Raw genomic sequence first — 55,793 nt, 5'->3', positions numbered from 1 at the left:
TCGGCCACCGTCATGCCGGGACGCCGGCTGACAAAATAGACAACTCGGTGATGAGCGCGGCCATAGCCGAATTTCGACAGGATCGCATCCGGATCGGAAACGAAATCGCGATAGGCAAAGAACAGCCTTTCGATCGTTTCGAAATCGATTGCCTTGTCGTCGACCACCGGCAATTCGGGAAGATCCTTCTTGGCAGCCTTTGTCGCAGACTGTCGTACCACGCTGTTATTCCTTTCATCCCGGTCTCTGCTGAATGAGCGCTGGGCGCTGAAACGCATGGACCGGCTTGCTGTCCGGGATTGCCGCGGCGCAATCGGCCGCGTCTGTTCTCCCGTTCGTTCTCGGCCGGTCGCCCAATATATGCTCACGACGACGAACGATACCTTATCCGATTGGCGGCAAACTAAGCGGAAGTGCGGCAAAACTCCAATGTTTTTACACGGATCGCACATCTTGCGGAATAGTCGGAAACCTCTTGCCGACTTAGCCGTTATGGCCCTCAACAACAGTCGAACAGGTCCACGTAAGGACGTTCGGCTTATAATGCCAGGAAAGATGAAGGGACGGCTCATGCTGCACAATGAAATCGAGGAAAGCACATCGGCACGTTCGTTGAAGCCGGTGGTGATCGTCGTTGTCGCAGCCAAACTGATGGTTGCCAGCCTGCTTTTGGCACAGGCAACGATGCTGCCCGGTTCGCCCATTTCAAGTGCCTATGGGCTCAATCGCTGATTTCTGTTGCCGTCCAGTCGTGCTATGCGCTTCCGGTGTTAGCGTGAAAGGAAGCAGTCCCGATGGGCCACGTGCAGGCAGGCATTATCCCGGTCACCCCATTCCAGCAGAATTGCACCATCCTGTTCGATGACGAGACGCGTGAAGGCGTGATCGTCGATCCGGGCGGCGATGTCGATGTGATCATTCAGACGATCGAAGAGAACAAGATCACCTTGAAGGCGATCTGGCTCACCCATGGCCATCTTGATCACGCCGGGGGCGCTGCCGAACTCAAGGAGCGTCTGGGTCTGACGATCATCGGGCCGCACAAGGACGACCTGCCGCTGCTCGAGCGGATCGAGACGCAGGCGCGCGCCTACAATATCAACGGCTTGCGCAATGTCCTTCCGGACCAGTGGCTTGAGGATGGTGACCGGGTTTCCTTCGGCGAGCACACTTTCGAAGTGTACCATTGCCCGGGTCACGCGCCAGGTCACGTGATCTATTTCGATCGGGAACAGAATTTTGCTCATCTCGGTGATGTGCTGTTCAGCGGTTCGATCGGCCGCACCGATCTCCCTGGGGGAGACCATCAGACCTTGCTGAATTCGATCAGGGACAAGGTCTTTCCGCTGGGCGATGACGTCGGCTTCATTTGCGGCCATGGACCGGGCGGGCGTATTGGCGAAGAACGCCGGAACAATCCCTTCCTGCGCGGCCTCTGATCCGAAGACACATGCATAAAAAAAGCGCCGCGGAAGCGGCGCTTTGCAATTCAGACTAGCTTTCGTTCCGGTCAGCCGGCCGTGCAGAAATGCGACATGCCGTCATAGCCGACAAAGGTGCCGGTGCGCGAATTGAAGCTGCGATAACGGTTCGCGCAATAGTCGTACCATTCCGGGGTCCAAGGCTCGACGCCATAGCTGACACGGCGCTCCTGGTAGACGCTGCGGCGCGGCGGGGGCGGCGGCGGATAGTCGTCGACGTAATATTCCGGCTCGTCATACACCGGGCCGGGTTCGACATAGACGCGGCGCTGCGGCTGGCTGGCGATGGCCGAGCCGACGATCACGCCGGTGGCGAGGCCGAGAACGCCAAGGGCAACCGCATCATTGTCCCGATGGTGACGGTAGCGGTCGCGCGCCTCAGCCTGGCTCGATGCCATGATCGGCGTTAAGGTGACGACGGTCGCGAGAAGGGCGTATTTTGCGATTTTCATCATAAGGTCAGTTCCTCATGCCAAAGCGGCTTGCTCTTGGTTAACGAGCGATGAGAAAACATTAGCCTCGGATGGCTGAACGTAAGCTGAACGAAAAAACCCGGCATACCTGCCGGGCCGCACATGCGAAGCGAGTCCGGATGAAATCAGCCGGAGATCTGCAGGTTTACGGCCTTCGGGCCCTTACCGCGGCGATCCGGTTCCGTGTCGAAGCTTACTTTCTGGTTTTCGGTCAGGCCCGAAAGCCCAGATGCCTGTACTGCGGAGATATGAACGAAGATATCCGCGCCACCATTGTCCGGCTTGATGAAGCCAAAGCCCTTGTCGGTATTGAAGAATTTTACAGTGCCAGTTTCGGCCATGCGTCAGGTCCTTTTCTCTCTGCCCATATTCGGCGGGGCAGCATTTCAATGTTTTCCCGCGAACGGGTGAGCGACAGGCATTTGTCGATAAGTGAGGAAAGGGGCCCTGTTACCGCAAGCAACCCCGAAACGTTGCAACCAACGCCTCAAGATCGTTTGCCCGGGTTGTTATAGCGTCCCCGGCGCGCATCTATTTATAGGTCTTCCCATGCTCGCAAAATTGCCCGAACATCAAAAGAGTGCTTGGTTTATCAGGAATTGGCAAGCAAAAGTTTTCCGAACGTTAACGGCGATACCCCTTGGTTATCAAGGGGAATGCCGCTCCCGAGAGGAGGTTTTTGATGGTATTTGCCGTTTCGGCGAAAAATTGCATCGCCTGCGATGGAGATTTGCCAAAAAGCGCGCGCGAACACGGTATTTTTCGGTTGAAATTTTCTGTGTTCGGTTTTTTCGCCTTTAGGATGCATCCGCTCGCGACAATCGTATCAATTGTCCATCCTGTTCGTCCGTGACGAGCAAAATGGAGCCGTCGGGCGCCACTTTGACATCGCGGATGCGGCCATAATCGCCTGTCAGCAGTCGTTCTTCCGTGCCGATGGAGCCGTCGTCCATGCGATCGATGCGCGCCAGTAGCTGATATTTCAGTGCCGCAACCAGAAAGTCGCCGTTCCATTCGGGGAACATCGCGCCGCGATAGACTGAAATCGCGCCGGGTGCGATCGAGGGATCCCAGTAGTGCAGGGGCTGTTCATAGCCATCCGCCGCCTGCCCAACACCAATTTCGGCACCGGAGTAATGTTTGCCGTACGAGATTGTCGGCCAACCGTAATTGCTGCCAGCCTTCGGACTGTTGATTTCGTCACCGCCGCGCGCGCCGTGCTCGACCGTGTAAAGGCTGTTGTCGGCCGGATCGATCGTAATACCCTGCGGGTTGCGGTGGCCAACGGACCAGATTTCCGGCGCCCCCTGGCCGTTTTCGGCAAACGGATTGCCACTGCCGGGTGTGCCGTCAGGTTTGATATGAAGAATGGAACCGGCGTGATCCTTGGGGTCCTGGGCGCGGTCCATCTCGCCCCGGTCGCCGATGCCGAAATACAGGCTACCATCGGCAGCAATGGCGATGCGCGAGCCAAAGTGCTGGCCGGTGCCGGTCAATTTGTTCATCACGAATATGCGTTTGACATCTTCCAGACCGCTTTCGTTGGCGGCCAGCCGCGCGCTGAAAACAGCGGTCCCGTGGCCCCCTTCGCCTGCAACCGAGGCGGTGAAATAGAGGCTGCGGCTCTCTGCGAAGTCCGGTGAAAGAGCAATATCGAGCAAGCCGCCCTGACCGGCGACCCGGATTTCCGGCAGGCCGGTCAAAGGTTCGCTGGTCTTGCCGTCGCGGATGATGCGGATGCGGCCCGGCTTTTCCGTCACGATATAAGCGCTGTCGGGCAGGACTTCGACGGACCAGGGGTTTTCCAGGCTGCCGGCGATGGACGTTACGTTGATCGAGATGTCGCCGGCCTGAATTCTTTCTTGTGCCAGTGCATTGAGCGGCATTTGCAGAGTGGCGGCCGTCATTCCTGCGGCGAGTGTGAGACTCCGGCTCATGGCCCGGCTCATGGCCCGGCTTATGGCCCAGCTTATGGATCGTGTTGCGGTCATGGAAACTCCAGATGTTAACGTGTCGACGCGCACCGCGTCTCAAGGCTAGTTGGTCGAATGCCAGAACCGAACAAGGTGAAGCGGATAAAAGATCCGCGAGCTGACCTCTTTGTGACCAGACGTGAATGCATCGCCCGGTTTAGCGGCCATCATTGATCGAACGGGATTGCAGCAGATCCGCCATGCCGCGTCGCCACAGCCCGAACCCGCCTATGCTCATGACTGCAAAACAGAGCAGTAGCAGGCCGATCAGCACGCGGCGCTCTTCCCCGAGGCTGGACCTGTCGCGCGTGCCGGTCGTGCCGGGCTGGTCGACCGGGTCTCCCGTCGGGCGTGCCAAGGGACCATGCGGCAGGATAACGATACGACCAGAGCCATGGCTCTCTGATGTCGCGGCGATACTCGATCGGGATTGAGTGGTTGCGGGCGGCGTGACCGGCGATGTCGCATTGGCAGCCATGGCGAGCGCAACTGCGAGGCCGGTAATGGCGACAATCTTGGCGTTGGCGGTCTTGATGGCGGCAAGCCGCGTGCGCCGGCGCGGTGTAGCGCAATCGAGATCAACTGGCTTGTTCGTGGGCGTGCGCATGTCAGACCTTCCCTATGGTTGTCGGGCAGGGACAGACAACTGGCATTTCGCGACGCTAGCAGGACCGAAGTGTGGCGAAGCGCGGTTCATGTCGCGGCTTTCCCATGATGGGTGCCGGCGGCAAGCGAGGGAGATTGACTCCGTGACGCGAATATCGAGCGGGCGCGCGCTTTAAGCTTGAAAGGGTAGACCATTTTCGCCATAGAGCTTGAACCTGAAGCCTTGGCTCCGTCTAGGGTTCCAATTGATCAATCAGCTTCAGGATCTCACACAATGGCATTTCTCGCCGACGCCCTTTCCCGTGTTAAGCCGTCCGCCACCATCGCCGTCTCGCAGAAAGCGCGCGAGTTGAAAGCGAAAGGCCGGGACGTGATCGGCCTTGGTGCCGGTGAACCGGATTTCGATACGCCGGACAATATCAAGAAGGCCGCCATCGACGCGATCCAGCGCGGCGAGACGAAGTACACGCCGGTCTCCGGTATTCCGGAACTGCGCAAGGCGATTTCGGCAAAGTTCAAGCGCGAAAACGGCCTCGACTATACCCCGGAGCAGACGATCGTCGGCACCGGCGGCAAGCAGATCCTGTTCAATGCCTTCATGGCGACCATCAATCCCGGCGACGAAGTCATCATTCCGGCTCCTTACTGGGTGTCCTATCCGGAGATGGTGTCGATCTGCGGCGGCACGCCGGTCTTCGTCGCGACGACACAGGAGAACAATTTCAAGCTGACCGCTGCGGATCTCGAAAAGGCGATCACGCCGAAGACCAAGTGGTTCCTGTTCAACTCGCCGTCCAACCCGTCGGGCGCCGCCTACAGCCATGACGAACTCAAGGCACTCACCGACGTTCTGGTCAAGCATCCGCATGTCTGGGTCCTGACCGACGACATGTATGAGCATCTGACCTTCGGCGACTTCAAGTTTGTTACCCCGGTCGAAGTCGAGCCGTCGCTCTATGACCGCACGCTGACGATGAACGGCGTGTCGAAGTCCTATGCGATGACTGGCTGGCGCATCGGTTATGCGGCAGGACCGCTTTCGCTGATCAAGGCGATGGACATGATCCAGGGCCAGCAGACCTCGGGTGCCTGCTCGATCGCCCAGTGGGCCGCCGTCGAGGCGCTGAACGGTCCGCAGGACTTCATCCCGGCGAACAAGAAGATCTTCGAAGGCCGTCGCGATCTCGTCGTGTCGATGCTCAACCAGGCGACCGGCATCGTATGCCCGAAGCCGGAAGGCGCCTTCTACGTCTATCCGTCCTGCGCCGGCCTGATCGGCAAGACCGCGCCATCGGGCAAGGTCATCGAGACGGACGAGGACTTCGTTACCGAACTGCTGGAAACGGAAGGCGTGGCCGTGGTTCATGGCTCGGCCTTTGGCCTTGGCCCGAATTTCCGCATTTCCTATGCGACTTCGGAGGATCTGCTGGAAGAAGCCTGCAACCGCATCCAGCGCTTCTGCGCGTCCTGCAAGTAAGCTGCACGGTATGACATACAAAAAGGCGGGGCCTCGCGGTCCCGCCTTTTTTGTTCAGCCAAACGAGTCGTTTAGGCCGTGTTCTTCACCCACGGGCCGAGGTAGGCACTCTCACCGAATAGGCGTTCGCGGTCGCGCCACAGGGCCGGGATGAACAGGGCAGCGAGTGCTGCGGCGGTAATCATCGTCTTGGTCAGCTGCGACAGTTCCGGGGTGCGGCCGTCGAGATAGTAGACCAGATAAACGATCAGCACATGCCAGACATAGATCTGCAGCGAGTGGCGGCCGAGCAGCTGCAGGAAGCTGAGGGAGAACAGGCTGGTCAGTCCATTTGCGATCCTGCGCACCATCGCATTTTCGCTGCGCGGACCGGCGATCAGCAACCAGGCGATGCCATAGGCGACGGCGGCGAAGTTGAGCAGATAGACCGGACCAAAATCGGCGCGCACTTCCATCAGGCCGAATTTCTCCAGTACGACTCCAGGCATCAGTCCGTGTGCGGTCATCAGGCGCAGTGGCAGGAAAAACACGCAGACTGCAAGGGCGGTCCAGACCAGCGTGGTGTTGCGCGGAGAAAACACCTTCTGCCATTCGATCTGTTTCATCGAGGTCAGGCTTCCGGCAATCACGCCGGCAAAGAAGACGATCTGCCAGCCGAGCAGGTTGAAGCTGACCCGCAGGCCTTCCTTGTCCGGCGCGCCGGCCAGCCATTCGTTGAGCGGATAGGTGAGGGCGCGCTGCAGACCGAGCTGGGCCGCCATCCAGATGAGGAGCGAGCCGATCGCCACGCCGAGCCAATGACCGCGCAGGCACATCCAGATGACGATCGGCGCAAACACCATGTAGATGATGTATTGCGGCAGGATGTCCATGAAGGTGGGCTGGAACAGGAAGGTGACGAGCGGTGCGAGACTGCTCGGGTCGAACAATTTGGTGGGACCAAGCCAGTTTTGCCAGATTGCGCCGGCACCCGGCAGAATCAGCTGCAGCGCCAGGATGACAAGGATGATGCCCATCGCATAGCGATAGAGCTCCAGCGCGCGGGACCAGATCCGGTCACGGCCGACGGTGTAGCCGTCCTTCATCATCTTTCGGGCATAGACCATGCCGATCAGCAGGCCGGACAGGAAGACGAATCCCTGGGCATCTTCGACAAATGCGAGGTTGCGATGGTTGATCTGGACGAGCCAAAGGCCGCCGGTGAATACCAGATGGTTGATCAGCATAAAGACGAGGAAATAGCCCCGCATGCCGTCGATCACGTCCAATCTTTTCACGTTCGACTCCCGAGTTGGCCCCCCGGTAACCTGTGGGAGCGATGTGCATCCGCATCGTGTTGAGAATGCGGCGGGTGGCCCAAAGCGGGCTGACCATCGCTGGAGGAACGACGTTTTTCCACAAAAGTTCCGAAGGATTTGCGGTTTACGTGTGCGGTGCACAAAGGCTGGAGGCGCTCACAGGCCGATGAAGGACAGCATGATGAAGGTCGTGAACAGGATGAAATGCGTCATGCCTTCAATGGCATTGGTTTCGCCATCATTGAGGTTGATGGCAGCGGCTATCAGGGTGATCGCGACCATCGTGGTCTGGACAGGGGTCATCGCCATCACGAAAGGTTGACCGGTGTAAAGGGCAATTCCCTCCATCACCGGAACCGTGAGAATGACCGTCGAAAGCGAGGCACCCATGGCAATGTTTACGGTGGCCTGCATGCGGTTGTTGAGGGCGGCGCGGAGGGCGGTGAGGATTTCGGGCGCGGCGGAAATCGACGCGACGAGAATGGCAGTCAGCGCCACCGGCGCGCCGGTGCCTTCCAGTCCGGCGTCTGCCATCACCGACATGAACTCCGCAAGGCCACCGATCAGGACGACGCCGAAAAGGATCACGGCGATGGAAGTGGCGGTCGATTGTGAATGCGCATGCATTGGCGCGTGGGATTGGTTTCGCGAGGGCCTGGGGGATGGATTGTCGACTTCTGCCGACCTGCTTTCTTCGGCAGGCGGCTGCCGGGTCGGATAGCTATAGGAGAAGAAGTAGCTGTGGGTGCCGACCTGCATGCGCAGGAAAAGCGCATAAAGCGCGATCATCGCGAAGATCGTGTAGAGCGAATAATACTGCCATTTGTCGCGCGGGATAAACTCGGGCACGATCATGGAAATGCCCATGGCGGTCAGGATCATCACGCCATAGGTCTTGCCGGAATCGTCATTGTAGGGCTGCTCGCCGTGCTTTAGCCCGCCGATCAGGGCGGCAAGGCCGAGAATGCCGTTGATGTCGAGCATGACGGCCGAATAGATCGTGTCACGCACAAGGGTCGGCGAGGCCTCATTGTTCATCATGATCGCCAGGATGATCACTTCCACCGCGACCGCCGAAAGGGTCAGGATCATCGTGCCATAGGGGTCGCCCACCTTGTGGGCGAGGATTTCGGCGTGATGGGCAACGCGCATCGATGCGATGACGATCGCGCCAATCAGCAGGGCAGCCCCGATGAGGGAAGCGGCCTGGCCTGTCTCCAGGATCGCGTGTTCGAAAAGATATGCGAGGACTGCCATGACAATCGGAATCAACAGGGAGCGTTCCTGGCGGATCAACGACATACTTGCATTCCTCCTGGTTGAATTGCGCAACGGCGAAAGCATTCAGAGGTTCCGCTCAAGCGCCTGTGACCGCATGACATTTGCGAAGCATCGTCTTTGATGGAATAATCATCTTACCGTGAGAGGAGAAGGCCATGGTGAAGATTGTCTACGAGATCGTGCCGCATGATGGAGGTTGGGCCTATCGGCTGGGTACCGTCTATTCCGAATCGTTCGCGACACATGACCAGGCGCTGGAGGCCGTCCGGATCGTGGTGGCCGAGCAGCAGGTCGGCGACGAACCGGTAACGATCAGCTTTCAGGACGAAACCGGTCGCTGGCTGGAGGAATATAGCGACGGTGGCGATCGACCGGAAATCGAGGTCGTCGATTCCTATATCACCCAGTCGCCCCCGCAGCTCTGATCCTGTTGGTGTCTTGGGCTTTTTTCAGTCCAATCAACCAGCTAGCAGGCCTTCTTCACGTGTGGGACATGTGTTGATGTTTTGAATCAAGAGGTGTTGTTCGCGTCCTGCCAACGTCTCGACTTCGCTATCGCGCGACGGTGGCGGCGAGGCCGTCGACGAGAGCGTTGTAGGTCGCGCGGTAGCGCGGTGTGGTCTTCAGGCTTTCATGCATGACGACGAACGTCTCCAGGCCGATACCCAATGCACCATGCAGGATCTCGACCAGATCCGGGTCGCGGGCTGCGATGGATGTCTGGCAGACACCGATGCCCAGACCGGCGCGGATTGCCGCCAGTTGCACCAGATTGCTGTCTGCACGGACATTGAAGTGGATGTTGGCAATGTCGGGCCGCGCCTTGAGCAGGTCGCGGATATAGGCCAACTGCTTGTCGAAGCCGATCAGGCGATGTGCAGACAGTTCAGCGGTGGACTGTGGCGTGCCATGGCGGTCGAGATAGCTGCGATGGGCATGAAAGCCAAGTGCGACAACCCCGACGCGCCGGCTTACGAGTGCTGCCTGGACCGGGCGTACCATGCGGATCGCGATATCCGCTTCCTGCTGCAGCAGGTCTTCGACGGCATCGGATGCGGAGAGCTCGATTTCTAGGCCGGGGTGCTTCTCCAAAAGTTCGGCCAGGATTTTCGGCATCGTTTCAACGGCTATCACCTCGGCGGCGCTGATGCGCACTGTGCCTCGGACATCCGTCATGTCGCCCGAGGCGATGCGCGACAGGGAGGATGACATGGCGGCCATTGTCTCTGCGTGGCCACGCATCGACAGGGCCTTGTCAGTCGGCAGCAGGCCTTGCGGACCGCGCAGGAAAAGCGCTGCGCCAAAGGCGTCTTCCAGCGCCTCGATATGCCGTCCAGTCGTCGGTTGCGTCAGACCGAGACTACGCGCGGCAGCCGACAAGGAGCCGGTCTGCAGCACGGCGAGGAAGGTTCGGTAATAGTCCCAGCTGACGCGATCGATTGCCATACATAAAAGTATAGCTGATCTATAAAAATAGACAATTCTGAATGTCGTTTGTCGGTGTCATTGTTTGCCCAGTTCACTGAAGGAGCAAACATGACCTATCCCCCTCGTTTTCTAGAACAGCCGCTTGCACTGGTCCTTGGTGCCACAGGCGGCGTTGGTGGCGCGCTGGCCGAAGCCCTGGTGAAGCGGGGCTACCGTGTCCGCGCGATGCATCGGCGTCCCGAGCAGCTTGCCAAGGCCCATCCGGCCTATGAGTGGGTCAAGGGCGATGCAATGAATGCGGCGGATGTGCGGGCCGCCGCCGAAGGGGCAGGCGTGATCGTCCATGGTGTCAACCCGCCCGGCTACCGGAACTGGGGAGAGCTGGTGCTGCCGATGATCGACAATACCATCGCCGCCGCGCAAGCGGTTGGTGCGCGGATACTGATGCCGGGGACGATCTACAATTTCGGTCCGGACAGCTTCCCGCTTCTGGTCGAGGACAGCCTTCAGGCTCCGCTGACCTCCAAGGGCCGGATCCGCGTCGAGCTTGAGCGTAGGTTGGAAGCCGCAGCGCGTGACGGCACACAGGTCATTCTCGTCCGCGCAGGGGATTTCTTTGGGCCGAATGCGGGCAACAACTGGTTTGCACAAGGATTGATCAAGCCAGGAAAACCGGTCCGGTTCGTGATTAATCCCGGAAGACAGGGGGCGGGACATGCCTGGGCCTATCTGCCGGATGTGGCAGAGACCTTCCTGCGGCTTCTGGAGCGGGCAGACCGTTTGCCGGCTTTTGGTCGCTACCACATGGACGGTTTCTTCGACGAAGACGGGCTGCAGATGGCCGGAGCGATCCGTCGTGTTGTCGGGCAGCCCGATATCCGCGTCTGGTCTTTCCCTTGGGCTTTGGCCGGTTTGGCGCGTCCATTCATGCCCTTGCTCCGGGAGATACACGAGATGCGCTATCTTTGGCGCCAGACGATCCGCCTCGACAACACGCGGCTGAGGGCCGTTCTGGGCGAAGAACCGCATACGCCGATCGATCTTGCGGTCACGGCGACCTTAACGAGCCTCGGCTGTCTTGGAGAGCCTTCGTCCCCGAAAGGTTCGCGCTTCGGCCTGCAGGCATCGGAGGCAGGACGATGACAGCATCAGTAACCGTTGAAACGGGTCATTGGCGCACTGGGTTTACGGCTTTGGCGGCCCTGACCATCGTCGGCATTGGCGGACAGTTCTACCTGGCCGGCATGGCGGTGTTCGGCGCCGGACACGGCTGGGACCTGCATGCCATGATGGGCGGGGTACTGTCTCTGCCGATCCTGCTAATGCTGGGTCTGGCTTTTCTTGTGCCTGGTCTCGGTAGCCTGCGGGGATCGGCAAGCGTGCTGGCGGGGCTCTATCTGGTGCAGGTCACTCTGGCTGCGCTTGGCTCGGGCATACCGTATATCGGCGCTCTGCATCCACTGAACGGCCTGGCGATGGATGGTGTCGCAATTGCTCTGGCGCGGGCAAGCGTCAGAAGGCGTGAAAATTAAGGAAAAACACCAAAGCCCCAGCGCGAGCCGGGGCTTTGGTTTCATGCGCTAAATCAGGCGAGCGCCGGGTAGGTGGTGTAACCCTGCTTACCGCCGCCGTAAAATGTCGAGCTATCGACCTCGTTGAGCGGGGCTTCTTCCTTCAGGCGACGGACCAGATCGGGGTTGGCGATGAAAGGCTTGCCGAAGGCGACGACATCGGCATAGCCGCTTTCAACGGCTTCGATCGCCGTGTCGCGGTCATAACCGTTGTTGACCATCCAGGCACCCTTGCCACCCTTGGCGCGGTAGGCTGCCTTGAGGGCTGCCCAGTCGAAGGGCAGGACGTCACGAGGGCCGCCGGTCGCGCCTTCGACGACGTGGATGAAGGCGAGGTCATAGGCGGCCAGTTTTTCGACCAGGGCCGTGTAGACAGCCGTCGGATCGGGATCGGATACGTCATTGGCCGGGGTGGTTGGCGAAATGCGGATGCCGGTGCGACCGCCGCCGATTTCCTTGGCTACGGCTTCGGCAACCTCCAGCGTCAGGCGGATACGGTTGTCGATCGAGCCGCCATAGGCGTCGGTGCGCTGGTTACTGCTGGAGCGCATGAACTGCTCGAGCAGATAGCCGTTGGCGGCATGGATCTCGACGCCGTCGAAGCCGGCATCGATCGCGGCACGGGCGGCCTTGCGATAGTCTTCCAGCAGGCCCGGAATCTCGTTCAGTTCCAGTGCGCGCGGCTCCGACGTCTCGGCAAATGCGCCGGTGCCATCGGCGTTCAGGATGTAGGTCTTGGACTTCGCCTGGATGGCCGAGGGCGCCACCGGCTTGCCGCCATTCGGCTGAAGCGAGGTGTGCGAGATGCGGCCGACATGCCAGATCTGGGTGACGATCTTGCCGCCAGCTTCATGCACTGCGTCAGTAACGCGTTTCCAGCCTTCGATGGCTTCCGGCAGATAGAGGCCCGGAACATCGGCGTAGCCCTGACCCTGATGGGTGATGGCCGTGCCTTCGGTGATGATCAGGCCTGCACCGGCGCGCTGGCGATAGTATTCGACATTGAGATCGTTCGGAACGGCACCTGGGGAACGGTTGCGGGTCAGCGGTGCCATGGCAACGCGGTTGGCAACGGCGATATCGCCCACGGTGGTCGATTGAAAAAGCTTGGACATGAAACCTCTCGGGAGTTTTCCAATGATGGGAGGGGAGGAGCATTGGAAGTTCCCATTTGGGGTTTCAAAGCTTGCTGTTCAAGTCCTGAATAAACTCGGAAATGCTCTGTTCGTTGCGCCTGTAAAGCACACGCTGACCCACGCGTTTGGACGCGATCAGGCCGGCTCGCTGGAGTGTGGCGAGGTGAGCGGAGACTGCAGATTGGGACAAACCGGATCGTTCAAACTGTCCTGCGCTGATGCCCTCTTTGGCTTCTTCGCTGGCGACGCCGAAATATTCGAGCGGATCCTTCAACCAGATGAGCATTTCAAGCCGCGCCGGATGGGCCAGCGCCTTCATGACGTCTTCCAAAGAGATTTCTCCTCCGTGTAAGTTACGCATGTGACATAGGCTAATATTGATTATCGTCAAGTTTTCGGCATGTCAAAAAGACCGAAGCCCTTGGCCGAATGTGGACGTGTCAGAAAAGCGATCGTAAATTTGGCAAAAAAAAGAGGGCCACTGGAAAAACCAGGGCCCTTTAAAGTGTGAAGGTTAAAAACCTCCAGAGGGGAACAGCTGCTGCGGTGGAACTGGGAGGAAAAAGCCACCATATGCATCAGCTGAGTGCGATATGGTGGTTTTTTGCGCAGTGAACAATGCTTTTTTATGCATGTCAGTCATGCGTCAAACGCAAGTCTTAACTTTTCAGCCTGAAAAAGACTGCATTGCTCCGACGCTCAGAAGTTCCAGTTGCGTGCTTTGGCAACGATGAAGTCTCTGAAAGCCTTGAGTTTTGCCGCGTTCTTGATTTCGTCCGGATAGCAGAAATAGGTGTCGAAGGAGGGGATATCTGCGGGGATCGCCAACTGGACGAGACCCGGATCGCGTCCGACGATGTAGTCCGGCAGCATGGCGATACCGATACCGAGCAGGCAGGCGCGCTTGATCGATGTCTGGCTGTTGATCTGCAGATGCGGCATTCGGGCATTGTCCGACGAGCGGCCTGCCGTTTCGAGCCAGTTGACATCGAGCAGATAATTGGGTGCCGGCTCGCCGAAGGAAATGATCTTGTGGCTGTCGAGATCCTCGATCGACTGTGGCTCGCCGTAGCGGTTGATATAGGACGGTGCCGCATAGACGTGCATGTGCACGGTAAACAGCTTGCGCTGGATGAGGTCCGATTGTTGCGGTTGGCGCAGACGAATGGCGCAGTCGGCATGACGCATGTTGACGTCCAGCTCCTCGTTGTCGAGGAGAAGCTGGATTGACATGTCCGGATAGAGCTGCAGGAATTCCTGCACCTTATCGGTGAGCCAGCCCTGGCCAAGGCCGACGGTGGTCGTGACGCGCAGTTTGCCGCTTGGCTTTTCAGTTGTCTCCGTCAGCTGCATCTTGACCGTTTGCAGCTTCAGCAGGACGTCATGGGCTGTGCGATAGAGCAGCTCGCCCTGTTCGGTCAGAATGAGGCCACGGGCGTGGCGGTGGAACAGCTTGACGCCGATGTCCTGCTCCAGCGCCGAGACTTGGCGGCTGATCGCGGACTGGGACAGGTGAAGCTTGTCGGCTGCGTGGGTGAATGACCCGGCCTCAGCGGCCGAATGGAAAATACGCAGCTTATCCCAGTCTAGCGGCATGCCGCCCCCTCTCATCGCTTATTCCGCCGCTTGTTGAGCGGGAACAACGACGGCGGACAGGAAACGCTCGGCCTCCAGTGCCGCCATGCAGCCCATGCCGGCAGCGGTAATGGCCTGACGATAGATGTCGTCGGTCACGTCACCGGCAGCAAAGATGCCGGGCACGTCGGTTGCGGTCGAATCCGGTGCGGTCCAGAGATAGCCGTTGGACTTCAGCTTGAGCTTGTCCTTGAACAGTTCGACCGCCGGTGCATGGCCGATCGCCACGAATACGCCATCTATCGGCATGTCGACAATGGCGTTGGTCAGCGTGTCGCGCAGCTTCACGCCGGAGACCGACGGCGGCATCGGCGGCTTGGCCGGCGCACCGGTAATCTCATCGACTGCAGTGTTCCACATCACACGAATATTGTCCTTGGCGAACAGCCGTTCCTGCAGGATCTTTTCCGAGCGGAAGGAATCGCGACGGTGCACGACCGTGACCGACTTGCAGATATGCGACAGATAGAGGGCTTCTTCGACGGCTGAATTGCCGCCACCAACGACGATGACGTCCTTGTTGCGATAGAAGAAACCATCGCACGTCGCGCAGGCGGAAACGCCGAAGCCCTGAAAATGCTGCTCACTCTCGATTCCAAGCCACTTGGCCTTGGCGCCGGTGCATATGATCAGTGTTTCGGCCGTCCAGACCTGACCGCTGTCCGTCTTGACGGTGAAAGGGCGGTGACTGGTGTCGACTTCGGTGACGAGGTCGCTGACGATCTCGGTGCCAACATGGACCGCCTGGTTGAGCATCTGCTCCATCAGCCACGGACCCTGGATCGGATCGGCAAAGCCAGGATAATTCTCCACATCCGTGGTGATCATCAACTGGCCGCCCTGTTCCATGCCGGCGATCAGAACAGGCTTCAGCATTGCACGGGCGGCATAGATGGCAGCCGTGTAGCCGGCGGGGCCGGAGCCGATAATCAACACCTTTGTGTGGCGGGCAGACATGATGGATCCTTTCAAAACGGCTGACAGAGCAAAGGATCCGAGACATGGACCGCGCTCATATTTGTAAGCTCATTTATGAACGCTCCCCATGTTTATTCAAGGGCAGCTTTGCATTAGCAACAGGGCTTTCATCAGGGGCGTAATATTTGTGCGCATTCTGGACAGAATGTTGCGTATTTTGGCGGTTCGGCTAGATAACAGACGGTGATTTGGGAAAGGCCCGACCGTGCTGAAAGTGGAACTCGACGCCATAGATCTTCGAATCCTTCGGGAGTTGCAGCGCGATGGACGCATGACCAATGTCGAATTGTCGGAGCGGGTCGGCATCTCGGCGCCGCCATGCCTGCGGCGTGTGCGCAAGCTTGAAGAAGCCGGGATCATCGAGGGCTATCATGCGATGGTGAGCGCAACTAAGCTCGGCTACGATCTGGTGGCCTTTTGCATGGTCGGGCTGAAACATCAGTCCGAAGGCAATCTCAAGGCTTTTTCTGCGGCAACCGATGGCTGGCCGATCGTCCGTCAGGCCTGGATGGTCAACGGCGACAGCGACTTCCTGCTCCACTGCGTTGCCGAAAACCTGACCAAGTTTCAGGATTTCGTCATCGAGGTTTTGACCGCCAACGAGCATGTCGACACCGTGCGCACCATGCTCACCATCCGTCAGGTCAAGAAACTCGGACTGGTGGAAATCTGACGTCCGCCGGATGATGGCAGTTTAAGACAGTTCAGGCGCCGTACCAGGCTTTGCGCAGCCAGCTGACATCGCCGATGCGGCGATACCATTTCTGACCGCCGCCATTCAGCGCCTCGGCCATCTTCGGATTACCGGCGAAGACGACGATCCGCGCATCGAGCGGAAGCGACGGATTGCGCAGGAAGCTTGCAAAATTCGGCGGAACGCAGTCGTTCTTGAAGCTGACGCACCATTGGCGCGGCCAATAGCGCAGCTTGCCGGCGCGAAACATGTGGTCGCTCAGAAACTGCTGCTCGTGTTCGTAGTCGACGGCTGCCTTTGCCGGATCCGCCAGATAGTCGTCGAGTACATCGGTATGGGCGCCGAATTCATAGCGGAAGACGGAGCTATTGCCGACCATCGCCAGAAACGTGTCCCGCTTGCGGTTGAGCCAACGGAAGGGCTTGGTGCGAAACAGATCATCGTCGCGAATGATGAGAAACTCGCCCGGGGCCTCGAACAGGGTATCGAGGCTGCCGACAACGACCAGGTCGAGGTCGAAAAAAAGTGTGGGTCCGGAGAGACCGGCAAGGTCACTGGCGAACACCGACAGTTTTCTCCAGCGCGTGTCCGTTTCTCCGTCGCGCATCTTCAAGGCGGGAAGGGGGGCGGTTTCGACGTCCGGATCCAGTCCTGTGGTGTCGTCGGTGAAGCAGACGAAACGATGCGGGCGCTTCAGGTGGCGTTGCACGCCTCGGCAGAGATTGTTGACATATTCCGGGCCGTAGAGCGTGCCCCATTTCATGCAGATGATATTCACCGATGAGGCTTCTGGCTCCTGAGAGATGGCAGGGGCAGCGGAACTGGGGGCATTCATGAGCGTGTCTTGTTGCTTTCGAGTGATGGAGTCTCTGTCGGCGTCTGAGATATAGTGTTTCGCCCTGACAGAGTGCGGGTGTCAGCCGGCCAAGAGGTTTTCATAGATATGCTGCAAACCTTGCGCTTCGCCCTCAATAGAAAAAGACCCGTGGGTTCTTTCGATCGCGCGCTGTCCGGCAGTTGTCCGCCGCTCCGCATTGTCCATCAGAAGCGTGGTGGCTTTCACCATGGCCGCGGTGCTGGTGTCTTCGAGCAGGACGCCGGTTTCATGGTCGCCCACTGCGATCAATTCACGAAATGCGCCGACATCGGTCGCGATCACCGGCACGCCGGAAGCCATTGCCTCCAGGGGGGTGAGGCCGAAACCTTCCCAGCGCTGCGGCGCGACAAACAGGTCGAGGGCGCGGTACCAGTCATTGATATTGGTATGCTCGCCGACAAAAAGAATTCGGTCCTGAAGTCCCGCTAAGTGGACCTTGTCCTTCAGGCCCCGCTCGAAGTCTGCATGTTTGGCCGTGGCGCGGCCCGCGACGATTGCGATCCAGTCCGGCCGTGTTGGCAGGAGTTCGATCATCGCGTCGATGAAAATGTCGGTACCCTTCTGGTGGCGGACGCGGCCGAAACAGCCGACATGGTTTTGCTGCGGGTTCAGTCCTAGGGCCTGCTTGGCTGCAGCCTTGTTGGCCGCAGGGCGGAAACGCTGCTCGTCGATGCCATGCATGACCACCGTATTCGGTACGGTCAAATAGGTCGAGGTTTTGGCGCTGGTCGCGACAACCGCATCCATTCGCGAGACGAGAAATTTCGTCCAGCGGGAATGCTTGCGCTGTGAGGCGGAGGTGAAGACGAGTTTCAGCGGCATGCGCAGGATGTCGCGCAAGACGAGGCCCGGCAACATCTCGATGTTGCGGCGGGCGTGCCAGACGCGGACTTTACCGTCTTTCGGCTTGCGCCAAAGCTTCCACAGATCGACAAACCGGATATGGGGCAGGTGCGCCGGCAATCCAGGCCCGATCACCGCAACGCGGTGGCCGAGCCTGTTCTGGACCGGTACAAGCTGGATGATCGTCGAGGTGACGCCGGAGAGACGCTGCTTGAAATTCGGCGCAATCACGAGGATCTCGGATGGATCCACGTAAGTTGTCGGTTCGGATGCCACATGCGTCTCCTGGGTGATCAGCCCCACTGAACGGCGAGGATTTCGTAGGCCTTCGAACCGCCAGGCGCGACGACCTCAATATTGTCGCCGACTTCCTTGCCGATCAGGGCGCGGGCAATCGGCGAGGAGATCGAGATGCGACCAGCCTTGACGTCGGCTTCCTGGTCGCCGACGATCTGGTAGGTCTTCTCTTCGTCGGTGTCTTCATCGATCAACTTGACCGTGGCGCCGAACTTGATCTTGGAACCGGACATCTTGGAGAGGTCGATCACCTCTGCGCGCGCGACCAGGTCTTCCAGTTCGCCGACGCGACCTTCGTTGTGGCTCTGGGCTTCCTTCGCAGCATGATATTCCGCGTTCTCGGAAAGATCGCCATGGGCGCGTGCTTCAGCGATTGCCTCGATGATGCGCGGACGTTCCTCCTGCTGGCGCCAGCGAAGCTCTTCGTTCAGCTTGACGAAGCCGTTCTGCGTCATCGGTACTTTGTCTACCATTACCTCTTCCTTCGGTCTTAGCGTCCGCGAGCGCGGGCACAAAAGAAAACAGGTTCCGAAGCAAAGCTACGGAACCGTGTCACAAATCACATCTGTCGGGACTATAGCAGATTGCCAGACGCAATTTCCAGAGTTTTCGACAGAGCGGGATTCGCGTGTGGGTATGTGCTGACTGATGGTGGTTCAAGCTTATGATATTCCTATCATTTTCGTGAATTCTTACACTGCGTGCGCGCTACTCTTGTCAATTGGAAAGGCCCTCCAATGGCGATTGTTCCTCGCTTCTGTCTACTGCTTCTAGTTGCATTCGCGTCGGTGGCGATGTCACTTTTTCTTCTGTCGCTCGCGTAGATGTCTGCCAGGTTTTCCGCTACGAGCGATCGGGAATGTAGCCCGTCACAGCCTTTCAATCTTGACGACGGAAAAAAGAACATATAGTGAACAAACCTATGAGGAAGACACTGAAAGAACGTCTCGCCATTCTGTCGGATGCGGCCAAATATGATGCTTCCTGCGCCTCAAGCGGAACCACAAAGCGCGATTCTTCGATAAGCGGCGGGCTCGGCTCGACGGAAGGAGCCGGTATCTGTCATGCCTATGCGCCGGACGGTCGGTGTATTTCCCTGTTGAAGATACTGCTGACGAATTTCTGCATCTATGACTGTGCCTATTGCATCAACCGGTCATCGAGCAATGTCGAAAGGGCGCGTTTTACACCCGATGAAGTCGTCTGGCTGACCATCGAGTTCTATCGTCGCAACTATATCGAAGGGCTGTTTTTGTCGTCCGGCATCATCCGATCTTCGGATGATACGATGGCGGAGATGGTGCAGATTGCCCGCGACCTGCGCACCAAGCATGGCTTTCGGGGCTATATTCATCTGAAGACCATTCCGGAGGCGTCAGCGCGTCTGGTCGAGGAGGCCGGGCTTTATGCCGACCGTTTGTCGATCAATGTCGAGTTGCCAACGGATCAGGGCATGCAGAACTACGCGCCTGAGAAACGCCCGGCCGGGATTCGACGATCGATGGGCGAGCTGCGCCTGAAGATCGAAGCGGCAGGGGAGGCGACCTACACCGGACGCCGCAAGCGGTTCGTCCCGGCCGGGCAGAGCACGCAGATGATCGTCGGCGCAGATGGCGCCAACGATGCGACGATCCTTGGTTCCAGTGCCCGGCTCTACAGCAGCTATTCGCTCAAGCGGGTCTACTATTCGGCCTTCAGCCCGATCCCGGACAGTTCGCGCCATCTTCCGCTGATCAAGCCGCCGCTGGTGCGTGAGCATCGCCTGTATCAGGCCGACTGGCTCTATCGGTTCTATGGCTTTTCGGTCGCCGAAATCACGTCTGCGCGCGCCGACGGCATGCTTGACCTCGACCTCGACCCCAAGCTCGCCTGGGCACTGGCCAATCGGCAGGATTTCCCGGTCGACGTGAACACGGCCGATCGGGAGACGCTTTTGCGGGTGCCGGGTTTCGGTACGAAGACGGTCAAAGCTCTGCTGGCCGCGCGCCGGCACCGAACCGTGCGTCTGGAAGACCTGGCACGCTTGGGCGTCGTTCTCAAGAAGGTGCGGCCGTTCATCGTCGCGGAGGGGTGGTCGCCACACCGGACACTGGAGCGTTCCGACCTGCGGGCCGTGTTTGCGCCAGAGCCGGAACAACTGTCCTTGCTCTGATGCGAGCAGTCTCACTCGAGGGACGGGGCAATCTCGGCGAATGGCGTGATGCCGCGCGCGCCCTGCTGGCCGCGCATACCCATCCCGATGACGTGCGGTGGACGCAATCAGACGGGGCAGCGGATCTGTTCGGTATCGATCAGGTGCCCGTCGCTCAAGCCTCGGCTGACAGCATGACCGCAGCGTTCAGCGTGCCGAAAGCGTTTGTTCAGGCAGCCGAGGCTGCGCTGTGCCACAGCGAGCCGGATCGGTTCTCATTGCTTTACCGCATTTTATGGCGTCTGCAGCGCGATCGGTCGCTGTTGGGCGATGCTGCCGATCCGGACATCATACAGTTGAAGGCACTGATCAAGAATGTTCGCCGCGATGCGCACAAGATGACGGCGTTCGTGCGGTTTAGGGAGGGACCCCCGGGGCAGGCGGGCGGGCGCCGGGCTTTTGTCGCGTGGTTCGAACCGGAGCATTTCATCGTGGCCCGGACCGCGCCCTTTTTCCAGCGGCGGTTCACCGATATGGATTGGCTGATCGCCACGCCCAAGGGATCGGCGATGTGGAATGGCCGCAGCCTGGAAACATCGACCGTGCCCGCGGAAAGACCACAGGCCGAGGATGCGACGGACGAACTCTGGCGAACCTATTTTGCCAATATTTTCAATCCGGCACGGCTGAAGATCAAAGCCATGCAGGCGGAGATGCCGAAGAAATATTGGAAAAACATGCCGGAGGCCGATCTGATCCCCGGGCTGATTGCGGGTGCCGAGCAAAGGGTGGCCGAGATGGCGGCACGTCAGGCGAGCCAGCCTCCGGCTTTCCATGAACGACTACAAGCTGCATGGCAGGAGAGGGCGGATGATGAGGAGGGGGCTCTCAGTCGTGCTCCGCGTGACGCATTGGCCTTGCTGAAGCGCGAAGCGGAGACCTGCGAACGCTGTGCATTGCATTGCCACGCCACCCGGACGGTGTTTGGCGAAGGGCCTATCGATGCCGCGTTGATGTTTGTCGGCGAGCAGCCGGGGGATCAGGAGGATCTGGCCGGTCGCGCTTTTGTCGGCCCGGCCGGCACGGTTTTCGACCACGCGCTGTCGTCTGCCGGTATCGAGCGCGAACGGAGCTATGTGACCAATGCGGTCAAGCATTTCAAATACGAGATGCGTGGCAAGCGACGGATCCATCAGCGACCGAATGTCGGGGAGATCGAACATTGCCGCTGGTGGCTGGCGCGCGAACTGGAGATCGTCAAGCCGAAGATCGTGGTCGCCATGGGCGGAAGCGCTTACTTCTCCCTGACAGGCGAACGCAAACCACTGGAGGATGTGCGTGGCCATCCCGTCGCGCTTGCCAAGGGACAGATCCTGTTTGTCACCGTCCATCCCTCCTATCTGCTGCGGATTCCCGACGAAGTGATGCGGCAACGGGAAGTGGCGCGGTTTCAGTCGGACATGCAGGCGGTCCAAACGCTGTTGCGGCTGGTCTGAGGTAGCGCGGCCTTCAATGTGCCTGAAGTGCCGTCTCGTCGATATGTGCGCTGTCGTAAACGCGTTTGGCGACGACGGCGAGGACGAGAAGGGTGACGGCGGCAAGGGCGCAACAGATGGCAAAGCCGAGTGCATAGCCCGCGCGCGCCTCAATCAGCCATGTCGGCGTGGGGCCACCGAGCCTCTGGGCAATCTCAACAGTGCTGGCCAGCGACGACGTGATCGCCATTGCAGACTGGCTGTCGAGCCCGGAAAGGTCCGCGCCGGACATCACCATGCGATAGACCAGTGTTCCGAGGCTGCCGAGAACGGCCACTCCCAACGCGCCCCCGAACTCAGCGCTGGTTTCGGAGATGGCCGATGCCGAGCCGGCGCGTTCGGGCGGTGCCGTGCCGACAATAAGCCCGGTGGTGGTCAGAATTACCGGCACGAAGCCCAGGCCGATGATCATGCTGGAAAACAGGACGCCGACCAGGCTCGAATAGTAGGCGGCGACCGCCATGCTGGCCGCACCCGCCGCGTTGACCACAAGACCCAGCAAAACGGTTCGAACCGGTCCCAGGTGATTAGTGACGCGGTAGGCCTGAAAGGACATGACCGTGAAGACCAGCGAAGAGGGAATTGACCAGAGGGCGGCCTGCAAGGGCGTCAGGCCGATGACCAACTGGAGGAACAGATTCTGGAAGAGAAAGATGCCAAAGATGAAAAAGACGCCGGAGAGGTTCACCAACAGGGAAGCGGTGAAGGCAGGAATCTTGAACAGGGCGAGATCGATCAACGGGTGGACGAGGGTCTTTTGACGACGGACAAAAAAGTAGCCGACCAGCAATCCACCGAGGATAGGAACAATCTGGGATGGCATGAAGCCATCGGCAGCCATCTTCTTGAAGCCGTAGGTGATCGGCAGCACGGTCATCAACGACAGGGCCACGCTGGGAAGATCAATGCCGGATGCTTTCTCATCGCGATATTCCGGCAGCAGGAAGGGCGCGGTTGCGAGCAGCAAGGCCATGATCGGAACATTGATCAGGAAGACCGATCCCCAGTGGAAATACTCTAGCAGAACGCCGCCGATCAGCGGGCCGACAAGGCCGCCCAGAGCGAAGGCGGTTCCCCATATGCTGATGGCGCGATTGCGTTCCGCCTCGTCGCGGAAGAGATTGACGACAAGCGACAGGGTCGAGGGCGCAATGGTGGCGCCTGCGATGCCGAGCAGGGCACGAGCGATGATCAGCATGTCGGCCGTGTTGGCAAAGGCAGCAAAGACCGATGCCGCCGCAAAGAAGAACGCGCCAATCAGCAGGACTTTCCTGCGGCCGATCCGGTCACCCAGCGTTCCCATCGTGACGAGGAAGCCAGCGACCATGAAGCCGTAGATGTCGTTGATCCAAAGCAGTTGGGTGGCGGATGGATCGAGATCGGCTACAATTGCCGGCATGGCAAGAAAGAGCACCGAAAGGTCCATCGAGTAGATCAGGCAGGCTATGGAAAGGATCAGAAGTCCAATCCATTCGCGGCGGGTGGCCCGCTCAGGCATCACGTTTTGATCCAGCATCTCTTACTCCCGGAAACCGGCCGAGATTTTCGCGAATTACCAGAAATGGCAAGTGCAAATCCCGATTGCACTTGCCGGCGTGGTCTAACCGGGCGTCGTCAGCCCACAGACATAAGCATCCATTCGCGCCAAAGTCTGTTTTCCGCCATCAACGGCACCGAACTCGATTGTCGCGTCGCGGGCTTGTGTGGTCGGGAAGATCAAGGTGATCGTGACCCGGGTCTTGTCGCCCTCCGTCTGCAAGGTGATGACGCCGTCGAAATGCGCTGGCTCGCCGGCTTCTCCGCCATGGGCATAGGCAATGCGCGTTGGTGGGCTGATATCCTGATAGCGGATCCAGTTGGGCCAATCCTTGCCGTCCGGCCCATGCATCGTATAGCGCCAAAGCCCGCCAACGGAGAAATCCATCTCATGAGTTTCGTTGCGGAAGCCGTCTGGACCCCACCATTGGTCGAGATGGCCGGCATCGGTAAACATCTTGAACACGAGGTCGATCGGCGCCCCGACGAGGCGATCAACCTGGAGAATCTTGGCGGGATCATAGTGCGTTTTCATGTCAGCGGTCTCCTGCCGTCAGGTCGAGAACAGCTTGCAGCCGGTCGAAATTCTGCTCGTTGGCCGCAGCGATGTATTTCTGCAGTGCCAGATTTTCCGCGGTCGCATCGAACAGCATGCGCCAATGGAGTCTGGTGCCTTTGTCTTCAGGCTCGAAGCGCATTTCCATCGTGTAGATGTGCATCGGTTCGTGATGCAGGAAGGCAATATGCCTGTCGGGGATGATTTCCTGGAAGGTCGAATGGTTGTCGAAATCGGTGCCGTTTGCGGCGCTCATGGTGATGCGCCAGCTTCCGCCTTCGCGAAAATCGAATTCGTCGATGCGATTGGTGAAATCATGTGGCCCCCACCAGTGCTTCAGCTTGTGCGGATCGGCAAACGCCTCGAACAGGGTTGCGGGGTCGACGGCAAACAGACGGTCGTTGAGGATTTCCATCTTATCGGTCATTTGTGTCCTCCGTGTTCTTCGCCTCGGTCTCAAGTGTCGCGATATAGTCCTCGAGCCGGTTGAGGCGGTGTTCCCAAAGCGTGCGATAGTCTCCGAGCCAGCCGTCGACGGTCTTCAAGGGTTCCGGTTCAATCCGGCAGGGGCGCCATTGGGCGCTGCGTCCGCGCGAGATCAGCCGGGCGCGTTCCAGCACCTTCAGATGCTTGGAAACCGCCGGCAGGCTGATGTCGAAGGGGGCGGCCAGTTCGTTGACCGTCGCCTCGCCCTTGGACAGACGTGCCAGGATCGCCCGACGGGTCGGGTCGGCGAGCGCCGAGAGTGTAATGGATAGTGGATCGTTGCTCATAGTTAGCCGATCGGTTAATTAACCTATGGGTTCAATAGCGGTCGCGATGGGGAACGTCAAGAGACCTGTTCTGGTCATTCGACGCTGGATGCTGCCCGGGATAGGACGTTGAACAAGGGGGCAGGCGTGTGGTCCGCGGTGATCGCGAGGGCCAAGTGCCTTGCGTAGCGCAGCTTTCGTCCGGCTCCAGCCGCGAGGAAACGCCGAAGTTGATCGTGAAACGGGCTGTCTCGCCACGCGTCCTGACGTTGGAGCGTCTGGAACGCCCGCTGGTCTCCCTGCTCGTTCAGGATCGCTTCAACGGCTTGTCTGCTGACGGCACGGAGAAGTTCGTCCTCGAGGTCGCGATCGCACAGGAAGAAGCCGAGTTGCCTGAGGTCGGTCGCGTTCGACCACTGCGCCTGGTCGGCACGCTGAACGGCTCTCAGCAAGAGCGGCGCCTCTGCGCCGTCAAACAGGCCACTGATCAGCGGCTTCGCCTCGCTGGCCAGGAAATGGGAAAGGTAACGGCTCATTGAAGCGATGCCGCCGACGGGAACGACGACAATGCGTCGCGACACCAGATCGAGACCGAGTCGCAGGGCCGTCGTTTCGAGAGCAATCTGGTCGCTGATGCCTTCGACGAGAATGACGCTACGTGCGCCCGCTGCCGCGTCTATTGCCCTTGCGGTTGCCCGGATCGGCGCGTCAGGACCGCGTTCGTAGCCAAACAGATCCATGTCCTGCGGCCGAGAATCGACGGTAGGCGCCGTCGAAACCGGTTCGGGTCCATCGCCAGCCATGGCGATCATTGTTATCCGAAATGCGGAAACGGGCAAATGCCCGTTTCGTTGCTTGTGATGCCAGGAGCGAGCGCTCCCGGAATCCGATCAGAAATAGCTCTGTAGCGGACGAACCTCGAGCTGGCCGCCCTTCAGCGCCCGGATGGCTTCGGCGGCGGCGAGGGCGCCGGCCATGGTCGTGTAGTAGGGCACCTTCTGCATCAGGGCCGCACGGCGCAGCGACTTGGAGTCCGAGATCGCCTTGTTGCCGTCGGTCGTGTTGATGACCAGCTGGACCTGACGGTTGCGGATGGCGTCCTCGATATGCGGACGGCCTTCGAGCACCTTGTTGATCTTGATCGCCGGAATGTCGTTTTCGGCGAGGAAGCGCTGGGTGCCGCCGGTTGCCATGACCTTGAAGCCGATCTGGGTGAGGATCAGGATGGCCGGCAGCACGCGGACCTTGTCCTCGTCACGGACGGAGACGAAAACCGTGCCGTCACGCGGCAGTTCGACGCTGGCGCCGAGCTGGCTCTTGGCGAAGGCGAGCGCAAAATCCGTGTCGAGGCCGATGACTTCGCCGGTCGAGCGCATTTCCGGTCCGAGCAGCGTGTCGACGCCGGGAAAACGGGCAAACGGGAAGACGGCTTCCTTGACAGCAATATGCTTCAGGTTGCGCGGGTCGGGCTTTTCGCCGTAGGCGGCAATCGCAGCATCGAGCTTTTCGCCGGTCATGATGCGGGCGGCGATCTTGGCGATCGGCGCGCCGATCGTCTTGGCGACGAAGGGCACGGTGCGCGAGGCGCGCGGGTTGACTTCGAGCACGTAGATCACGTCGTCCTTGATCGCATACTGGACGTTCATCAGGCCGCCGACATTGAGCGCCTTGGCCATGGCGGCCGTCTGGCGCTCCAGTTCGTCGAGCGTAGCCTTGGAGAGCGAGCGCGAGGGGAGAGAGCAGGCCGAGTCACCCGAATGGATGCCGGCTTCCTCGATATGCTCCATGATGCCGGAGACGAAGACGTTCTCGCCGTCGCAGAGCGCGTCGACATCGACTTCGATGGCATTGGTCAGGTAGCTGTCGAACAGAAGCGGGTTCTTGCCGAGCAGGGTGTTGATCTGGCCGGTCTTGTCGTTCGGGTAGCGCTGCTTGATGTCCTCGGGAACGAGGCCGGGCACTGTGTCGAGCAGGTAGGACTGCAGCATGCTCTCATTGTGAATGATCTGCATGGCGCGGCCGCCGAGCACGTAGGACGGGCGCACGACCAGCGGGAAGCCGATTTCGGTGGCGACCAGGCGTGCCTGCTCGACCGAATAGGCGATGCCGTTGTTCGGCTGGTTGAGGTCGAGCTTCATCAGGAGCTTCTGGAAGCGATCGCGGTCTTCGGCGAGGTCGATCATGTCCGGCGCCGTGCCGAGGATCGGGATGCCGTTCTTCTCCAGCGCTTCGGCAAGCTTCAGCGGGGTCTGGCCGCCGAACTGCACGATGACGCCGACCACTTCACCCTTTTCCTGCTCGGCGCGCAGGATTTCGATCACGTCTTCGGCCGTCAGCGGCTCGAAATAGAGGCGGTCCGAGGTGTCGTAGTCGGTCGAAACCGTTTCCGGGTTGCAATTGATCATGATCGCTTCAAAGCCGGCATCCTTCAGGGCGAAGGCGGCATGGCAGCAGCAGTAGTCGAACTCGATGCCCTGGCCGATGCGGTTCGGACCGCCGCCGAGGATGACGACCTTCTTGCGGTCGGAGACCTGGGCTTCCGAGCGCAGTTCGCCGACGAAGGGCGTTTCATAGGTCGAGTACATGTAAGCGGTCGGCGAGGCGAATTCGGCCGCGCAGGTATCGATGCGCTTGAACACGGGACGGACGTTCAGGCCGTTGCGGAGTTCGGCGACTTCCTTCGGACGCTTGCCGGAGAGCGAGGCAAGGCGGGCGTCGGAGAAGCCCATGGCTTTCAAGCTGCGCAGGTTCTCGGCGTCATCCGGCAGGCCATGTTCGCGAACCCGGGCTTCCATATCGATGATCGCCTTGAACTGGGCGATGAACCACGGATCGATCTTGGAGCCGTCATGAACCTCTTTTTCGCTCATGCCGAAACGCAGGGCCTGGGCGACCATGCGCAGGCGGTCCGGTGTCGGCGTGCCGATGGCGGCGCGGATGGCGTTCTTGTCGTCGCCACTTGTGCCATTGGCATCGACGCCGGGAATTTCGATCTCGTCGAGACCGGTCAGGCCGGTTTCGAGACCACGCAGGGCTTTCTGCAGCGATTCGGCGAAGGTACGGCCGATCGCCATGACTTCGCCGACGGACTTCATCGCGGTGGTCAGGACCGGAGACGCACCCGGGAATTTTTCAAAAGCAAAACGCGGGATCTTGGTGACGACATAGTCGATCGACGGTTCGAAAGATGCAGGCGTCGCGCCGCCGGTAATGTCATTTTCCAGTTCGTCGAGCGTGTAGCCGACGGCAAGTTTGGCGGCGACCCTGGCGATCGGGAAGCCGGTCGCCTTCGATGCCAAAGCGGAAGAACGCGAGACGCGCGGGTTCATTTCAATCACCACCAGGCGACCGTCGGCCGGGTTGACGGCGAACTGCACGTTCGAGCCGCCGGTCTCAACGCCGATCTCGCGCAGGACCGCGATCGAGGCGTTGCGCATGATCTGGTATTCTTTGTCCGTCAGGGTCAGCGCTGGCGCAACCGTGATCGAATCGCCCGTGTGCACGCCCATCGGGTCGATGTTCTCGATCGAGCAGATGATGATGCAGTTGTCCGCCTTGTCGCGGACGACCTCCATTTCATATTCCTTCCAGCCGAGAACCGATTCTTCGATCAGCACTTCTGTGGTCGGCGAGGCGTCCAGGCCGGAATTGATGATCTCGTAGAATTCCGAGCGGTTGTAGGCGATACCGCCGCCGGTGCCGCCCATGGTAAACGACGGGCGGATGATGGCGGGCAGGCCGACGACGTCGAGTGCCTGGGCAGCGATCGCCATGGCGTGGCTCATGTAACGCTGCTTGCGATCGGTCTCGCCGAGGTTCCACTGGTTTTCCAGCTCGTCCAGCGCCTTGTCGAGGTCGGCGCCGGAAAGCTCGGCCTTGACCTTGTTGCGCTCGGTCTCATGGGTCTTGCGGTCGGCGTCCTTGATCTCTGTGGCATTGGCCAGCATCGACTTGGGCGTTTCGAGGCCGATGCGGGTCATCGCTTCACGGAAGAGGGCGCGGTCTTCGGCCATGTCGATCGCGGCGGGCTTGGCGCCGATCATCTCGACATTGTAGCGGTCGAGCACGCCCATGCGCTTCAGCGAGAGTGCAGTGTTCAGCGCTGTCTGGCCGCCCATGGTCGGCAGCAGCGCATCGGGGCGTTCCTTGGCGATGATCTTGGCAACAACTTCCGGCGTGATCGGCTCGACGTAGGTCGCGTCGGCGAGGCCCGGATCGGTCATGATGGTCGCCGGGTTGGAGTTGACCAGGATGACCCGGTAACCCTCTTCCTTCAGCGCCTTGACGGCCTGGGTGCCGGAGTAGTCGAATTCGCATGCCTGGCCAATGACAATCGGACCAGCGCCGATGATGAGGATGGACTTGATATCTTGGCGCTTGGGCATGGCTCTATCCGTTCTGTGACCTGCGCGAAAAACCGGCCAAGGTGATGAGCTCACCGGCCGGGCGCAGATAGATGGTCTTTTCAGGCTAGAAGCGGCTTATAGGGAAAGTTTTTGCCGAGCGGAACCCCATAAATGAAGGCTTAGCAGGAAAGTTGGGGAGTGCGAATTTCGCCTGTGGTTCGGTCTCGTAACGGTGGGCTGTCACACAGGTTTCTTGGCCCGGAGATAGGGCAGGCTTCCGTGTCCCTAGGATGTTAAGATGTCGATTGAAAAACTTGCACCGCGCCTCCATGCCTTCTCAAAATTTTACGCGCCGGGCGCCATCCGGCATCTCGGAACCCGCTACAACGCGTCCGGGACATTTCTGCCCGAGCCGGGCAATACCGTGGTTTGCCATTTGCCAGTCGGATCGGAAACCGAAGCAGCGATTGTTGCGGCACGAGACCGCTATCTTGGAATGCCTGAAGCGCGGCTTTTGGCATTTACGCCGATCTCCAGCCTCCACATGACCCTGTTTCAGGGGATTATCGAATATCAAAGAAGCCTGCCATTCTGGCCCAATGATGTGCCGCTTGATACGCCGATCGAAGACATGACGGCGATTTTTCTCGACAGGCTGGTGGGCTTCGAACCTTGCGTCGCGTTTGATGTCGAGGTGACGAGGGCAACCCCGAACGGATTGATACTGAGTGGCGTGACAGGCGAAGACCGGATGGCGCTGAAGGAATGGCGGAATCGTCTTGCCGACCTGCTCGGTTATCGTCATCCGGATCACGAAACCTACGAGTTTCATATTACCTTTGCCTATCTGATGGAGCGGTTCGACGATCAGGAAATTCTGCGCTGGCAGCCTTTCCTTGAAGACATCGTCCACGAGATTGCAGACCAGGTGCCGGTGATCGAACTCAAACCGCCGGCCTTCTGCATTTTCGACGACATGAACCATTTCGAGGAATTGCTGGTGTTTGCACCGAAGACGTCTTCCGCCTGAGCGCCACTAACCGGTAGTCAGCCCCGGCACGATCAGGACCTTGACCTCGCCAGCTGCCGGCGGCTGGGAAACGACGTCGACAGCGTCTTCGAGCGATACCTTTCGCGAGATCAGCCTGTCGATTTCAATGGCGCCCGATGCGACGAGATCGGCGGCGCGGCGATGGACGAAGGGGTTGATGAAGGAACCGAGCACCTTGAGCTCCCGAAACAGGATGTCGAAAGGTTCGATTTCGACCTTTGCGCCCTGAGGCATGACGCCGAGGATGACAACGGTGCCGCCGGCTTTTGCCAGGCGGAACGATTGCTGGACGGTTTCGGCGACCCCGGCACATTCGATGACGACATCGACACCGCCGGGCATCAGGCCGTTCGCGCCGGCTATCTGATCGATGATATCGTCCGTCGTCGGATCGACGCTTGCGGTGGCGCCGATTTCCTCGGCAAGCGCGCGGCGCGATGCCTGCCGGGTGGAAAGGATCACCGTGGTTGCGCCGGCGAGGCGGGCGAGTTGTAGGGTCAACAGGCCGATGACGCCGCCGCCGAGCACGACGACGGATGAGCCGGCCCTGATCCCGGCAATGTCGATACCGTGCAGGCAGCAGGCGAGTGGCTCGCAGAAGGCACCGTGCAGCGGGTCGAGACCAGCTGGCAGGAGAAACGCCTGTTTTTGGGGAACCAGGACGTAGTCGGCAAAGCCGCCGTCGCGGTGAATGCCGATGGCCTGCAGGTTGCGGCAGAGGTTGATGCGTCCGGCGGTGCATTGCGGGCAACGGCCGCAGGCGATGTTGGGATCGCCGGTGATGCGGTCGCCGACGGAAAATCCCGTCACCGACGTTCCCATGGCTTCGACGATGCCGCTGAATTCGTGGCCAAGGGTAACGGGCGGGGTCGAGGGGAATTCACCATGGAAGAGATGCCGGTCGGTACCGCAGACGCCGCAGGCCTCGACCCTGACCAGAAGGTCATCCGGTCCGGGGATCGGCTTGTCGATATCGCAGACGAAAAGCTGGCCGACGCCCTCCAGTCGCATGGCCTTCATAGGTCACTCCTCCCAAAGTGATTCAGTCTCGTTGGCGCGATTGTGGCACGCGTGCCCGCAGCGGGCCAGCGCCATCACAGCGCCTCGATACCGGACGGGACGTGTGCGGAGAAAATTGTTCGACCTTGGCGCTGTGGGCCCTAAATAGCGAGCGGACAGATGAAACCGGAAATAATTGATGATCACCGTTCACTATCTCGACAATTCCCGCGCGCATCGCATTCTTTGGCTGTTGGAAGAACTGGGCCTTGCATACGATGTGAAAACCTACAAGCGGACATCGGACTATCGAGCGCCCGACAGCCTCAAGGCAATACATCCGCTCGGAAAATCGCCGGTGATCGTCGACGATGGCAGAGTGGTCGCCGAGAGCGGTGCGATCATGGACTACCTGATCGAGACCTTTGGCGGGAAGACACTGCATCCGCCCGCAGGCACGGACGAGCAGCTACGCTATCGCTACTGGATGCATTATGCCGAAGGCTCGGCAATGCCGCTTTTGGTGATGAAACTGATCTTCGCCCGCATTCCAGGCCAGGTGCCATTCTTTATCAGGCCGGTGGCCAGAATGATTTCGGACGGGGTGCGCCGCAAGCTGATCGATCCGCAAGTCGCCGATCATCTGGCGCTGTGGACGTCGGAACTTGCCAGAGACGGCTGGTTTGCCGGCCGGCAGTTCTCGGCAGCCGATATCGCCATGAGTTTTCCGGTCGAAGGTGCCATGTCGGCGATCGGGCACGAACGAGACACCACAGTGCTCAGGCAATGGATGGAAGCGATCCGGGCCCGGCCTGCCTACCAGCATGCCCTGCAGCGCGGCGGTGAATATCGCTACGCGAAAAGCTAAACCGCAATGGCGTGATGGAACGCTTTATCCTAATGTGACGTTGAGCAGGCGAATTGCAGCCGCGGAGGGGACAAGCATGGAATGGAAGGGCCGACGTCAATCGGACAATATCGAGGATCGCCGCGGCAACTCTTCCGGCGGCGGGATGGGGCGTAACCCCTTCGGTCGATCGGGCATCCAGATCCCAATGGGCGGTCGTCGCGGCGGTGGCTTGAGCATCGGCACGATCATCTTTCTTGTGGTGATCTATTTCATTCTCAAGGCCATGGGCATCGACATGCTGCAGGTCCTGGGCGAGGGCAATGTGTCCGGCTCGGGATCCGGCTATGAACAGCAGGTCGGCCAAGCGCCGTCCGGCCCCGCCAATGACGAGATGACGGCCTTCGTCCGGACCGTGCTTGCCGAGACGGAAACCACTTGGGACGAGATATTCAAGGCGTCCGGCGCGACCTATCAGAAGCCGACCATGGTCCTGTTCGATGGCGGAACCAGTTCGCCCTGCGGGCAAGCGTCATCGGCGACGGGACCATTCTACTGCCCGGGTGACAAGAAGGTCTATCTCGACACGTCCTTCTTCCGCCAGCTTGAGCAGCAGTTCGATGCGGCGGGCGACTTTGCCCAAGCCTATGTAATCGCTCACGAAGTTGGTCATCATGTCCAGAACCTGACGGGTGTGTTGCCGGAATTCAACCGCCAGCGTCAGGCGATGGGTGAGCGCGAAGCCAACCAGATGTCGGTCCGCGTCGAGTTGCAGGCGGATTGTTATGCCGGGATCTGGGCGAAGAGCGCCGACAAGGAAGGCCTGCTTTCGAATGGTGATCTCGAAGAGGCACTGAATGCCGCCCAGCAGATCGGCGACGATACGCTGCAGAAGCGCAGCCAGGGATATGTCGTGCCTGACGCCTTCAATCATGGCACCTCTGCCCAGCGGATGACGTGGTTCAAACGCGGCTACGACAGCGGCGATGTCGGATCCTGCGACACGTTCTCGGGCAATATCTGAGGCGCCTTGTTCACGCCCGGTTGATGGGCGTGAACTCCCCCGACGCGGTAACCGATTTCAGCGGATGAGCAGCGCGGTGCCCCAAAGACCGAGGGCAAAAACCGTGTGCGCCGCCAGATTGAGTGCGCGCACCTTTGTCGGGTTGGGCGTCTTTGATGCCGCCCAGCCGATTCCAAGGCCCGGCTGGAGCAGAAACCAGCCGGCACCGACGGTCAGAATGCCGAGGATCCAGGCGGGCAGGAACGTCGGCGCGGTAAACCATGCGGCGCCTGCCAAAAGTGCGAGGACGATGCCATACAGGATGCCAACGGCATAATGGCTGATCCAGCCGAGAGCCAGTTCATGTTTGTAAGGCGTGGCGTCGGCAATGCTGTCATGGAACACTTTGCCATACTGCAGGTGCCAGAACCACCGGCCGACCGGTGCCCAATTGGCCTTTGATTGACCAAACAGGCGATAAAGGGCAATGGCCCAGAGATCCATCAACATCGTTGCACCGATCCCGATGATGACGCCGCGCCAAACAAGTTCGAACATGAATATACCATCCCGCAGAAGAAATCGTGCCGCACATTAAACGCGGTGGCTGTCGGAACGGAAGAGCCGATCGTCTCCCGTCCCATCGAAACCTGTGGGCGTTCCCGGCACGCCACGGATTTCACCACGTTCCGGGTGTGCACGTCTTTTGCGTTTGGCGGCCACGCCGATGGCCTCCGGGCATTCGCTGCGTTTTTGCTGGCTGCCCTTCACATCACCACGTGTATTTGAGCGTGCCGACGACCTTGCGCCGGTCGCCGTAATATTGCGTTCCATAGTAGGACGACGAGACATATTCGCGATCGAACAGGTTGGTGGCATTGACCGCAAGCGTCAGATCCTTCGTCACCTTGTAGGATACGACCGCATCGACAAGCGCATAGCCGCCGACCGAAACCGTATTGGCATCATCGCCATAGGACTGGCCGATGTAACGCACGCCGCCGCCGACGGTCAGGTCGCCGCGGTCGCCGTCGCCCAGGAACGTATAGTCGAGCCAGGCCGATGCCAGGTGGCGCGGAACGCGCTGCGGCCGATTGCCGATATTGCCGCTGGTCGATCCGGCGTCAAGGATCTCCGCATCCCAGTAGGAATAGGCCAGCGTCAAATTGAGGTTGTCTGCAATGGCAGCCTTGCCCTCGAGTTCGAGGCCACGGACGCCTACCTCGCCGATCTGCCGCTGTACGGTCGGGCTGACATTGCTCGGCACATTGGTCTGTGTCAGGTCGAAAAATGCGGCGGTGAACAGGCCATCAAAACCTTCCGGTCTGTATTTGATGCCCACTTCATACTGCTCGCCCTTTTGGGGCTTCAGCGAACCTTCGACCGCATATCCGTTGCCGGTCGGCGTGACCAGCGGCTGGAAGCTATCCGAATAGTTGGCATAGGCGGCGAAATCCGGGGTGAATTTGTAGGTCAGGCCGGCCCGCTTGGTGAAGGCGGATGCGGTGTCGTCGTCTTGCAAGCCCGTGTTCAAATAGTCTGCAACGGTGTTCACATGATCCCAGCGCCCGCCGAGGGTGACGATCCAGCGGTCGTCGAAGGTCAGTTGCTCCTGGGCATAGATACCCAGCGCCTTTTGTCTGACTTTCCAGTCGACCCAAGGATCGGAGCCGGTGTCGATGCAAGAGAGGCCGCAATAGGTCGGGTTGTTGATATCAATGCCGGTCGCCGTGCCGTAGAGGATTTCTTCACGGGTGTTGTCGTCGGTGTAATCGACGCCGACAAGCGTCTTGCTGTCGATCCCATTCCAGGCGGTATCGAACTGCAACTGGTTGTCGAAGGCATAACGATTGGACATGCCGTCGACTGAAAATGCTGTGCGATCATCTGCAGGGTCAAGTGTCGAACCATAGACCTCGGCATAGTCGAGGCTCAAATGGGTGTATCGGGCGTTGGAACGAAACGTCAGGTTCTCGTTGAACTCGTGTTCGAACTGGTAGCCGATATCGGTCTGTTCCGTGTCGAAACGGTTGAAGTCCGGCTCGCCGAGAAATGTGTCGATGTCGATATCGGCACCTGTCGGGAACCCCCGCGCACCGGTCCCATCGCGCTTGTAATAGTCGGTCAGGATCGTGAGCGAGGTGCCTTCCTGCGGCTTGATGGTCAGCGCCGGTGCGACATAGATCCGGTCGTCGTTGGAATGGTCCCAACCGAGGTCACCTTCCTTGACAAGCGCGGTCAGCCGGTAGCTCCAGATCCCGTCGGCATCGAGCGGCCCACCGAAATCCGAACCGACTTCTTTGGTGCCGTCGCCATACGACGTATAGGCCTCGCTATGCTTTTCGTCCTGCGGACGTTTGGTGATCGCATTGACCAGGCCGCCGGGGCCGTTGAGGCCGAAGAGGGTCGATGTCGATCCCTTCAGGACCTCGACGCGCTGAAGCCCATAAGGCTCGAGACGGCTGGCCGTGAACCATGCCGGAATCCGCGCCGCCAATCCGTCGCGATAGGTCCCAAGGGTCGTTTGGTCGAAACCACGGATACGAATGTAGTCATAGCGGTCATCGCTGCCGAATTCATCGGCGAAGACGCTGGATGTATAGCCGACCGCCTGCTGCAGGCTATCGACATGGCGCAGCGCGAGTTCATTCTGGGTGATGACCGAGACAGAGGCGGGAACGTCAAGGATCGGCGTATCGGTCTTGGTGCCGGTCGCCGAGCTGTTGGCGACAATGGTTGCGTCTGGGCCGACCGGACGTTTCGTTTTTCCATCGACGACGATTGTTTGCAGCTGTGTTGCTTCTTCCGTGACGCTGTCCTGTGCCCCGGCAATGCCTGCATTTCCCAGCGAAACCGATATCAACGCGCTGCTCGCGACCAATTGTCTTGCGAACCCGCGCAACCCTGCCTGTCCCACCAACATTTCATTCCCTCATCTGACCATGTGTCAGCGACCGGCCTCCCGTCCCCGCTGCCGGGGTGAACCTATTCAAACAGGATAAAAAGAGTCAAGTTAAAATATCACGGGTTCGTGAACTCTGGACCGACTGGTTTTGTGGGGGGCAGTGGGGTCGTTGGAAGATTGCCCGTCACGGGTCGGCGCCTGGAGGCATCAATCAGATTGATCATCTGACCAATAATATTTCTTGATCTATTTTTAGGCTTGCAGTCTAAATTTTGATCAATTATTCAATCCTGACCGCCGCTCGCCAGCCAAAACTGGAAGCGGCTTTTTTCGTCTTGGAAATGTGCCATGCAACAGTTTGTCCGATCCCTTGCCGCCCATGATGCCGCCGGTAGTTGGAAGTCGCATTTCCGCGCGACATTTGCGCTTGGGATTCCGTTGATCGGAGCGCAGCTGGCGCAGTTGGCCATTCACACGACGGATGTGGTGATTGTCGGCCAGCTCGGCGCCCAGGCTCTGGCGGCCATGGTGCTTGCCGGCCAGTTCTTCTTCACGATCTTCGTTTTCGGCTCCGGGTTTTCGATCGCGGTCGTGCCGATGGTGGCGCAGGCCTATGGCCGCGGGGATGTCGTTTCTGTGCGCCGGTCGATCCGCATGGGTATGTGGGTATCGATCCTCTACACGCTGCTGACCGCGCCGCTTTTCTATAATGCGGAGGCCATCCTTCTAGCTCTCGGCCAGAAGCCGGAGGTCGCATCGCTGGCGGCCAATTACGTGCAGATCATCCAGCTCGGCCTGTTGCCGGCGCTGCTGTTTGCCGTTTTGCGCGCCCTGGTCAGCGCGACGGGCAGGGCAGGCATCATTCTCTATGTCACGCTAGTGATGCTGGCGATGAACGCGATCCTCGCCTACGGCCTGGTGCTTGGCCATTTCGGCCTTCCGGCGCTCGGCATGACGGGCGCTGCCATTGTCGCGGTGATCGTGCATGTGTCGAGCTTCGTGTTCATGGTTGGCTATATCCAGACCCGGCCTGAAACGCGCGCCTATGAGCTTTTCGTTCGTTTCTGGCGGCCGGACTGGCATGCTTTCCGTGAGGTCTTGATGCTCGGCATGCCGATCAGCGTCACCATTCTCGCCGAAGTCAGCCTGTTCACCGCTGCATCGCTGTTGATGGGCCGTATCGGCACTATCGAACTTGCGGCCCACGGCATCGCCCTCCAGCTTGCATCGATCGCCTTTATGATCCCGCTCGGGCTGTCTCAGGCTGCAACGGTGCGCGTTGGCCTAGCGCATGGCCGCGGCAACTATCCGGAGCTTATTCGAGCAGCCGTTGCCGTCATGCTGCTCGCCAGCATCATCTCGCTTGCCGGAGGCATCCTGTTCATGGCGATACCGAACCTGCTCGGCGGCGCGTTCATCAACAAGAGCACGGCGGACGCTGCGGCGGTTCTCAGCTACGCCGGACCACTGATCGCGATTGCCGGGATCTTCCAGCTGGTCGACGGCGTTCAGGCGGTTGCCAGCGGTCTGCTACGCGGCCTGAAAGATGCGCGTGTGCCGATGATCCTGGCGCTGATCTCCTATTGGCCGGTCGGCTTCCTGCTCGCCTGGATCCTGGCCTTCCCGCTCGGTCTCGGCGGGATCGGCATCTGGATCGGCTTTCTGGTCGGGCTATCGAGTTCGTCCGTGCTGCTGTGCGCACGCTTCCTTCACAGGGTTCGACACGAAATGACAACGGCCCGGATCTGATCCGGGCCGATTGATAGTCTACTTGTAAAGCGTCGCTGGGGTTGGGCTCAGCGCTCGGCCAATGCCGGCTCGCCCTTGTTCTCGCGTACCATGTTGATGAAGCGGCGGAACAGGTAGTGGCTGTCCTGCGGCCCGGGCGATGCTTCCGGGTGATGCTGGACCGAAAACACCGGCTTGCCCTTGAGGCGCAGACCGCAATTGGTGCCGTCGAACAAGGAAACGTGAGTCTCTTCAACGCTCTCCGGCAGCGACTTCGAGTCGACCGCGAAGCCGTGGTTCATCGAGACGATCTCGACCTTGCCGGTGGTGAAATCCTTGACCGGATGGTTGGCGCCATGATGGCCCTGGTGCATCTTCTCGGTGGTGCCGCCAAGTGCCAGGCCGAGCATCTGGTGGCCGAGGCAGATGCCGAACAGCGGCTTTTCGCTCTTGACCAGGTTCTGGATGACCGGAACCGCATATTCGCCAGTCGCGGCCGGGTCGCCAGGGCCGTTGGACAGGAAGATGCCATCTGGGTTCAGTGCGAGAATATCCTCAGCCGAGGTCGAGGCCGGCACGACCGTGACCTTGCAATCCAGACCGGCAAACAGGCGCAGGATGTTGCGCTTCACGCCGAAGTCGACGCAGACGATATGGTACTTGGCTTCGGTTTCGCCGAGCGTGGTGTGGCCGTTTTCCCAGGACCAGTCCTTCTCGCTCCAGACCGACGACTGGCCGGAGGTGGCGACCTTGGCGAGGTCGAGACCTTCGAGACCGCTCCAGGCCTTGGCCTCGGCCTTCAGCGCCTCGATGTCGAAGACACCGTTCGGGTCATGGGCGATGACGGCATTGGGTGCGCCATTCTCGCGGATCCAGGCGGTCAGTGCGCGGGTGTCGACGCCGGAAAGGCCAATGATGCCGCGGGCTTTCAGCCAGCCATCGAGATGGGAGGCGGCGCGGTAGTTGGATGGCTCGGTGATGTCTGCCTTGAAGATCGTGCCTACGGCGCCGTGACGGGCAGCCGGCGTCAGGTCTTCGATGTCTTCCTCATTCGTGCCGACATTGCCGATATGCGGGAAGGTGAAGGTGACGATCTGGCCGAGATAGGACGGGTCGGTGAGGATTTCCTGATAACCGGTCAACGCCGTGTTGAAACAGACCTCGGCCTGGACCTTGCCGGTTGCGCCGATGCCGTGACCTTCGATGACAGTCCCGTCGGCAAGAACGAGGAGGGCGGTCGGCTTGCGGGTGGTCCAGGGGGCTGTTGCGGTCATGGTCGTTCCTTGTTCGCCCTCGCGCCAGCCCACTTGTCAGGGCGGCTCCCAAGGGCCATCTATGTTGCAGATCGAGGGCGCGCGAAGTCGCGCGTGTTCGGCCCTGATGACAATTTCGTGCAGGTGCCGAGCAATAGACGGATCGATCCGTCAGGTCAATTCTTGAGTTTGAAGGCTTGCGGATTTCTCCCAAGCCATTTCAAGGGTTTGTGCAATTTGTTTGCACTGCTTAAGATGTCTGGCTATGAAACGGCTCAGAGAACAAGGAAAAGCCACAATTTGACACCGTCCGCACCGGCTTTTCCGCGGAGAAAAAAATGATACGCGATATACTCGCCAATACGATGAAAGAGTCCCTGAAGGCGAAGGACGTTCGCCGCACCTCGACCGTGCGTCTAATCCAGACGGCGATCAAGGACCGGGACATTGCTAACCGTGGTCTCGGCAAGGATCCGGTCAGCGACGACGAGATCATGCAGATCCTGATGAAGATGATCAAGCAGCGCGACGAATCGGCCAGGATCTATGCCGAGAACGCGCGGCCGGAACTGGCTGCCCAGGAACTTGAGGAAATCGAGATCATCCGGTCCTTCATGCCCGAGCAAATCTCGGAAGAGAAGGTGCGTGAACTGTGCGCCTCCGTCATCACCGAAACCGGTGCCCAGGGTCTGCGCGACATGGGCAAGTGCATGAACACGCTGAAAGACCGCTATCCGGGTCAGATGGACTTTGCCAAGGCTTCGGGCCTGGTCAAGGACCTGCTCAAGTAGGCTTTAAGCTTCGATTTATGATTGTGAGACGTCGCTTTCGGGCGGCGTTTTGCATTTCTGGCCCCGTATTTCAGCCCTTGGAGCGCTTCTGCTCGCTGATGAAATGTCGCAGCACGGCGTTGATGCGGGTCTGGTAGCCTTTGCCGGTCTGCTGAAAGAAGTCGATAATGTCTTCGTCCAGACGAATGGAGATCGCCTTCTTCTTCTGCGGGATGACCATCACGGCCTTTGACCAGTCGATGTCGATGAAATCCTGCCAGTCGGGATCGTCGTGCATGGCGCGTTCGATGTCCTCGTCGGTCAATGCGTTGACCCGAGCCCAGTCGGTCAGGCTTTTTTCTCCTCGTGCGCGCTTTTCGAGAAGCTCATGTAGAGTAATGCGCGTGATATTTTCTTCGCTCATTGGTTCCTGCCGCGCGTACGGAAATGATCCGGCATACGCGTCCTCTCATCATGTAGACCACTGCGATCAGTTTGCCGGTCAATGGGCAGACTGCAACTATCCGATGTTCGCCCGCTTTCGGTGATGGATGTTCGAGCCGCGGGCCGGACAATGCCAGCATGGCGTCCTCGAAGTCGAGTCCATGCTTGCGGATGTTGGAGCGCCGCTTGTCTTCATCCCATTCGAAGTCCCATTCCTCAATAGGCACGTCATCCAGGCTTTGCATGTGCCGTTCCGCTCGCAATCGCTTCGGGTGTATTGTATATACACCTGTCATTTTCGTCAATGGCTGTGAATAGCGGGCATCATGCGCGAAAGGCGTGGCGTTGGGTCGAGAGCGCGCCTATATGAAACTCAGCCAGCAGGAACAATTATGCGCTTTTCCAACGACTTTCTCGACGAGATCCGTGACCGCGTGCCGATTTCGGCCGTGATCGGCCGCCGTGTGACCTGGGATCGCAAGAAGACCAATGCACCCAAGGGTGACTATTGGGCCTGCTGCCCGTTCCATGGCGAGAAGAGCCCGAGCTTCCACTGCGAGGATCGCAAGGGGCGTTACCACTGCTTCGGTTGCGGCGTATCGGGCGACCATTTCCGTTTCATGACCGAGATGGAGGGCTTGAGCTTTCCCGAAGCGGTGCAACAGATCGCCGACATGGCGGGCATTGCCATGCCGCAGCCTGATCTGCAGGCGGAGCGGCGCGAGAAGGAGCGCACGACGCTCCAGGATGTGATGGAACTGGCGACGCAGTTCTTTCAGGACCAATTGCAGACGGCGAGCGGCGCCCGGGCACGCGCCTATCTGCGCGAGCGTGGCCTGTCGGGCAAGACAATCGAGACCTTCCGGCTCGGCTACGCGCCGGAGAGCCGCAATGCGCTCAAGGAATATCTGTCGGGCAAGGGCGTGCCGAAGGAGCAGATCGAGGCATGTGGCCTTGTCGTGCACGGATCCGACATTCCGGTGTCCTATGACCGGTTCCGCGATCGCATCATGTTCCCGATCCTGTCGTCGCGCGACAAGGTGATCGCTTTTGGCGGCCGCGCCATGTCGCCGGACGCAATGGCCAAATATCTGAACTCGAATGAGACCGAGCTCTTCCACAAGGGCAACGTGCTGTACAATTTCTCGCGCGCACGCCGGTCGATGCAGGGGGCAGGTGGGGCCGAGACGCTGATTGCCGTCGAAGGCTATATGGATGTCATCGCGCTTTATCAGGCCGGTATCGAAAATGCTGTGGCGCCGCTGGGCACGGCTTTGACCGACAGCCAGTTGCAGCTGATGTGGAAGACGACGCCGGTGCCGGTGCTGTGTTTCGATGGCGATGGCGCCGGGCAGCGGGCGGCGTTTCGCGCCGTCGATCTGGCGCTGCCGCATATCAAACCCGGCCAGTCGCTGCGTTTTGCCATGCTGCCCGACGGCAAGGACCCCGACGACTTGGTCAAGCGCGACGGGCGCGCACCCTTCGACCGGGTGATGGCCGAGGCCCGGCCGCTGGCCGAAATGGTCTGGATGCGCGAAGTGGGCGGTGGCGGTTTCGATACGCCGGAAAAACGAGCCGAACTCGAGGCGCGGCTGAAGCAGATCGTCACCGTGATCGCTGACGAGAATGTGCGCCGGCATTACCAGCAGGATGTTCGCGACCGGCTCTATACCTTCTTCCAATCGACCCAGCCTGGCCGCAACGATCGACGTGGCGGCGGTGGTGGCTATGAGCAGGGTGGTCGCGGCAGTGGCCGCAATGGCGAGGGCAGGCAGGGTGGCCAGGGCGGTGGACGGTTTGGCGGTCGCACGCCCGGGCCTTCCGCGGGTGGCGGTGGCGCCATTTCAGACCGACTGGCGCGCTCGGGGCTGGTGCGGGGGCATCAGGAGCAGCCGGCCCTGCGCGAAAGCGTTCTCGCGCTCACCGTGGTCAACCACCCGCAACTACTCGAAGATGAATATGACGAGATCGCGTCCGTCGACTATGAAAATCCCGCCTTGCAGAAGCTCTGGTCGTCGCTGCTGACCGCCGTGGCTGAAGGTGGTCCTTCGCTGAGCCGCGAGACGTTGATGGCGCGGCTCGACGCCCATGGTCATGGCACGACGCTGCGCAATCTCGACCAGCAGATCCGCAACGCACGGCTCTGGACCGCAACCGAGATCGCCGCACCTGAAGACGCGCGCGAGGGTTATCGTCAGGCACTCTCGCTCTACAAGCGGGCGCGCGCGCTGAAGCGCCAGCGGATCGAGCTGGAGCGAGAGGTGGCCGATGCGACCGAAGCCGACGACGGAGGGCGGATCGAGCAATTGATCAACGCCTTGCATGAGGTTCAGCTTGAAGTCGCCCGGATGGAGAACCAAGAGGCGATCATCGATGGATTCGGGGTCATGTCAGGGCGTGTCAAAGGCCCGGCAACAGGTCACAGCTCGTAGTCTGCGAGCAGGATTTGAGGTTGCGTGCCGTCGTCAAATGCGGGATGGAACATCAGCATGCCTTTGTGTACGGAACGCAGTGTGTCGTCAGATGAACTCGAACTGATAGCCCCCGGAGCGCGCGGCCGCCGTTCATCCTGGCGGTTGCCTGTTGTTCTCTGGTGGATTGCACGCATCGGTACATCGGGCTATCCGCCCCGCATACGCCGCCGCCTGGCGGTGACGAATGTGATTTCGGCCCTCTATAGCCTGATTACGATACCTTATATCCTTTTCTACCTGGTTTATGATGGTTGGGGGCTTTTACCGGCGATCATCGCCTTTGCGCCGCAGATCTTATTTTATGCCGTGACGCCGTTCTTTCACCGCTTTGGACCGTCGGCCGGGGCGATCTATCTCTGCACCATGTGGCTGATCTTCGGTGTCGCCTGCGGCCTGTTCTTTGGCCGCGATTCGGGTCTGCAATTCTTCTTCCTGCCAGCGGCGGCGGCTTCCATCCTGGTGTTTGGCGCGGAGCGCCTTGCGCTTTCGGGACTGGTCACGCTCATTGCCCTTTGCGCCTTTCTTCTCACCGAATTCGCCTTCGTCGCCCCGGCCTCGTTCATCCATGTCGAACCGGTGTTCCTGCAAGTGCTGCATTCGATGACGGTGCCGTTGACGTTTCTCCTCATCTTCACGACGTCCTTCTTTGCCTTCAAGGAGGCGGCGCAAGCTGAGATGGCGCTTGAGACCGAGTATCGTTTCTCCGAGCGTCTCTTGCAGAACATCCTACCGCGCGCTGTGGCCGACCGTCTCAAAGATCATCCGACGCAGCTGGTGGCGGACCATGTCGAATCGGCGACGATCCTGTTTGCCGACATCGTCAATTTCACGCCGCGCGCCGCCCGCTGGGGTCCGCAGCAGGTGGTGGCGTTCCTCAGCCAGATTTTCGGCCGTTTCGACGCCATTGCGATGAAGCATGGCCTGGAGAAGATCAAGACAATCGGGGACGCCTATATGGTGGCCGGCGGATTGCCGCAGCATCGGGAAGGCCATGAAGAAGCGGTGGCGCTGATGGCACTGGATCTGCTGGAATGCTGCCGCAGGATCTCCGAGGAGATTGGCGAGCCCGTCGAAGTCAGGATCGGCATGGATACCGGCCCGGTGGTTGCCGGCGTGATCGGGCCCAACAAACTTCTCTACGACGTCTGGGGGGATGCGGTGAATACCGCGGCACGGATGGAATCGCTTGGCGTCGCCAGCCGCATCCAGGTTGCGGACTGCCTGAAGACGCGGCTCGAAGATCGCTTCGAGTTCGAATTGCGCGGCCCGATCGAGGTGAAGGGCAAGGGCCTTATGCGGGTCTGGTTTCTGGTGGGCTTGAAGGCGTGAACGAGACTGTTTTGCGGCGAATGCTGTTCAATCGCCCGCGCCCCTTGTTTCTTCGGCTCAAGAACCTACATTCCCGTCAACCGGTGTATAAGCCACCGCTTGGCGTCTATTTTGTTGTTTTTCTGGGCATTCGATGTGGAAAAGCTTGACGCCAAGAAAAATTGTGGGAATCACCAATTCAGCAACACAAGGGTGAAGTGGGTTCAGGCGGATCTCTGGTATGATGACCGGTCATGCGGATAATCAAGAGTTCGGCGCTGCGGCCGCAATGCCTTTAGTTAATCAGGAATTAAGCAACACTCCGTTAGGTCAGTGACAGCTATCCGCCCGGGCGAGTGGTCCGCTCCCCTTTTGCCCGGCGGTGGGCAGCATGATCAGACGTCAGGGAAAGCGACGAGATAAATGGCATCGAAAGTCAAAGAAAACGAAGAAGCCGAAAGCGAACGCGACGGCGCGACAGACGGTCCGCTTCTCGATCTTTCAGATGACGCAGTCAAAAAGATGATCAAGGCCGCCAAGAAGCGCGGCTACGTTACCATGGACGAGCTGAATTCGGTCCTGCCGTCGGAGGAAGTGACCTCCGAGCAGATCGAAGACACGATGGCCATGTTGTCGGACATGGGCATCAATGTCGTCGAGGACGAAGACGCCGAGGAACAGACGGCGAGCGAAGACACCGACGACGCCGACGACAACGAAAGCGAGAGCAACGAGCTGGCACCGTCTGCCGGAACCGCCGTTGCGACTGCCAAGAAGAAAGAACCGACCGATCGTACCGACGATCCGGTGCGCATGTACCTGCGCGAAATGGGCTCCGTCGAGCTTTTGTCGCGCGAAGGCGAAATCGCCATCGCCAAGCGCATCGAGGCCGGCCGCGAGACGATGATCTCGGGCCTCTGTGAGAGCCCGCTGACGTTTCAGGCGCTGATCATCTGGCGCGATGAGTTGAACGAAGGCACGACGCTGCTGCGCGAGATCATCGATCTCGAAACCACCTATTCCGGTCCGGAAGCCAAGGCTGCGCCGCAGTTCCAGAGCCCGGAAAAGATCGAGGCTGACCGCAAGGCTGCCGAAGAGAAGGAAAAGGAACGCGCCAAGCGTCGCCCCGTCGCCTCCGGCGATGACGACATCACCTCCATGGGCGAAGGCATGCCGCAGGAGGAAGAGGAAGAGGACGAAGACGAGAGCAATCTGTCGCTCGCCGCCATGGAAGCGGAACTGCGTCCGCAGGTCATGGAAACCCTCGACCTGATCGCCGACACCTACAAGAAGCTGCGCAAGCTGCAGGACCAGCAGGTCGAGGCGCGTCTCGCCTGTGCCGGTACGCTGTCGTCCGGCCAGGAGCGCCGCTACAAGGAACTGAAGGATCAGCTGATCACGGCCGTCAAGTCGCTGTCGCTGAACCAGAACCGTATCGACAGCCTTGTCGAACAGCTCTACGACATCAACAAGCGCCTTGTTCAGAACGAAGGCCGGCTGCTGCGTCTGGCCGAATCCTACGGCGTCAAGCGCGATTCGTTCCTCGAGCAGTATTCCGGTGCGGAACTCGATCCGAACTGGATGAAGTCGATCGCCAATCTTTCGGCCCGTGGCTGGAAGGATTTTGCCCGCGAGGAAAACCAGACGATCCGCGACATCCGCGGCGAGATCCAGAATCTGGCCACCGAAACCGGTATCTCGGTGACGGAATTCCGCCGGATCGTGCATATGGTGCAGAAGGGCGAACGCGAAGCGCGCATCGCCAAGAAGGAAATGGTCGAGGCCAACCTGCGTCTCGTCATCTCGATCGCCAAGAAATACACGAACCGCGGCCTGCAGTTCCTCGACCTCATTCAGGAAGGCAATATCGGCCTGATGAAGGCGGTCGACAAGTTCGAGTATCGCCGCGGCTACAAGTTCTCGACCTATGCGACCTGGTGGATCCGTCAGGCGATCACCCGCTCGATCGCCGACCAGGCCCGCACGATCCGTATTCCGGTGCATATGATCGAGACGATCAACAAGATCGTCCGCACATCGCGCCAGATGCTGCACGAGATCGGTCGCGAGCCGACGCCGGAAGAGCTTGCCGAAAAGCTCGCTATGCCGCTCGAAAAGGTCCGCAAGGTCCTGAAGATCGCCAAGGAGCCGATCTCGCTCGAAACCCCCGTGGGTGACGAAGAGGATTCGCATCTGGGCGACTTCATCGAAGACAAGAACGCGCTGCTGCCTATCGACGCCGCCATCCAGGCGAACCTGCGTGAGACGACGACCCGCGTGCTTGCCTCGCTGACCCCGCGTGAAGAGCGCGTGCTGCGCATGCGCTTCGGCATCGGCATGAACACCGACCATACGCTCGAGGAAGTCGGCCAGCAGTTCTCGGTTACCCGCGAACGTATCCGTCAGATCGAAGCCAAGGCGCTGCGTAAGCTGAAACATCCGAGCCGGAGCCGCAAGCTGCGCTCGTTCCTGGACAGCTAAGAGCGATCAGGATTGGAATTCTGGAACCCGGCGGAGACGCCGGGTTTTTTGTTGGGCAGTTGACACCGGATTTGCCTGCATAGCGAACCTTCACCATTGTTTCCGCCCCATTCGTTGCTAAGTATCGCTCGATGGTAGAAGCAAGATCGATGCGGTGGCGGCGTTTTGGTGGGGGCTTGGGTATCTCCTTGCTGATCCATGCTGCCGTGGCCGCGGTCTTGCTGTTCAATTTTGCCTGGCCGGAGCCGGATGAGCCGGAGCAGCCGCCGGAAGAGCCTGTGGTCGAGGTGACCCTCGTGCCGCCGCCAGAACCGCCTGCGCCGGAAGAACCGGCAGAGGAAGAGCCGGCGCCCGAGGAAAAGCCGCCGGAACCGGCCGAGGCGGAGGCGCCGCCACCGCCACCACCACCGCCTGCGCCTGCTGTTGCGGAAGAGACCCCGCCACAAGAGGCTCCGCCTGAGACGGCAGCGCCGGAGGTCACGGCCCCACCGATCCTGCCGATGCGCCCCGTGGTGCAGTTCGGCGACAAGGATGCAGGTCCGCGCAAGACCGATGATGGTAGCGATTCTGTTGATCCGGCTGAGACGGCTGCGGAAGATCCTGCCGAGCCGCCGCCGGTGGTGGAGCCGGAAAAACCCGCGGAGCCGCTCAAGGAAGAGGCGGCTGCGGCCAAGCCATTGCCAGAAATCGCGCTGCCGGAAGCTGATCTCGAAGGGCAGGTGCCGGATCCTTCGGCCGAAGGCGAGGCCTTGAGCGGGGAAGCCATCGCGGCGCTGAACGAGGCGGAGGTCAAGGAAGCGGAGACACCGGTGGACGAGGCCAATGTGGGTGCTGCGGCGCCAAAGCTCGACGAGGCCAAGACGCTGTTTTCGACGACAATCTCGAGTGATCCGGCGGCAATGACGGCGATGAACGGTTTGCCGCGGGAACGGCGGGCCGACCAGTTGTGCACCACGGAGTTACGCGAGCAATTGCGCAACGCTTCTCCGCCGTACCGGCCGGAACTTCTGCCTTCGTTCGGGTTGAAGAAGGGCAATGTCCTGGCTCCGGCGAAGACCGCGTTTAGAGCGTCCGGTCAATGGTATGACCTGAGTTTCCGCTGCGAGGTCGACGACGAGGCCACCAGGGTCGTCTCTTTCGGCTTTTCTGTCGGTGACGCCATTCCAAGATCGGAATGGAGCGCTCGCCGTTTTCCGGATTTCTGATCAGTCGGCTTCATTTAGCCAAGCACATTGCGGATCACCCGCATGAAGGCCCGCGCGCCGATGGCGATCAAGGCGTCGGGGAAATCATAGTCGGGATTGTGCAGGGCCGGATGCTTCTCGCCGGAGCCGAGGAAAAACATCGCAGACGGGGCGACCGCGCGCAGGCGGCCGAAATCTTCCGAGCCACGCATCGGCAGATCGCCTTCGTCATGTGGGATCGATTCTTCGTCTAGCGCACGGGCCAGATGCAGAACCGCTTCGGGCGCATTGTCGCAATGCAGGAAAATGTCGTGGTAACCGATAGCAATGTTCAGGCCGTGCCTTGAAGCGGCATCGGCGGCCAGTGCTTCGGCGCGGGCGCAGAGTTCGGCCATGCGGTCGTCAACGAGCGTCCGCAAGGTAACCCATACCTCACCATCGCCGGGGGCAATGCCGAAGGCCTGCTCGCCGAGCCAGGCATGGGTGACGGTCGCGAGGGTGAAACTTTCATCGGGCGGAGCGCCGGCCGAGAGTGCCGTCAGCGACGGCATCAGGCTGGCGATCGCAGCCATGGGCGATAGACCCGTTTCGGGCTGCGATGCATGGGCGGTCTTGCCGGACAAGCCAATCTTCATGCCGCGCGAGGCGCAGTTGACCGGCCCAGACTTCAGGGCGACGTGGCCCAACGGCATACCGGGAAGATTATGCAGGGAGAAAGCGAAGTCGGGTTTGATTTCGGCAAAGTGCGGGTCGTCCAGCACGGCTGCGGCGCCGCTGCCATCTTCCTCTGCCGGCTGGAAAAGCAGCACGACCCGGCCGCGCTTTGGTGGCTGCCGGGAGAGGCCGAGCGCCAGGGCGGTCAGAATCGTCGAATGTCCGTCATGGCCGCACAGATGGCCCTTGCCGGGGACCGTAGAGCGATAGGCGGACGTGGATTTCTCCTCGATCGGCAGTGCGTCCAGTTCCGCACGAAAGAGCAGGGTCGGCCCGGGGGCGGCGCCTTCAAATACCGCTGCGACGCCATGGCCGCCAAGGCCGGTGATGATCCTGGACGGCGCCAGTGGTCTCAGCGCCTCGACGACGCGTCTTGCCGTGTGTTCTTCTTGCCCGGACACTTCCGGATGGCGATGCAGTTCCTGGCGGAAATCGATCAGGTCAACGATGTCGCGATTGCTGAGAAACATGGACCGGTTTCCTCCCGCTTGTCCGAGCACGCGTCTTTCTAGCCGAGCGTGAAGGCGGCTGCATCATCAAAACAGCCAGCATCCGCCTAGCGCACAAGATTGACAGCGATGGACATCATGATCAGCGCAATCATCCCGTCGAGGACGCGCCAGGCGATCGGCTTGGCAAACAGCGGCTCCAGCAGTCTGGCGCCAAAGCCGAGCGAGAAGAAGAAGGTGAAAGAGGCGACCATTGCACCAAGGGCGAAGGCCATCTCCTGGCCTGCGTAACGGGTCGAGATGGAGCCGAGCAGAACGACCGTGTCGAGGTAGACGTGCGGATTGAGCCAGGTAAAGGCGAGGCAGGTTAAAAGCGCAGGCAGGAGCCGCGTCTCCTGGGTCTTGGCAGCCCGCAGCGCGCCAGCGCCAGTCAGGCTCTGATGGAGACTGCGCAGGGCATAGAGGGCCAGGAATACTGCGCCACCGTATCGCATCACCGGCTCCAGCCAAGTGAGTGACGCCAGAACGGTGGCAAAACCTGCGACCCCGATGGCTATCAGCAGGGCATCGGATATGGCGCAGGTCAGGACAATGGGCAGCACATGCCGACGCAACAGTCCCTGGCGCAGGACAAACGCATTTTGCGCACCGATCGCGACGATCAGGCTGAGGCCGAGCAGAAAGCCGGCAAACAGGGCGGTGGACATGAAAACTCCTCGTTGATCGCGCTTTGACTACCCGATTGAGTTTGATTAGAACAATTAAAATTTCTTGCCTCAGATTAGGAACTCTAATGATAGATGCCGGCCAACTCGCAGCATTGGCCGCCGTATTGCGCAGCGGCGGTTTCGAGCGCGCAGCCCGCTTGCTGGGCGTCACATCGTCGGCGATCTCACAACGCATCCGTGCCCTTGAAGAACTGGTCGGCAGTCCGCTGATCATCCGCTCGCAACCCTGCCAACCAACCGAAGCCGGCTCGAGACTCTTTCGCCATGCGGAAGAACTGGCCCTGCTGGAACAGGGGCTGCGGCGTGATCTGGGATTGAAGCAGGGTGTCGGGAATGCGAACGCTGTGTGGCCGAGCCTGCGCATTGCGGTCAATGCCGACAGTCTTGCCACATGGTTCGTGTCGGCGATGACAGCCGTGCCGGAAACGCTGTTCGATCTGGTGCTTGACGATCAGGACCACAGTGCCGACTGGTTGAAACGGGGCGAGGTAAGGGCGGCGGTCAGCGGTTCGCCACAGGCGGCTCAGGGCTGTGACAGCCGACCACTCGGCGCGCTTCGCTATATCGCGACCGCAAGCCCGGCATTTTATCAGGACTGGTTCGGGAAGACCGGTGTTACCGCGTTGACCCTGGCACAGGCACCTGTCGTGACATTCAACGCCAAAGACCAGTTGCAGCCGCGATGGGCCCAGCTTGCGACCGGGTCATCCGTGATCGGGCCTTCTCATTGGCTGCCGTCCAGCCAGGCGTTCGTCGACGCATCCGTCGCAGGACTGGGCTGGGGGATGAACCCGCAGGTGCTGGTCGAAAAGCACATCGCCGAAGGGCGTCTCATGCCGTTGATCGATGGGCTACCGCTCGATGTTCCACTCTACTGGCATGTCAGCCGATCGATCAAGGTGCAGTTGAAACCGTTGACCGATGCGGTGGTGCTATCGGCGAAATCTGCCTTGCAGCCCATTGAGCTGCCGGTCGAGAACGCATGACCTTGCCCCCGACAGCAACCGGCCTATCTATTCCATAACAACGAGGAGCTGCCCATGTCCCTGAGAGATCAGACCCTTGCCTTGATCGAGGCGCTCAACCGTCGTGATTTCGACGGCGTGACCGGCGCCTTCGAGGAGGAAGCGGTACTCGATCTGCCGGATGGCATTCGGGTCATCGGCCTTGCTTCGTTCCGCGACACGCTGTCTGCCTATATTTTGCGGCATGACCTGTCCTTGGCCGACATGCTGGTCATGACTGACTCCGCGGAAACGCGCGGCGCTGTCGAATGCACATTGAAGGGTCGCGATCGGCGCGGTGTCGACGCCGAAAACGGCGTTGACGGTGGCCCGTATTCGCTTCCCGCCGTTTTGATATTGTCGCGCGAGGGCGAGCTTTTCAATCGGATGAGCCTGTTTGCCGCGATCAGACCGTAAGTTTGCTCAGGCGAGGTATTCTTCGAGTACCTTGACGATCATGTCATGATCTTCCTGAGATTTCAGGCCGGAGACGGTGATGGCGGCGACAACCAGACTGTTGATGCGGACCGGAAAACTGCCGCCATGGTCGGCATAGTCCAGAGGATCAAGGCCGAGATCGGGCGTAATGCCGCGATCCTTGCTGCGGTTGATCTCGCCGACGCGCATCGATGCCTTGTGGAAGCGCAGCGTGACATTGCTCTTTCGACGCGCCCAGTGGTCGTTGTCGGGGGATGAGCCGGGCAGGGCGGCATGAAACAGCGTGCGATCCGGCGTGCGGATGTCGATGACAACCGGGGCCTTTTCGGCGAGCGCCTGCTTGACCAGCGCTTGGCCGATCTGCACGGCTGTTATTTCATTGAATGTCTTGAAGATCAGCTGGTTTTCCTGTTTTTCCAGCGTGTCGAGCAGGCTCATGGTTCTTTCCTCCGGCGTTTTGCAGAGACTAGCGGGAGAGGATGGTGCCGCCAAGCTGCAGATCGGCTTTGTCCCGCACCAAAAGCAATAGAGTCAACAGTAGGAGGCAGGATTGGCAATCGGTCGAATCGAGATAACGACACGCGGACAGGGTCTCTACGAATTTACCGAGAAGGCAGCGGGTTTCCTGCGCGACGAGGGCGCGGTGGATGGCATGTTGACGGTATTCGTCCGGCACACCTCCTGTTCGCTGTTGATTCAGGAGAATGCCGACCCCTCCGTGCAGGTTGATCTCAAGGCGTTTTTTCGTCGCCTGGTACCGCCGACGAGCGATCCGTCGATGGACTACCTCATCCACCGCGACGAGGGACCAGACGACATGCCGGCCCATATCAAGGCAGCGCTGTTGCCGGTGTCGCTCGGCATTCCCTTTGCAGACGGCCGGCTCCTGCTCGGCACCTGGCAGGGCATCTATCTCTTCGAGCACCGCGATCATCCGCATCGGCGCCAGATCGTTCTGCATCTTTGAAGTTCACGTCGTGATTTGCATGAATGCCGGCTGAATGCCGGCTTCGGATTGCGTTCAGCCGACGAGAACTACTCTCTCCTCAATCGCTCGCAAAAGCGGGATGCATCCAAGGGCCAGACGCCCGGAACTCTAAGAGGAGAGAAACATGATCGATATGCTTCGCAAGCTGGGTATCGCCGCCCTCGTATCTGTCACGGCCGTGACCGGCCTTGCTGCCACTGCAACCACGGCTTCGGCCGACAGCTTTGGCATCTATATCGGCGGCCCTGCCTACGGTGTCGACTACCGCGATGGCCCGCGTCATTGGGACCGCGGCCCCCGTGGCCATGATCGTGACGGTCGTGGTCGGGGACGTGGCGACTGCCGCCCGAACCAGGCTGTTGAAAAGGCGCAGTGGAGTGGCCTGCGCCGGGCACGGATCATGGATATCACGCCGCGCCGGGTCGTGGTCGAGGGTGTCCGCCGTGGTGACTTCGACCGAATGGTCTTTGCCAATGTGCGTGGTTGCCCGGTCATTCGTTACTGAGGCCAGCGATTTGCGGCCGAGGAAAGGCGGCATCGGCTGACGGCCGATCCGCCACCTCGCTCTCCCACCGCCCGGGCCATGTATCAACCGGCGCGACAAGATCCGTAGTGCATGGTCCGTTTTTCGTTTCATCGCCGCCATCCGCCTTGAAGCCGCCCGAATCGCTTCCCATCTACGGGCCAACCCGCTGGTCCGGGCCCCTCTGGTAAGAGCCGTCCGGCGCTCTTGCGATGTCGGACCGTTTTTCGACACGCTTGCCGGCCAGAGGACCAGACCTTGCAACACCCGTATTCCGCCCCGATCGGCCCCGGCCGTTTCTCCCAATCCATGGGCTGCGATCCGCGCCCGGGACAGCCTGGACCGCGTGTGGCATCTGCCACCCGACTGTCGGGCTTTGAACAGCGCTTCAAGGGGATGGTGCGATGATCTCCGAATTCATCGCCTCTCTTTTTGCCACCTTTGTCGTCGAACCTGTACAAGCCGACATATTGTCGCGGCTCGATCGGGCCGGTGCCTCGGTCGAAGTGGTGAGCCAGGCGAGCGATTGTCTCGCCACCACCGCGCCAATCCTGATTAGCCGTGCCGGCGACGATGTCTGGTGGGCGGGAAGCACAGTCGTTTCTGTCGCGACCGGTTGGAAGAGCACGGCCGAACTGCTTGATGCGAGCAATCCAGCCTGTGTGCCGCTGGCGACGTTTCTGACCGGCACGGAGGCTTCAAGCTGATGGCCACCGATCAAAAGGAGGAGACCGTCATGATCGTGACTGATGATACGAAGAAAACGAGTGACCGCACCCAGCCCGGCCTTCAAGCTGGGCATCAGGAAGGAGAGGGGCTCGATGGCATACGTGCCCGCCGCAACCTGCTCGCTGGTTACTGGGCAGGCTCTCTGATCGGCTTTGTCGGCGATGATCTCGGTCGTTATGCGCGTGACCTGCATGAGGTGGATCATGCTGTCGCCGGTGACAGTGATGTGATTGCCCGGCTATCACGCGATCTGTCGCTTGCCGGTCACAAATTCAGCAAGGCCGACATCGAGGCCGCGCTCAGGCGCTTTCATGTCCAGGCGCTGAAGGATACAGGCTGTACCGAGTAAGGGATTTCGGTTCAGTCGCGGTCACCGGACTGCCGGCTCATCGGTTGCGGAAGACCGTGCAGGACACGGCCGCAGCCCGGATGGCAGCGCAGAGTTTGGTGGCCTCCTCGCGGGTTTCCCGTCCGATCCTGGCCGCATAACGCGTTCGATATCCGAAATTTCCGCCGCGCTGCCGGACGATCAGGGCACGCTCCGCATTGAGCGGAGCCGGAAGCCCGCCGATCGCGCGTCTGAACAGGTGATCGACAACGGAAGGGCGATAATGCGCTGCGAGCTGGACGCCCCAAGGCGCCCAGTCGGCGGATCCGGCAAGAACGGGCTCGTTCATCCGTCGTGTCTCGGCCAGCATCGTGCAGGCTTCCTGAAACGGCAGCGCTTCATCCAGTTCCGGCGCTGCGACATCGGGTGGGGCGTCCCGCCATGTCTCGACAATGTTGCCGGTAATCGCAAAAACATAATCCCGCGTCTCGATCGGCAACCGTCCTTTGGACAGAAAACGGGCGAACCCGTTCTCTCCGGCATTGTAGGCGGCTGCGGCAAAGCCGAAATTGCCGAACCGGGTTTCCAGTGCTTTCAGATAGGCCGCCGACGTGTCCAGGGATTCAATCACGTCAAAGGTATTGCCAAGGCCGCGTCGCCTTGCGGTGTCCGGCATGAATTGAGCGATGCCCTCCGCTCCCTTCGGGCTGATCGCCTCGGGGCGAAACAGGCTCTCGCGCCAGATGAGACGGCGAAAAATGCCGCCGGCACGCCGTGGACTTCGGCGAAGTGGCCGATCGTGCGGCACAGATCGACGTTGAATGTTTCCTGACCTATGCAGAGCGACGCCGCGCCGTCCTTGCGTTCGTACAGGCAGGAGGGCGGTTCCCGAACCACGGCAGCCGCCGCCGGGTCGTATGGCGCGATCACCGCAAAAGCAGGCAGCAGGACGGCGGCAAACCTTGAACGAGATCTTTGGCTCTTGCCCATTCCAAACCTCACCCTTTGGCCGATTGCGCTCAACGCCCGATGCCGCATGCTAACGCCTGTGGGGGTTGGCGCGCAACGTTGGCGGGGTATTACGCGGTTTGCGCGTGACACTCGTCAAAGCCGCGATAAGCCGGGCGTATTTAAGGTCCGGTGTTTGGCAGGAAACTGAGCTGACACTCAAAGACCATCTGGCTGTCTTCTGCCGGAACCGCGCGAAGCTCCATCGTACCGTTCATCTGCTGAATGAGTTTGTCGACGATGGGCAAACCAAGACCGGAACCGGGAACGGTCACGCTTCCGCGCTTGAACCTCTGCCGGTAGACGTTGATGTCCGGATCCAGCGCTCCGGCCGCATGATTGCGCACGGAGATCCAACCGGCTGCACAGAGGGTAACAGTGATCGGTCGATCGGGCCGGCCATACCGCATGGCGTTTTCAAGGAGATTCTTGAAGGCGATGGCAAATGCATCCGGGTCAATCATTCGCGAGATTGGTTGCACGTCGCCGTGCCACACAATGTCGACTGCTGTCGTTGCATTCGCCCTGCGGAACTCTCGAACGATGAGATCGACCAGAGCCGACAGATCGACAGGCGTTTCAGACACACCGATACCGGCATCCGCTCGGGACAATTGAAGCAGCTTTTCGAGGGTGAGTGACAGTCGGCGGAGCACATCCAAGACACGGTGGGCCCGCGCCTTGTCGGTCTTTCGGTCGAGCTGATCAGCGAGAAGTTCAGTCTGAGCGAGCGCTCCCGCCAGTGGGGTCCTGAGTTCATGGGCTGCATTGGCCGCAAGATCCCTTTCCGCCTGGAATGCCAATTTCAGCCGATCCAGAAGCGTGTTGACAGAATGTGGAATGGTGGCGATCTCGGTCGGCAGTCCCTTGATGGCGATCGGATCGAGGTTCGCCCCGTCGCGCTCGCTGATCGCATCGCTGAGTGCGCCGATCGGCCGGGTTGCGCGAACCACGATCCCCCACGTGGCGAGCATGCCAAGCGGCAGAAGCAAGAGGATTGGCATCGACAACGCGAGCGCGCTTTCAAGCGTTGCCTCCCGGCGGTGATCGAGAGAATCGGCGACCTGGATGAACAAGCTGTTGCTGACCGTGGCTAAAGTGAAGATCCGCTTGCCGTCGCCGCTCCAAAACCCAGGTTGAAGAGGGGCGGCGTAGCCGACTGAATTGACGTTGTGTGAATGCACCAGTACGCGACCGGACGGGTCTCGCACCTGATATGTCAGGTATCCGTCTGTGTTGCCGCCGCTCTGATCGGCAATCTGGTAGGGGCCGCTGCGTGTTTCGCGGTGGAAAAAGTCGTCGACGACGAGGGGCGCAAGGCGTTCCGTCGTTTCCTGCAGCGCACTGTCGAAGACTTCGTCGAATTCGCCGCGCATGATGTGAATGGCGAGGGCAACGCCGAGGATCCACAAGGCCGACAGCACGAGGGAGATGGAGACGACGAGTTGTCCTGACAGACTGTGTCGATCAATGCGCATCGGAAGATATCCTGTAGCCAACGCCCCGGACAGTCTCAATGGCTTGCTTGCCGAG

Annotated in this window: 56 protein-coding genes and 1 pseudogene (2 of these 57 cut by a window edge); 24 read left to right on the top strand and 33 right to left on the bottom strand. The window is 60.1% G+C overall.

Annotated features, from left to right (window positions below; genetic code table 11):
- Positions 1-221: the start of a MarR family transcriptional regulator gene (locus LQ231_RS15315; protein ID WP_230171967.1), read on the bottom strand. 295 nt of this gene lie to the left of the window's left edge; only the first 221 of its 516 coding nucleotides appear in the window; the start codon lies at positions 219-221; its stop codon lies off the left edge, out of view.
- A gap of 349 nt (positions 222-570) precedes the next feature.
- Here LQ231_RS15315 and LQ231_RS15310 point away from each other — a divergent pair, with 349 nt between their 5' ends.
- A complete protein-coding gene (locus LQ231_RS15310; protein WP_230171966.1) occupies positions 571-732 on the top strand; it encodes a hypothetical protein in 162 nt (53 codons plus the stop codon).
- Positions 733-794: 62 nt separating this feature from the next.
- Positions 795-1,439: an MBL fold metallo-hydrolase gene (locus LQ231_RS15305; RefSeq protein WP_230171965.1), complete on the top strand. Its 645-nt coding sequence runs from the start codon at positions 795-797 to the stop codon at positions 1,437-1,439.
- 71 nt (positions 1,440-1,510) lie between these two features.
- Here LQ231_RS15305 and LQ231_RS15300 read toward each other — a convergent pair whose 3' ends face one another.
- The 4 genes from LQ231_RS15300 to LQ231_RS15285 all read right to left on the bottom strand — a co-directional run bounded on the left by LQ231_RS15300 (position 1,511) and on the right by LQ231_RS15285 (position 4,534).
- On the bottom strand, positions 1,511-1,936 hold the full coding sequence (locus LQ231_RS15300; protein WP_113141841.1) for a BA14K family protein: 426 nt from the start codon (positions 1,934-1,936) through the stop codon (positions 1,511-1,513).
- A 143-nt stretch (positions 1,937-2,079) separates the two neighbouring features.
- Complete coding sequence (locus tag LQ231_RS15295) at positions 2,080-2,295, bottom strand: cold-shock protein (protein ID WP_006725577.1); 216 nt, start codon at positions 2,293-2,295, stop codon at positions 2,080-2,082.
- 456 nt (positions 2,296-2,751) lie between these two features.
- Positions 2,752-3,840: a PQQ-dependent sugar dehydrogenase gene (locus LQ231_RS15290; protein ID WP_230173382.1), complete on the bottom strand. Its 1,089-nt coding sequence runs from the start codon at positions 3,838-3,840 to the stop codon at positions 2,752-2,754.
- A gap of 244 nt (positions 3,841-4,084) precedes the next feature.
- The gene (locus tag LQ231_RS15285) at positions 4,085-4,534 is read right to left on the bottom strand and encodes a hypothetical protein (RefSeq protein ID WP_230171964.1); all 450 of its coding nucleotides are present in this window, start codon (positions 4,532-4,534) and stop codon (positions 4,085-4,087) included.
- Between the two features lie 273 nt (positions 4,535-4,807).
- Between LQ231_RS15285 and LQ231_RS15280 the strand changes: the two genes are divergently transcribed.
- Positions 4,808-6,010 (top strand): pyridoxal phosphate-dependent aminotransferase, encoded by a 1,203-nt coding sequence (locus tag LQ231_RS15280; RefSeq protein ID WP_230171963.1) that lies wholly within the window; start codon positions 4,808-4,810, stop codon positions 6,008-6,010.
- A gap of 71 nt (positions 6,011-6,081) precedes the next feature.
- Here the strand turns inward: LQ231_RS15280 and opgC are convergent, their stop codons facing one another.
- Entirely contained in the window at positions 6,082-7,287 is a 1,206-nt protein-coding gene (gene opgC / locus LQ231_RS15275) for an OpgC domain-containing protein (RefSeq protein ID WP_230171962.1), read from the bottom strand.
- Positions 7,288-7,464: 177 nt separating this feature from the next.
- Positions 7,465-8,610, bottom strand: coding sequence for a calcium:proton antiporter (locus LQ231_RS15270; protein WP_230171961.1), 1,146 nt, complete (start codon positions 8,608-8,610; stop codon positions 7,465-7,467).
- A 134-nt stretch (positions 8,611-8,744) separates the two neighbouring features.
- Between LQ231_RS15270 and LQ231_RS15265 the strand changes: the two genes are divergently transcribed.
- Positions 8,745-9,014 (top strand): DUF2188 domain-containing protein, encoded by a 270-nt coding sequence (locus tag LQ231_RS15265; RefSeq protein WP_230171960.1) that lies wholly within the window; start codon positions 8,745-8,747, stop codon positions 9,012-9,014.
- A gap of 127 nt (positions 9,015-9,141) precedes the next feature.
- Here LQ231_RS15265 and LQ231_RS15260 read toward each other — a convergent pair whose 3' ends face one another.
- Positions 9,142-10,035, bottom strand: a complete 894-nt coding sequence (locus LQ231_RS15260) for a LysR family transcriptional regulator (RefSeq protein ID WP_230171959.1) — start codon at positions 10,033-10,035, stop codon at positions 9,142-9,144.
- 90 nt (positions 10,036-10,125) lie between these two features.
- On the opposite strand from LQ231_RS15260, the gene LQ231_RS15255 reads away from it, so the two are divergent.
- Together LQ231_RS15255 and LQ231_RS15250 are read left to right on the top strand one after the other, a co-directional pair.
- On the top strand, positions 10,126-11,160 hold the full coding sequence (locus tag LQ231_RS15255; protein WP_230171958.1) for an NAD(P)H-binding protein: 1,035 nt from the start codon (positions 10,126-10,128) through the stop codon (positions 11,158-11,160).
- Entirely contained in the window at positions 11,157-11,549 is a 393-nt protein-coding gene (locus LQ231_RS15250; protein WP_230171957.1) for a DUF6220 domain-containing protein, read from the top strand. Before LQ231_RS15255 ends, LQ231_RS15250 begins: the two co-directional genes overlap by 4 nt.
- A 53-nt stretch (positions 11,550-11,602) precedes the next feature.
- On the opposite strand, the gene LQ231_RS15245 is transcribed toward LQ231_RS15250, so the two are convergent.
- The 4 genes from LQ231_RS15245 to trxB form a co-directional block, all read right to left on the bottom strand.
- Positions 11,603-12,703 carry an alkene reductase gene (locus LQ231_RS15245; protein ID WP_230171956.1) on the bottom strand — a complete coding sequence of 367 codons (1,101 nt, stop codon included), beginning with the start codon at positions 12,701-12,703 and terminating at the stop codon, positions 11,603-11,605.
- A 64-nt stretch (positions 12,704-12,767) separates the two neighbouring features.
- Positions 12,768-13,061, bottom strand: coding sequence for a helix-turn-helix domain-containing protein (locus tag LQ231_RS15240; RefSeq protein ID WP_162742680.1), 294 nt, complete (start codon positions 13,059-13,061; stop codon positions 12,768-12,770).
- Between the two features lie 362 nt (positions 13,062-13,423).
- Positions 13,424-14,320, bottom strand: coding sequence for a LysR family transcriptional regulator VtlR (locus tag LQ231_RS15235; protein WP_007608436.1), 897 nt, complete (start codon positions 14,318-14,320; stop codon positions 13,424-13,426).
- Positions 14,321-14,338: 18 nt separating this feature from the next.
- A complete protein-coding gene (gene trxB / locus LQ231_RS15230) occupies positions 14,339-15,316 on the bottom strand; it encodes a thioredoxin-disulfide reductase (RefSeq protein WP_230171954.1) in 978 nt (325 codons plus the stop codon).
- A 226-nt stretch (positions 15,317-15,542) separates the two neighbouring features.
- Between trxB and LQ231_RS15225 the strand changes: the two genes are divergently transcribed.
- Positions 15,543-16,010: an Lrp/AsnC family transcriptional regulator gene (locus LQ231_RS15225; protein ID WP_230171953.1), complete on the top strand. Its 468-nt coding sequence runs from the start codon at positions 15,543-15,545 to the stop codon at positions 16,008-16,010.
- A gap of 31 nt (positions 16,011-16,041) precedes the next feature.
- Here LQ231_RS15225 and LQ231_RS15220 read toward each other — a convergent pair whose 3' ends face one another.
- The 3 genes from LQ231_RS15220 to greA form a co-directional block, all read right to left on the bottom strand.
- Complete coding sequence (locus LQ231_RS15220) at positions 16,042-16,809, bottom strand: hypothetical protein (protein WP_230171952.1); 768 nt, start codon at positions 16,807-16,809, stop codon at positions 16,042-16,044.
- Between the two features lie 138 nt (positions 16,810-16,947).
- Positions 16,948-18,027, bottom strand: coding sequence for a glycosyltransferase family 4 protein (locus tag LQ231_RS15215; RefSeq protein ID WP_230171951.1), 1,080 nt, complete (start codon positions 18,025-18,027; stop codon positions 16,948-16,950).
- A 17-nt stretch (positions 18,028-18,044) separates the two neighbouring features.
- Positions 18,045-18,521 (bottom strand): transcription elongation factor GreA, encoded by a 477-nt coding sequence (gene greA, locus LQ231_RS15210; protein ID WP_230171950.1) that lies wholly within the window; start codon positions 18,519-18,521, stop codon positions 18,045-18,047.
- 449 nt (positions 18,522-18,970) lie between these two features.
- Between greA and LQ231_RS15205 the strand changes: the two genes are divergently transcribed.
- Entirely contained in the window at positions 18,971-20,200 is a 1,230-nt protein-coding gene (locus tag LQ231_RS15205) for a putative DNA modification/repair radical SAM protein (RefSeq protein WP_230171949.1), read from the top strand.
- On the top strand, positions 20,200-21,675 hold the full coding sequence (locus LQ231_RS15200) for a UdgX family uracil-DNA binding protein (RefSeq protein ID WP_230171948.1): 1,476 nt from the start codon (positions 20,200-20,202) through the stop codon (positions 21,673-21,675). The genes LQ231_RS15205 and LQ231_RS15200 overlap by 1 nt, the downstream gene beginning before the upstream one ends.
- A 13-nt stretch (positions 21,676-21,688) precedes the next feature.
- On the opposite strand, the gene LQ231_RS15195 is transcribed toward LQ231_RS15200, so the two are convergent.
- The 6 genes from LQ231_RS15195 to carB form a co-directional block, all read right to left on the bottom strand.
- Complete coding sequence (locus tag LQ231_RS15195; protein ID WP_230171947.1) at positions 21,689-23,230, bottom strand: MFS transporter; 1,542 nt, start codon at positions 23,228-23,230, stop codon at positions 21,689-21,691.
- 84 nt (positions 23,231-23,314) lie between these two features.
- Entirely contained in the window at positions 23,315-23,785 is a 471-nt protein-coding gene (locus LQ231_RS15190; RefSeq protein WP_230171946.1) for an SRPBCC family protein, read from the bottom strand.
- Between the two features lies 1 nt (position 23,786).
- Positions 23,787-24,233 (bottom strand): SRPBCC domain-containing protein, encoded by a 447-nt coding sequence (locus LQ231_RS15185; RefSeq protein WP_230171945.1) that lies wholly within the window; start codon positions 24,231-24,233, stop codon positions 23,787-23,789.
- Positions 24,223-24,579: a metalloregulator ArsR/SmtB family transcription factor gene (locus LQ231_RS15180; RefSeq protein WP_113141820.1), complete on the bottom strand. Its 357-nt coding sequence runs from the start codon at positions 24,577-24,579 to the stop codon at positions 24,223-24,225. Before LQ231_RS15180 ends, LQ231_RS15185 begins: the two co-directional genes overlap by 11 nt.
- 74 nt (positions 24,580-24,653) lie before the next feature.
- Entirely contained in the window at positions 24,654-25,370 is a 717-nt protein-coding gene (locus LQ231_RS15175; RefSeq protein WP_230171944.1) for a TOPRIM nucleotidyl transferase/hydrolase domain-containing protein, read from the bottom strand.
- A 78-nt stretch (positions 25,371-25,448) separates the two neighbouring features.
- Positions 25,449-28,943, bottom strand: coding sequence for a carbamoyl-phosphate synthase large subunit (gene carB / locus LQ231_RS15170; RefSeq protein WP_230171943.1), 3,495 nt, complete (start codon positions 28,941-28,943; stop codon positions 25,449-25,451).
- A gap of 259 nt (positions 28,944-29,202) precedes the next feature.
- Here carB and LQ231_RS15165 point away from each other — a divergent pair, with 259 nt between their 5' ends.
- Positions 29,203-29,934 carry a DUF1868 domain-containing protein gene (locus LQ231_RS15165; protein WP_230171942.1) on the top strand — a complete coding sequence of 244 codons (732 nt, stop codon included), beginning with the start codon at positions 29,203-29,205 and terminating at the stop codon, positions 29,932-29,934.
- 6 nt (positions 29,935-29,940) lie between these two features.
- Here the strand turns inward: LQ231_RS15165 and LQ231_RS15160 are convergent, their stop codons facing one another.
- Complete coding sequence (locus LQ231_RS15160) at positions 29,941-30,975, bottom strand: zinc-dependent alcohol dehydrogenase family protein (RefSeq protein ID WP_230171941.1); 1,035 nt, start codon at positions 30,973-30,975, stop codon at positions 29,941-29,943.
- 178 nt (positions 30,976-31,153) lie between these two features.
- Here LQ231_RS15160 and LQ231_RS15155 point away from each other — a divergent pair, with 178 nt between their 5' ends.
- Positions 31,154-31,822, top strand: a complete 669-nt coding sequence (locus LQ231_RS15155) for a glutathione S-transferase (RefSeq protein ID WP_230171940.1) — start codon at positions 31,154-31,156, stop codon at positions 31,820-31,822.
- Positions 31,823-31,898: 76 nt separating this feature from the next.
- Complete coding sequence (locus LQ231_RS15150; RefSeq protein ID WP_113141813.1) at positions 31,899-32,825, top strand: neutral zinc metallopeptidase; 927 nt, start codon at positions 31,899-31,901, stop codon at positions 32,823-32,825.
- Between the two features lie 57 nt (positions 32,826-32,882).
- Here the strand turns inward: LQ231_RS15150 and LQ231_RS15145 are convergent, their stop codons facing one another.
- Positions 32,883-33,362, bottom strand: a complete 480-nt coding sequence (locus LQ231_RS15145; protein WP_230171939.1) for a DUF2938 domain-containing protein — start codon at positions 33,360-33,362, stop codon at positions 32,883-32,885.
- Between the two features lie 214 nt (positions 33,363-33,576).
- Positions 33,577-35,727, bottom strand: coding sequence for a TonB-dependent siderophore receptor (locus LQ231_RS15140; RefSeq protein ID WP_230171938.1), 2,151 nt, complete (start codon positions 35,725-35,727; stop codon positions 33,577-33,579).
- 330 nt (positions 35,728-36,057) lie between these two features.
- Between LQ231_RS15140 and LQ231_RS15135 the strand changes: the two genes are divergently transcribed.
- Positions 36,058-37,458: an MATE family efflux transporter gene (locus tag LQ231_RS15135; protein ID WP_230171937.1), complete on the top strand. Its 1,401-nt coding sequence runs from the start codon at positions 36,058-36,060 to the stop codon at positions 37,456-37,458.
- A gap of 47 nt (positions 37,459-37,505) precedes the next feature.
- On the opposite strand, the gene carA is transcribed toward LQ231_RS15135, so the two are convergent.
- Complete coding sequence (gene carA / locus LQ231_RS15130) at positions 37,506-38,711, bottom strand: glutamine-hydrolyzing carbamoyl-phosphate synthase small subunit (RefSeq protein ID WP_230171936.1); 1,206 nt, start codon at positions 38,709-38,711, stop codon at positions 37,506-37,508.
- A 317-nt stretch (positions 38,712-39,028) separates the two neighbouring features.
- Here carA and LQ231_RS15125 point away from each other — a divergent pair, with 317 nt between their 5' ends.
- A complete protein-coding gene (locus LQ231_RS15125) occupies positions 39,029-39,481 on the top strand; it encodes a GatB/YqeY domain-containing protein (protein WP_113141807.1) in 453 nt (150 codons plus the stop codon).
- Positions 39,482-39,551: 70 nt separating this feature from the next.
- On the opposite strand, the gene LQ231_RS15120 is transcribed toward LQ231_RS15125, so the two are convergent.
- Both LQ231_RS15120 and LQ231_RS15115 read right to left on the bottom strand, forming a co-directional pair.
- Complete coding sequence (locus tag LQ231_RS15120) at positions 39,552-39,884, bottom strand: BrnA antitoxin family protein (protein WP_230171935.1); 333 nt, start codon at positions 39,882-39,884, stop codon at positions 39,552-39,554.
- Positions 39,847-40,149, bottom strand: coding sequence for a BrnT family toxin (locus LQ231_RS15115; protein WP_230171934.1), 303 nt, complete (start codon positions 40,147-40,149; stop codon positions 39,847-39,849). Before LQ231_RS15115 ends, LQ231_RS15120 begins: the two co-directional genes overlap by 38 nt.
- A gap of 147 nt (positions 40,150-40,296) precedes the next feature.
- Between LQ231_RS15115 and dnaG the strand changes: the two genes are divergently transcribed.
- The 4 genes from dnaG (at position 40,297) to LQ231_RS15095 (ending at position 47,372) form a co-directional block, all read left to right on the top strand.
- A complete protein-coding gene (dnaG, locus tag LQ231_RS15110) occupies positions 40,297-42,336 on the top strand; it encodes a DNA primase (protein ID WP_113141805.1) in 2,040 nt (679 codons plus the stop codon).
- A gap of 81 nt (positions 42,337-42,417) precedes the next feature.
- Positions 42,418-43,707, top strand: a complete 1,290-nt coding sequence (locus tag LQ231_RS15105) for an adenylate/guanylate cyclase domain-containing protein (RefSeq protein WP_230171933.1) — start codon at positions 42,418-42,420, stop codon at positions 43,705-43,707.
- Positions 43,708-44,109: 402 nt separating this feature from the next.
- Positions 44,110-46,167, top strand: coding sequence for an RNA polymerase sigma factor RpoD (rpoD, locus tag LQ231_RS15100; RefSeq protein WP_113141803.1), 2,058 nt, complete (start codon positions 44,110-44,112; stop codon positions 46,165-46,167).
- 176 nt (positions 46,168-46,343) lie between these two features.
- Entirely contained in the window at positions 46,344-47,372 is a 1,029-nt protein-coding gene (locus LQ231_RS15095) for a DUF930 domain-containing protein (RefSeq protein ID WP_230171932.1), read from the top strand.
- Between the two features lie 14 nt (positions 47,373-47,386).
- On the opposite strand, the gene LQ231_RS15090 is transcribed toward LQ231_RS15095, so the two are convergent.
- Both LQ231_RS15090 and LQ231_RS15085 read right to left on the bottom strand, forming a co-directional pair.
- Positions 47,387-48,535: an amidohydrolase gene (locus LQ231_RS15090; protein WP_230171931.1), complete on the bottom strand. Its 1,149-nt coding sequence runs from the start codon at positions 48,533-48,535 to the stop codon at positions 47,387-47,389.
- An 86-nt stretch (positions 48,536-48,621) separates the two neighbouring features.
- On the bottom strand, positions 48,622-49,221 hold the full coding sequence (locus LQ231_RS15085; RefSeq protein ID WP_230171930.1) for a LysE/ArgO family amino acid transporter: 600 nt from the start codon (positions 49,219-49,221) through the stop codon (positions 48,622-48,624).
- A gap of 86 nt (positions 49,222-49,307) precedes the next feature.
- On the opposite strand from LQ231_RS15085, the gene LQ231_RS15080 reads away from it, so the two are divergent.
- Positions 49,308-50,228: a LysR family transcriptional regulator ArgP gene (locus LQ231_RS15080; RefSeq protein WP_230171929.1), complete on the top strand. Its 921-nt coding sequence runs from the start codon at positions 49,308-49,310 to the stop codon at positions 50,226-50,228.
- A gap of 54 nt (positions 50,229-50,282) precedes the next feature.
- Complete coding sequence (locus LQ231_RS15075) at positions 50,283-50,663, top strand: nuclear transport factor 2 family protein (RefSeq protein ID WP_230171928.1); 381 nt, start codon at positions 50,283-50,285, stop codon at positions 50,661-50,663.
- A gap of 6 nt (positions 50,664-50,669) precedes the next feature.
- Here the strand turns inward: LQ231_RS15075 and LQ231_RS15070 are convergent, their stop codons facing one another.
- A complete protein-coding gene (locus LQ231_RS15070; protein WP_230171927.1) occupies positions 50,670-51,122 on the bottom strand; it encodes a heme-degrading domain-containing protein in 453 nt (150 codons plus the stop codon).
- 112 nt (positions 51,123-51,234) lie between these two features.
- Between LQ231_RS15070 and LQ231_RS15065 the strand changes: the two genes are divergently transcribed.
- From LQ231_RS15065 to LQ231_RS15050, 4 genes are all read left to right on the top strand, one after another.
- A complete protein-coding gene (locus LQ231_RS15065; protein WP_230171926.1) occupies positions 51,235-51,651 on the top strand; it encodes a secondary thiamine-phosphate synthase enzyme YjbQ in 417 nt (138 codons plus the stop codon).
- Between the two features lie 145 nt (positions 51,652-51,796).
- Positions 51,797-52,177: a hypothetical protein gene (locus LQ231_RS15060; protein ID WP_230171925.1), complete on the top strand. Its 381-nt coding sequence runs from the start codon at positions 51,797-51,799 to the stop codon at positions 52,175-52,177.
- Positions 52,178-52,599: 422 nt separating this feature from the next.
- On the top strand, positions 52,600-52,902 hold the full coding sequence (locus LQ231_RS15055; protein ID WP_230171924.1) for a hypothetical protein: 303 nt from the start codon (positions 52,600-52,602) through the stop codon (positions 52,900-52,902).
- Between the two features lie 29 nt (positions 52,903-52,931).
- Entirely contained in the window at positions 52,932-53,273 is a 342-nt protein-coding gene (locus tag LQ231_RS15050) for an ATPase inhibitor subunit zeta (protein WP_230171923.1), read from the top strand.
- A 37-nt stretch (positions 53,274-53,310) separates the two neighbouring features.
- Here the strand turns inward: LQ231_RS15050 and LQ231_RS15045 are convergent.
- The 3 genes and pseudogenes from LQ231_RS15045 to LQ231_RS15035 all read right to left on the bottom strand — a co-directional run.
- A pseudogene (locus LQ231_RS15045) lies at positions 53,311-54,242 on the bottom strand (lytic transglycosylase domain-containing protein).
- Positions 54,243-54,382: 140 nt separating this feature from the next.
- Positions 54,383-55,738: an ATP-binding protein gene (locus tag LQ231_RS15040; RefSeq protein ID WP_230171922.1), complete on the bottom strand. Its 1,356-nt coding sequence runs from the start codon at positions 55,736-55,738 to the stop codon at positions 54,383-54,385.
- A protein-coding gene (locus LQ231_RS15035) for a response regulator transcription factor (protein WP_230171921.1) crosses the window boundary here: on the bottom strand, positions 55,728-55,793 show its 3' end. The gene runs 603 nt beyond the window's last position; 66 of the gene's 669 nt are visible here — the last part of the coding sequence; its start codon lies beyond the right edge, outside the window; the stop codon is at positions 55,728-55,730. Before LQ231_RS15035 ends, LQ231_RS15040 begins: the two co-directional genes overlap by 11 nt.

It is taken from the genome of Rhizobium sp. CECT 9324, assembly GCF_918741265.1.
Classification (GTDB): Bacteria; Pseudomonadota; Alphaproteobacteria; order Rhizobiales; family Rhizobiaceae; genus Allorhizobium.
Note: the sequence above shows the minus strand (reverse complement) of the source record. Positions and strands in the feature narration are given on the sequence as shown.

What these genes read in the sequence shown, in the direction of transcription:
- trxB (WP_230171954.1), bottom strand. Translation starts at nt 15,316, where the DNA reads ATGTCTGCCCGCCACACAAAGGTGTTGATTATCGGCTCCGGCCCCGCC.
- LQ231_RS15080 (WP_230171929.1), top strand. Translation starts at nt 49,308, where the DNA reads ATGATAGATGCCGGCCAACTCGCAGCATTGGCCGCCGTATTGCGCAGC.
- LQ231_RS15250 (WP_230171957.1), top strand. Translation starts at nt 11,157, where the DNA reads ATGACAGCATCAGTAACCGTTGAAACGGGTCATTGGCGCACTGGGTTT.
- LQ231_RS15260 (WP_230171959.1), bottom strand. Translation starts at nt 10,035, where the DNA reads ATGGCAATCGATCGCGTCAGCTGGGACTATTACCGAACCTTCCTCGCC.
- LQ231_RS15295 (WP_006725577.1), bottom strand. Translation starts at nt 2,295, where the DNA reads ATGGCCGAAACTGGCACTGTAAAATTCTTCAATACCGACAAGGGCTTT.
- LQ231_RS15235 (WP_007608436.1), bottom strand. Translation starts at nt 14,320, where the DNA reads ATGCCGCTAGACTGGGATAAGCTGCGTATTTTCCATTCGGCCGCTGAG.
- LQ231_RS15200 (WP_230171948.1), top strand. Translation starts at nt 20,200, where the DNA reads ATGCGAGCAGTCTCACTCGAGGGACGGGGCAATCTCGGCGAATGGCGT.
- LQ231_RS15155 (WP_230171940.1), top strand. Translation starts at nt 31,154, where the DNA reads ATGATCACCGTTCACTATCTCGACAATTCCCGCGCGCATCGCATTCTT.
- rpoD (WP_113141803.1), top strand. Translation starts at nt 44,110, where the DNA reads ATGGCATCGAAAGTCAAAGAAAACGAAGAAGCCGAAAGCGAACGCGAC.
- LQ231_RS15050 (WP_230171923.1), top strand. Translation starts at nt 52,932, where the DNA reads ATGATCGTGACTGATGATACGAAGAAAACGAGTGACCGCACCCAGCCC.
- LQ231_RS15245 (WP_230171956.1), bottom strand. Translation starts at nt 12,703, where the DNA reads ATGTCCAAGCTTTTTCAATCGACCACCGTGGGCGATATCGCCGTTGCC.
- dnaG (WP_113141805.1), top strand. Translation starts at nt 40,297, where the DNA reads ATGCGCTTTTCCAACGACTTTCTCGACGAGATCCGTGACCGCGTGCCG.
- LQ231_RS15150 (WP_113141813.1), top strand. Translation starts at nt 31,899, where the DNA reads ATGGAATGGAAGGGCCGACGTCAATCGGACAATATCGAGGATCGCCGC.
- LQ231_RS15195 (WP_230171947.1), bottom strand. Translation starts at nt 23,230, where the DNA reads ATGCTGGATCAAAACGTGATGCCTGAGCGGGCCACCCGCCGCGAATGG.
- LQ231_RS15145 (WP_230171939.1), bottom strand. Translation starts at nt 33,362, where the DNA reads ATGTTCGAACTTGTTTGGCGCGGCGTCATCATCGGGATCGGTGCAACG.
- LQ231_RS15125 (WP_113141807.1), top strand. Translation starts at nt 39,029, where the DNA reads ATGATACGCGATATACTCGCCAATACGATGAAAGAGTCCCTGAAGGCG.
- LQ231_RS15120 (WP_230171935.1), bottom strand. Translation starts at nt 39,884, where the DNA reads ATGAGCGAAGAAAATATCACGCGCATTACTCTACATGAGCTTCTCGAA.
- LQ231_RS15085 (WP_230171930.1), bottom strand. Translation starts at nt 49,221, where the DNA reads ATGTCCACCGCCCTGTTTGCCGGCTTTCTGCTCGGCCTCAGCCTGATC.
- LQ231_RS15165 (WP_230171942.1), top strand. Translation starts at nt 29,203, where the DNA reads ATGTCGATTGAAAAACTTGCACCGCGCCTCCATGCCTTCTCAAAATTT.
- LQ231_RS15075 (WP_230171928.1), top strand. Translation starts at nt 50,283, where the DNA reads ATGTCCCTGAGAGATCAGACCCTTGCCTTGATCGAGGCGCTCAACCGT.
- LQ231_RS15280 (WP_230171963.1), top strand. Translation starts at nt 4,808, where the DNA reads ATGGCATTTCTCGCCGACGCCCTTTCCCGTGTTAAGCCGTCCGCCACC.
- LQ231_RS15305 (WP_230171965.1), top strand. Translation starts at nt 795, where the DNA reads ATGGGCCACGTGCAGGCAGGCATTATCCCGGTCACCCCATTCCAGCAG.
- LQ231_RS15090 (WP_230171931.1), bottom strand. Translation starts at nt 48,535, where the DNA reads ATGTTTCTCAGCAATCGCGACATCGTTGACCTGATCGATTTCCGCCAG.
- LQ231_RS15270 (WP_230171961.1), bottom strand. Translation starts at nt 8,610, where the DNA reads ATGTCGTTGATCCGCCAGGAACGCTCCCTGTTGATTCCGATTGTCATG.
- carB (WP_230171943.1), bottom strand. Translation starts at nt 28,943, where the DNA reads ATGCCCAAGCGCCAAGATATCAAGTCCATCCTCATCATCGGCGCTGGT.
- greA (WP_230171950.1), bottom strand. Translation starts at nt 18,521, where the DNA reads ATGGTAGACAAAGTACCGATGACGCAGAACGGCTTCGTCAAGCTGAAC.
- LQ231_RS15180 (WP_113141820.1), bottom strand. Translation starts at nt 24,579, where the DNA reads ATGAGCAACGATCCACTATCCATTACACTCTCGGCGCTCGCCGACCCG.
- LQ231_RS15115 (WP_230171934.1), bottom strand. Translation starts at nt 40,149, where the DNA reads ATGCAAAGCCTGGATGACGTGCCTATTGAGGAATGGGACTTCGAATGG.
- LQ231_RS15205 (WP_230171949.1), top strand. Translation starts at nt 18,971, where the DNA reads ATGAGGAAGACACTGAAAGAACGTCTCGCCATTCTGTCGGATGCGGCC.
- LQ231_RS15160 (WP_230171941.1), bottom strand. Translation starts at nt 30,975, where the DNA reads ATGAAGGCCATGCGACTGGAGGGCGTCGGCCAGCTTTTCGTCTGCGAT.
- LQ231_RS15070 (WP_230171927.1), bottom strand. Translation starts at nt 51,122, where the DNA reads ATGAGCCTGCTCGACACGCTGGAAAAACAGGAAAACCAGCTGATCTTC.
- carA (WP_230171936.1), bottom strand. Translation starts at nt 38,711, where the DNA reads ATGACCGCAACAGCCCCCTGGACCACCCGCAAGCCGACCGCCCTCCTC.
- LQ231_RS15185 (WP_230171945.1), bottom strand. Translation starts at nt 24,233, where the DNA reads ATGACCGATAAGATGGAAATCCTCAACGACCGTCTGTTTGCCGTCGAC.
- LQ231_RS15055 (WP_230171924.1), top strand. Translation starts at nt 52,600, where the DNA reads ATGATCTCCGAATTCATCGCCTCTCTTTTTGCCACCTTTGTCGTCGAA.
- LQ231_RS15300 (WP_113141841.1), bottom strand. Translation starts at nt 1,936, where the DNA reads ATGATGAAAATCGCAAAATACGCCCTTCTCGCGACCGTCGTCACCTTA.
- LQ231_RS15285 (WP_230171964.1), bottom strand. Translation starts at nt 4,534, where the DNA reads ATGCGCACGCCCACGAACAAGCCAGTTGATCTCGATTGCGCTACACCG.
- LQ231_RS15135 (WP_230171937.1), top strand. Translation starts at nt 36,058, where the DNA reads ATGCAACAGTTTGTCCGATCCCTTGCCGCCCATGATGCCGCCGGTAGT.
- LQ231_RS15040 (WP_230171922.1), bottom strand. Translation starts at nt 55,738, where the DNA reads ATGCGCATTGATCGACACAGTCTGTCAGGACAACTCGTCGTCTCCATC.
- LQ231_RS15265 (WP_230171960.1), top strand. Translation starts at nt 8,745, where the DNA reads ATGGTGAAGATTGTCTACGAGATCGTGCCGCATGATGGAGGTTGGGCC.
- LQ231_RS15175 (WP_230171944.1), bottom strand. Translation starts at nt 25,370, where the DNA reads ATGATCGCCATGGCTGGCGATGGACCCGAACCGGTTTCGACGGCGCCT.
- LQ231_RS15140 (WP_230171938.1), bottom strand. Translation starts at nt 35,727, where the DNA reads ATGTTGGTGGGACAGGCAGGGTTGCGCGGGTTCGCAAGACAATTGGTC.
- LQ231_RS15290 (WP_230173382.1), bottom strand. Translation starts at nt 3,840, where the DNA reads ATGCCGCTCAATGCACTGGCACAAGAAAGAATTCAGGCCGGCGACATC.
- LQ231_RS15255 (WP_230171958.1), top strand. Translation starts at nt 10,126, where the DNA reads ATGACCTATCCCCCTCGTTTTCTAGAACAGCCGCTTGCACTGGTCCTT.
- LQ231_RS15060 (WP_230171925.1), top strand. Translation starts at nt 51,797, where the DNA reads ATGATCGATATGCTTCGCAAGCTGGGTATCGCCGCCCTCGTATCTGTC.
- LQ231_RS15190 (WP_230171946.1), bottom strand. Translation starts at nt 23,785, where the DNA reads ATGAAAACGCACTATGATCCCGCCAAGATTCTCCAGGTTGATCGCCTC.
- LQ231_RS15310 (WP_230171966.1), top strand. Translation starts at nt 571, where the DNA reads ATGCTGCACAATGAAATCGAGGAAAGCACATCGGCACGTTCGTTGAAG.